58 protein-coding genes and 1 tRNA gene (1 of these 59 running past the window's edge) are annotated in these 57,671 nt (G+C 35.5%); 22 read left to right on the top strand and 37 right to left on the bottom strand.

Going from position 1 to position 57,671, the window contains the following annotated elements; genetic code table 11:
• From H6W52_RS12710 to H6W52_RS12585, 27 genes are all read right to left on the bottom strand, one after another.
• On the bottom strand, nucleotides 1–625 hold the beginning of the coding sequence (locus H6W52_RS12710) for a contractile injection system tape measure protein (RefSeq protein WP_123891978.1). It extends 800 nt beyond the left edge of the window; 625 of the gene's 1,425 nt are visible here — the first part of the coding sequence; it begins with the start codon at nucleotides 623–625; its stop codon lies beyond the left edge, outside the window.
• A 5-nt stretch (nucleotides 626–630) separates the two neighbouring features.
• Nucleotides 631–1,179: a hypothetical protein gene (locus H6W52_RS12705; protein ID WP_087707541.1), complete on the bottom strand. Its 549-nt coding sequence runs from the start codon at nucleotides 1,177–1,179 to the stop codon at nucleotides 631–633.
• Nucleotides 1,180–1,203: 24 nt separating this feature from the next.
• Nucleotides 1,204–4,182 carry a hypothetical protein gene (locus H6W52_RS12700; protein ID WP_116098678.1) on the bottom strand — a complete coding sequence of 993 codons (2,979 nt, stop codon included), beginning with the start codon at nucleotides 4,180–4,182 and terminating at the stop codon, nucleotides 1,204–1,206.
• 13 nt (nucleotides 4,183–4,195) lie between these two features.
• Nucleotides 4,196–4,471 carry a hypothetical protein gene (locus H6W52_RS12695; RefSeq protein ID WP_116098677.1) on the bottom strand — a complete coding sequence of 92 codons (276 nt, stop codon included), beginning with the start codon at nucleotides 4,469–4,471 and terminating at the stop codon, nucleotides 4,196–4,198.
• Entirely contained in the window at nucleotides 4,465–6,609 is a 2,145-nt protein-coding gene (locus H6W52_RS12690; protein WP_116098676.1) for a hypothetical protein, read from the bottom strand. Before H6W52_RS12690 ends, H6W52_RS12695 begins: the two co-directional genes overlap by 7 nt.
• A gap of 2 nt (nucleotides 6,610–6,611) precedes the next feature.
• Nucleotides 6,612–9,935, bottom strand: coding sequence for a hypothetical protein (locus H6W52_RS12685; protein ID WP_123891977.1), 3,324 nt, complete (start codon nucleotides 9,933–9,935; stop codon nucleotides 6,612–6,614).
• Nucleotides 9,936–9,939: 4 nt separating this feature from the next.
• Complete coding sequence (locus tag H6W52_RS21340) at nucleotides 9,940–10,092, bottom strand: hypothetical protein (RefSeq protein WP_262511418.1); 153 nt, start codon at nucleotides 10,090–10,092, stop codon at nucleotides 9,940–9,942.
• 40 nt (nucleotides 10,093–10,132) lie between these two features.
• A complete protein-coding gene (locus H6W52_RS21335; protein WP_262511417.1) occupies nucleotides 10,133–10,357 on the bottom strand; it encodes a GPW/gp25 family protein in 225 nt (74 codons plus the stop codon).
• 13 nt (nucleotides 10,358–10,370) lie between these two features.
• Nucleotides 10,371–10,661, bottom strand: a complete 291-nt coding sequence (locus tag H6W52_RS12675; RefSeq protein ID WP_185144419.1) for a PAAR domain-containing protein — start codon at nucleotides 10,659–10,661, stop codon at nucleotides 10,371–10,373.
• A 3-nt stretch (nucleotides 10,662–10,664) separates the two neighbouring features.
• On the bottom strand, nucleotides 10,665–12,335 hold the full coding sequence (locus H6W52_RS12670) for a phage baseplate assembly protein V (protein ID WP_116098673.1): 1,671 nt from the start codon (nucleotides 12,333–12,335) through the stop codon (nucleotides 10,665–10,667).
• Nucleotides 12,336–12,341: 6 nt separating this feature from the next.
• Complete coding sequence (locus H6W52_RS12665) at nucleotides 12,342–13,112, bottom strand: hypothetical protein (protein ID WP_116098672.1); 771 nt, start codon at nucleotides 13,110–13,112, stop codon at nucleotides 12,342–12,344.
• The gene (locus H6W52_RS12660) at nucleotides 13,109–13,282 is read right to left on the bottom strand and encodes a DUF5908 family protein (protein ID WP_157967252.1); all 174 of its coding nucleotides are present in this window, start codon (nucleotides 13,280–13,282) and stop codon (nucleotides 13,109–13,111) included. The genes H6W52_RS12665 and H6W52_RS12660 overlap by 4 nt, the downstream gene beginning before the upstream one ends.
• A 13-nt stretch (nucleotides 13,283–13,295) precedes the next feature.
• A complete protein-coding gene (locus tag H6W52_RS12655; protein ID WP_116098671.1) occupies nucleotides 13,296–13,754 on the bottom strand; it encodes a phage tail protein in 459 nt (152 codons plus the stop codon).
• An 11-nt stretch (nucleotides 13,755–13,765) separates the two neighbouring features.
• Nucleotides 13,766–14,203 (bottom strand): phage tail protein, encoded by a 438-nt coding sequence (locus H6W52_RS12650; RefSeq protein WP_087707516.1) that lies wholly within the window; start codon nucleotides 14,201–14,203, stop codon nucleotides 13,766–13,768.
• Between the two features lie 24 nt (nucleotides 14,204–14,227).
• Nucleotides 14,228–16,168 carry a phage tail sheath C-terminal domain-containing protein gene (locus H6W52_RS12645; RefSeq protein WP_116098670.1) on the bottom strand — a complete coding sequence of 647 codons (1,941 nt, stop codon included), beginning with the start codon at nucleotides 16,166–16,168 and terminating at the stop codon, nucleotides 14,228–14,230.
• Nucleotides 16,169–16,192: 24 nt separating this feature from the next.
• A complete protein-coding gene (locus H6W52_RS12640) occupies nucleotides 16,193–16,894 on the bottom strand; it encodes a DUF4255 domain-containing protein (RefSeq protein WP_116098669.1) in 702 nt (233 codons plus the stop codon).
• A gap of 522 nt (nucleotides 16,895–17,416) precedes the next feature.
• A tRNA-His gene (locus H6W52_RS12635) sits at nucleotides 17,417–17,492 on the bottom strand.
• A 35-nt stretch (nucleotides 17,493–17,527) separates the two neighbouring features.
• The gene (gene bshB1 / locus H6W52_RS12630) at nucleotides 17,528–18,247 is read right to left on the bottom strand and encodes a bacillithiol biosynthesis deacetylase BshB1 (protein WP_116098668.1); all 720 of its coding nucleotides are present in this window, start codon (nucleotides 18,245–18,247) and stop codon (nucleotides 17,528–17,530) included.
• Between the two features lie 81 nt (nucleotides 18,248–18,328).
• Nucleotides 18,329–19,978, bottom strand: coding sequence for a tetratricopeptide repeat protein (locus tag H6W52_RS12625; protein ID WP_116098667.1), 1,650 nt, complete (start codon nucleotides 19,976–19,978; stop codon nucleotides 18,329–18,331).
• A 96-nt stretch (nucleotides 19,979–20,074) separates the two neighbouring features.
• Complete coding sequence (locus tag H6W52_RS12620; RefSeq protein WP_116098666.1) at nucleotides 20,075–20,947, bottom strand: PstS family phosphate ABC transporter substrate-binding protein; 873 nt, start codon at nucleotides 20,945–20,947, stop codon at nucleotides 20,075–20,077.
• A complete protein-coding gene (locus H6W52_RS12615) occupies nucleotides 20,937–21,134 on the bottom strand; it encodes a C4-dicarboxylate ABC transporter (RefSeq protein WP_175608782.1) in 198 nt (65 codons plus the stop codon). The genes H6W52_RS12620 and H6W52_RS12615 overlap by 11 nt, the downstream gene beginning before the upstream one ends.
• Before the next feature lie 74 nt (nucleotides 21,135–21,208).
• Nucleotides 21,209–22,051, bottom strand: a complete 843-nt coding sequence (locus H6W52_RS12610) for an energy transducer TonB (protein ID WP_087706763.1) — start codon at nucleotides 22,049–22,051, stop codon at nucleotides 21,209–21,211.
• Nucleotides 22,052–22,075: 24 nt separating this feature from the next.
• Entirely contained in the window at nucleotides 22,076–22,648 is a 573-nt protein-coding gene (locus H6W52_RS12605; RefSeq protein ID WP_076390614.1) for an ExbD/TolR family protein, read from the bottom strand.
• 12 nt (nucleotides 22,649–22,660) lie between these two features.
• Nucleotides 22,661–23,269: an ExbD/TolR family protein gene (locus H6W52_RS12600; protein WP_076390613.1), complete on the bottom strand. Its 609-nt coding sequence runs from the start codon at nucleotides 23,267–23,269 to the stop codon at nucleotides 22,661–22,663.
• Between the two features lie 61 nt (nucleotides 23,270–23,330).
• Nucleotides 23,331–24,194, bottom strand: coding sequence for a MotA/TolQ/ExbB proton channel family protein (locus tag H6W52_RS12595; protein ID WP_076390612.1), 864 nt, complete (start codon nucleotides 24,192–24,194; stop codon nucleotides 23,331–23,333).
• A gap of 240 nt (nucleotides 24,195–24,434) precedes the next feature.
• On the bottom strand, nucleotides 24,435–27,248 hold the full coding sequence (leuS, locus tag H6W52_RS12590) for a leucine--tRNA ligase (RefSeq protein WP_116098665.1): 2,814 nt from the start codon (nucleotides 27,246–27,248) through the stop codon (nucleotides 24,435–24,437).
• A gap of 176 nt (nucleotides 27,249–27,424) precedes the next feature.
• Nucleotides 27,425–27,898 (bottom strand): lipocalin family protein, encoded by a 474-nt coding sequence (locus tag H6W52_RS12585; protein WP_076390610.1) that lies wholly within the window; start codon nucleotides 27,896–27,898, stop codon nucleotides 27,425–27,427.
• A 193-nt stretch (nucleotides 27,899–28,091) separates the two neighbouring features.
• Between H6W52_RS12585 and H6W52_RS12580 the strand changes: the two genes are divergently transcribed.
• The 3 genes from H6W52_RS12580 to H6W52_RS12570 are packed head-to-tail and all read left to right on the top strand — an operon-like array spanning nucleotide 28,092 to nucleotide 30,480.
• Complete coding sequence (locus H6W52_RS12580) at nucleotides 28,092–29,075, top strand: acyltransferase family protein (RefSeq protein WP_123891976.1); 984 nt, start codon at nucleotides 28,092–28,094, stop codon at nucleotides 29,073–29,075.
• A 10-nt stretch (nucleotides 29,076–29,085) separates the two neighbouring features.
• A complete protein-coding gene (locus H6W52_RS12575; RefSeq protein WP_116098663.1) occupies nucleotides 29,086–29,844 on the top strand; it encodes a glycosyltransferase family 2 protein in 759 nt (252 codons plus the stop codon).
• 9 nt (nucleotides 29,845–29,853) lie between these two features.
• Nucleotides 29,854–30,480 (top strand): deoxyuridine 5'-triphosphate nucleotidohydrolase, encoded by a 627-nt coding sequence (locus H6W52_RS12570; protein WP_116098662.1) that lies wholly within the window; start codon nucleotides 29,854–29,856, stop codon nucleotides 30,478–30,480.
• Here H6W52_RS12570 and H6W52_RS12565 read toward each other — a convergent pair.
• The 6 genes from H6W52_RS12565 to H6W52_RS12540 all read right to left on the bottom strand — a co-directional run bounded on the left by H6W52_RS12565 (nucleotide 30,472) and on the right by H6W52_RS12540 (nucleotide 35,212).
• The gene (locus H6W52_RS12565; RefSeq protein WP_116098661.1) at nucleotides 30,472–31,701 is read right to left on the bottom strand and encodes a 3-deoxy-D-manno-octulosonic acid transferase; all 1,230 of its coding nucleotides are present in this window, start codon (nucleotides 31,699–31,701) and stop codon (nucleotides 30,472–30,474) included. The genes H6W52_RS12570 and H6W52_RS12565 overlap by 9 nt on opposite strands.
• An 11-nt stretch (nucleotides 31,702–31,712) precedes the next feature.
• Nucleotides 31,713–32,051: a cupin domain-containing protein gene (locus H6W52_RS12560; protein WP_116098660.1), complete on the bottom strand. Its 339-nt coding sequence runs from the start codon at nucleotides 32,049–32,051 to the stop codon at nucleotides 31,713–31,715.
• On the bottom strand, nucleotides 32,048–32,515 hold the full coding sequence (locus H6W52_RS12555; RefSeq protein ID WP_116098659.1) for a DUF1648 domain-containing protein: 468 nt from the start codon (nucleotides 32,513–32,515) through the stop codon (nucleotides 32,048–32,050). The genes H6W52_RS12560 and H6W52_RS12555 overlap by 4 nt, the downstream gene beginning before the upstream one ends.
• A 17-nt stretch (nucleotides 32,516–32,532) precedes the next feature.
• The gene (locus tag H6W52_RS12550; RefSeq protein WP_116098658.1) at nucleotides 32,533–33,249 is read right to left on the bottom strand and encodes a C40 family peptidase; all 717 of its coding nucleotides are present in this window, start codon (nucleotides 33,247–33,249) and stop codon (nucleotides 32,533–32,535) included.
• An 84-nt stretch (nucleotides 33,250–33,333) separates the two neighbouring features.
• Entirely contained in the window at nucleotides 33,334–33,981 is a 648-nt protein-coding gene (locus tag H6W52_RS12545; RefSeq protein WP_087706780.1) for an O-methyltransferase, read from the bottom strand.
• 397 nt (nucleotides 33,982–34,378) lie between these two features.
• A complete protein-coding gene (locus H6W52_RS12540; RefSeq protein WP_076390601.1) occupies nucleotides 34,379–35,212 on the bottom strand; it encodes an OmpA family protein in 834 nt (277 codons plus the stop codon).
• 87 nt (nucleotides 35,213–35,299) lie between these two features.
• Here H6W52_RS12540 and tilS point away from each other — a divergent pair, with 87 nt between their 5' ends.
• From tilS to H6W52_RS12510, 6 genes are all read left to right on the top strand, one after another.
• Nucleotides 35,300–36,643 carry a tRNA lysidine(34) synthetase TilS gene (gene tilS, locus H6W52_RS12535; RefSeq protein ID WP_116098657.1) on the top strand — a complete coding sequence of 448 codons (1,344 nt, stop codon included), beginning with the start codon at nucleotides 35,300–35,302 and terminating at the stop codon, nucleotides 36,641–36,643.
• The gene (locus tag H6W52_RS12530) at nucleotides 36,633–38,699 is read left to right on the top strand and encodes a protein-disulfide reductase DsbD family protein (protein ID WP_116098656.1); all 2,067 of its coding nucleotides are present in this window, start codon (nucleotides 36,633–36,635) and stop codon (nucleotides 38,697–38,699) included. The genes tilS and H6W52_RS12530 overlap by 11 nt, the downstream gene beginning before the upstream one ends.
• A gap of 386 nt (nucleotides 38,700–39,085) precedes the next feature.
• Nucleotides 39,086–39,613 carry a biopolymer transporter ExbD gene (locus tag H6W52_RS12525; protein WP_116098655.1) on the top strand — a complete coding sequence of 176 codons (528 nt, stop codon included), beginning with the start codon at nucleotides 39,086–39,088 and terminating at the stop codon, nucleotides 39,611–39,613.
• A 64-nt stretch (nucleotides 39,614–39,677) separates the two neighbouring features.
• Entirely contained in the window at nucleotides 39,678–40,187 is a 510-nt protein-coding gene (locus H6W52_RS12520) for a hypothetical protein (protein WP_116098654.1), read from the top strand.
• 10 nt (nucleotides 40,188–40,197) lie between these two features.
• Nucleotides 40,198–40,980, top strand: coding sequence for an alpha/beta fold hydrolase (locus tag H6W52_RS12515; protein WP_116098653.1), 783 nt, complete (start codon nucleotides 40,198–40,200; stop codon nucleotides 40,978–40,980).
• A 1-nt stretch (nucleotide 40,981) separates the two neighbouring features.
• The gene (locus H6W52_RS12510) at nucleotides 40,982–41,776 is read left to right on the top strand and encodes a patatin-like phospholipase family protein (protein WP_228457573.1); all 795 of its coding nucleotides are present in this window, start codon (nucleotides 40,982–40,984) and stop codon (nucleotides 41,774–41,776) included.
• Nucleotides 41,777–42,065: 289 nt separating this feature from the next.
• Here H6W52_RS12510 and H6W52_RS12505 read toward each other — a convergent pair whose 3' ends face one another.
• Nucleotides 42,066–43,073, bottom strand: coding sequence for a DHH family phosphoesterase (locus H6W52_RS12505; RefSeq protein WP_116098652.1), 1,008 nt, complete (start codon nucleotides 43,071–43,073; stop codon nucleotides 42,066–42,068).
• A 236-nt stretch (nucleotides 43,074–43,309) separates the two neighbouring features.
• Between H6W52_RS12505 and rpmH the strand changes: the two genes are divergently transcribed.
• Both rpmH and H6W52_RS12495 read left to right on the top strand, forming a co-directional pair.
• Nucleotides 43,310–43,468, top strand: coding sequence for a 50S ribosomal protein L34 (gene rpmH / locus H6W52_RS12500; RefSeq protein WP_007843334.1), 159 nt, complete (start codon nucleotides 43,310–43,312; stop codon nucleotides 43,466–43,468).
• 153 nt (nucleotides 43,469–43,621) lie between these two features.
• Nucleotides 43,622–44,332, top strand: coding sequence for a cell division ATP-binding protein FtsE (locus H6W52_RS12495; protein ID WP_076390587.1), 711 nt, complete (start codon nucleotides 43,622–43,624; stop codon nucleotides 44,330–44,332).
• 84 nt (nucleotides 44,333–44,416) lie between these two features.
• Here the strand turns inward: H6W52_RS12495 and H6W52_RS12490 are convergent, their stop codons facing one another.
• Genes H6W52_RS12490 through H6W52_RS12480 form a run of 3 tightly spaced genes read right to left on the bottom strand, consistent with a single transcriptional unit; the run spans nucleotide 44,417 to nucleotide 47,172 of the window.
• Nucleotides 44,417–45,130 carry a tRNA1(Val) (adenine(37)-N6)-methyltransferase gene (locus H6W52_RS12490; RefSeq protein ID WP_241277929.1) on the bottom strand — a complete coding sequence of 238 codons (714 nt, stop codon included), beginning with the start codon at nucleotides 45,128–45,130 and terminating at the stop codon, nucleotides 44,417–44,419.
• The gene (locus tag H6W52_RS12485; RefSeq protein ID WP_116098650.1) at nucleotides 45,130–46,584 is read right to left on the bottom strand and encodes a sensor histidine kinase; all 1,455 of its coding nucleotides are present in this window, start codon (nucleotides 46,582–46,584) and stop codon (nucleotides 45,130–45,132) included. Before H6W52_RS12485 ends, H6W52_RS12490 begins: the two co-directional genes overlap by 1 nt.
• A gap of 3 nt (nucleotides 46,585–46,587) precedes the next feature.
• On the bottom strand, nucleotides 46,588–47,172 hold the full coding sequence (locus H6W52_RS12480; RefSeq protein WP_116098649.1) for a riboflavin synthase: 585 nt from the start codon (nucleotides 47,170–47,172) through the stop codon (nucleotides 46,588–46,590).
• Between the two features lie 49 nt (nucleotides 47,173–47,221).
• Between H6W52_RS12480 and pdxA the strand changes: the two genes are divergently transcribed.
• From pdxA to H6W52_RS12425, 11 genes are all read left to right on the top strand, one after another.
• Nucleotides 47,222–48,313, top strand: coding sequence for a 4-hydroxythreonine-4-phosphate dehydrogenase PdxA (gene pdxA / locus H6W52_RS12475; RefSeq protein WP_116098648.1), 1,092 nt, complete (start codon nucleotides 47,222–47,224; stop codon nucleotides 48,311–48,313).
• An 84-nt stretch (nucleotides 48,314–48,397) separates the two neighbouring features.
• On the top strand, nucleotides 48,398–48,928 hold the full coding sequence (locus tag H6W52_RS12470) for a YceD family protein (protein WP_116098647.1): 531 nt from the start codon (nucleotides 48,398–48,400) through the stop codon (nucleotides 48,926–48,928).
• Nucleotides 48,929–48,987: 59 nt separating this feature from the next.
• Complete coding sequence (rpmF, locus tag H6W52_RS12465; RefSeq protein WP_076390581.1) at nucleotides 48,988–49,191, top strand: 50S ribosomal protein L32; 204 nt, start codon at nucleotides 48,988–48,990, stop codon at nucleotides 49,189–49,191.
• A 127-nt stretch (nucleotides 49,192–49,318) separates the two neighbouring features.
• Nucleotides 49,319–49,804, top strand: coding sequence for an acetyl-CoA carboxylase biotin carboxyl carrier protein (accB, locus tag H6W52_RS12460; RefSeq protein WP_116098646.1), 486 nt, complete (start codon nucleotides 49,319–49,321; stop codon nucleotides 49,802–49,804).
• Nucleotides 49,805–49,897: 93 nt separating this feature from the next.
• Nucleotides 49,898–51,253: an acetyl-CoA carboxylase biotin carboxylase subunit gene (gene accC, locus H6W52_RS12455; protein WP_076390579.1), complete on the top strand. Its 1,356-nt coding sequence runs from the start codon at nucleotides 49,898–49,900 to the stop codon at nucleotides 51,251–51,253.
• Nucleotides 51,254–51,480: 227 nt separating this feature from the next.
• Nucleotides 51,481–52,722, top strand: a complete 1,242-nt coding sequence (gene rocD, locus H6W52_RS12450) for an ornithine--oxo-acid transaminase (RefSeq protein WP_116098645.1) — start codon at nucleotides 51,481–51,483, stop codon at nucleotides 52,720–52,722.
• Between the two features lie 7 nt (nucleotides 52,723–52,729).
• Complete coding sequence (locus tag H6W52_RS12445; RefSeq protein WP_116098644.1) at nucleotides 52,730–53,527, top strand: DUF5672 family protein; 798 nt, start codon at nucleotides 52,730–52,732, stop codon at nucleotides 53,525–53,527.
• On the top strand, nucleotides 53,454–54,557 hold the full coding sequence (locus tag H6W52_RS12440; protein ID WP_185216732.1) for a hypothetical protein: 1,104 nt from the start codon (nucleotides 53,454–53,456) through the stop codon (nucleotides 54,555–54,557). Before H6W52_RS12445 ends, H6W52_RS12440 begins: the two co-directional genes overlap by 74 nt.
• Nucleotide 54,558: 1 nt before the next feature.
• Nucleotides 54,559–55,575, top strand: coding sequence for a hypothetical protein (locus H6W52_RS12435; protein ID WP_116098642.1), 1,017 nt, complete (start codon nucleotides 54,559–54,561; stop codon nucleotides 55,573–55,575).
• Nucleotides 55,565–56,671, top strand: a complete 1,107-nt coding sequence (gene glf, locus H6W52_RS12430; protein WP_185216730.1) for a UDP-galactopyranose mutase — start codon at nucleotides 55,565–55,567, stop codon at nucleotides 56,669–56,671. The genes H6W52_RS12435 and glf overlap by 11 nt, the downstream gene beginning before the upstream one ends.
• Nucleotides 56,661–57,446: a DUF4422 domain-containing protein gene (locus H6W52_RS12425; RefSeq protein ID WP_116100169.1), complete on the top strand. Its 786-nt coding sequence runs from the start codon at nucleotides 56,661–56,663 to the stop codon at nucleotides 57,444–57,446. Before glf ends, H6W52_RS12425 begins: the two co-directional genes overlap by 11 nt.
• Nucleotides 57,447–57,671: the final 225 nt, after the last annotated feature.

Raw genomic sequence — 57,671 nt, 5'->3', positions numbered from 1 at the left:
CGGTAGAAAATTTAATATCAGAATTTAAAAAATCGTTTAACAATTCAGAAATCTTTTGTTTTGAAGTCGAAAGTTTTAATACTTCAAAAACTACTTTTTCTTTAAAAGATTCATTAATGTTAAAATAAAATCTGATTAACGCATTTTGGCTTTCATCAAAAATACGAATAAGTCTTTCACAAAATAGCTCTGAAATTTCTACTGCTTCCACAATTTCATCTGCATTTTTCGAGTATGAATTTTCTGCAATTGCTCCTGTTTTTAAATATTCAAAAAATAAATTCTCCGCAAGTTTTGTGCGCGATTCAAATCCGAAATTCTTTAATTTTTCTTCGGTTTTATCTAATTCTAAAACAGGAAAATTATTTTTCAGATATTCTTCAATTTGAATTAATGTCTGGCTTATGAACTCTTTTTTCCAGTTTTTTTGAGAAATATCGGGTAACTCAATTGTTAGATTTTCAATTTCCCATTCGTAATTTTCAACTGAATACTGGTCTAAAACGGCTTCCAGTTTCGGGTAAAAATCTTTCTCCAGAACATCAGACAATGTATTTTGTATCTCTTTCCCAAAAACTTGAGAAGAGCATTGAATATCGACAGTATGTTGTAGGAGAAGATGCATTGCGATTATTTTCTATCAAAATTGAATGGAGGACAATGGAAATAAACTGAAGTAAAGACCTCATCAAACTGTTTTATCGCATCATTAGTTGCTGCCGTTTCTTTTTTCAAAGAAATCCTCAATATATTCTCTCTGAATCTAATACTCATTGTCCAGATTCTTTGTGTTTGCTTTTCAACATCCGTTACAGATACCACAAAAGACATCAATGCATTATCAAATTGCTGAAAAAAACTATTTAAAGTTTCGGAAATTTTAGGATCTATCCGGAATGTAAAACTTGTAACGTTGGCTTCTCTTATAACCAATCTGAATGTAAAATTTACGGATGTATTTTCGATTCCCCGAAACGAGTACCATAAATTAGCGGTATCTTTTTCAGACAAAAGAGGATTCTCTTCCCAGAATTCAAATAATGGCAAACGTACATTTGCATCTTTATTTTCTGTATAGTCTAACAAATTGGTAAGTACATCCCGTACTTCTGCTGCCGTATTATTTCCGCCATCATTTATTCCTGCTATTTTTGCTTCTACCTGTGTTCTTGTTGCCATGATTGTTGTTTTTAGTTGAGGTTATTATTTTTGGGTATTAAAATCTTTTTCGTTGAAATCAGGATTGTTAAAGTCTCCGATTCTTACGATGATTTGCTGTGTATTTGGGCAGATTTCGCCTAACTGCTTAATATTTACAGTAAATGATTTTACTTTTTCGTTGAATGGAAAAATATGTTTTAAAGATTTTTTATCGGTAGTTATTTTTTCAGATTTATCGCCAAAATCAATCTCATATTGATGTTTATCTTCCGGATCTGTATTTATCAACTCAAAAGCTGTCGCATCTATGGAATTCCTTACAGCGCTCCAGTTGGCAATTTCTTTTGTTTCAGAAATCTCAACTTCTAAGCTGTTACTCAATTCGCCTTCAAATTCATACTTTAAAGTATATTTTCCTGCTTTTTTAACGGATGTGTGATTTGGTTTTAAGAAATATTTGTCACTTTTCTGAACCACTGCATCTTTTGCTGTTCCCGAAAAAATTCCACCCGATTTTCCTTTTATCAAAACTTCATACTCTTTATCATCTGTATTGCAATATTTTAGCGTTTTCATTGAAACAGACAAAGGTTCAGATTTTTCTATTTTAATTTCAATTGTATTTCCTTCACCACAACACAAATAAGGAAGAAAAAAATCGGCGATTACCAGTTGCTGATTCGGAATATCGGTTGCTGTATTCACCTGAAACTGCATAGCGTAAGAGAGTTTTCCGAGTAAATAGGATTTCATCTCCTTTGTGTAGGTCGGCGACATATTAAAATCGGCAATTTTCAGGATGTTGGCTTTGATGTTCTCGGTTTCCTGTTTGCATTTATCCAACTCTTCGACGGGTGGAGTAATGATTTGTGTAGTATAATCTTTAAAATTAATGCTTGCTTCAATATCCTGTTTTACACTCACAGGAACCTGAGTAAAATTATTCTGGTAATTGGTGAGTAAAGTTAAAATCTGCGTGTAAGGCAAAAGTGGTTTTACGGTCTTAAAAATCGTAGAATCTACATACACCAGAATAAATGTTCCGCCTTTGGTAACTCCTGCTTTATGTTCAATTCCCGGATGTTTCTGGATGAAGGTGGAAAAGAACATATCTTTATAAATTTTTTCCCAGCGGATTTGAGATTCTTCATAAATAACCGCAAAAGGATCTTCCAGAAAAAGTTCATTAATGTCATCAAACCGGTCGATGAGATCTTCTGCCGTAGTTGATAATTGAGGTTTCGTAAACTGAATACACCATCTGTGAATAAGGAAAGTCTGGTTCAACTGTTTGAAAACCTGATTAAAATTTGTAAAGTTGGGCAGAAAATCCTTCAGATCATTCGGCAACAGATTTTTAATCTGGATCAAAATATTTTTAAGATTATCAATACTTTCTGCCGCCAGTAAATTTTGCTGAACAATTGTTGTTTTGTTGCTTATGATCCAATTAACTACAAATTCTGTGATGTTGTATAATCTTTTTCTCGCTAAATCATAATCGGTTTCCAGATCGTCCCATCTTCCTTCAAATTTTGATATATCCAGTATTTTTCCTACAAAATCAGTCGCATTTAAAGCGGTTATTTTAAACGGAAGATTGTAGCTGTTTTTCATAATATTCAGCTCTTCAACCACATCTGTATATTTTTTTCCTATATGTCCTTCAATTCTGAAGAAATTATACGGTTCAATATCATACATTAAAGGTTTTTTTACACTGTCTAAATTGGTATAACCCACAATTTCAGAATGATAAGAAAGGATCTCGCTATTTTTATTTTTTGCTGTTTTCTTTGGATTCCATTTTTTATTAAGCTCCACAATCTGATCATAATAAAAAGGAATTGATTTTTTAGAAAGCGGAATATCCCCGTAAAAAGAAGGTGTAATCTTTATTACATGATCTTCCGTAATCCAAAATTTTATAAGATGAACTAATCTTTCAAATAACTGAGACAGCTCTTTTCTTTTCTGCTTGTTTTTTAATGAACTGTTTTGAGTGGAGAAAAACGGAGTTCGGTAATTAATATCATTATCATCTGTATTTCCTAAAACAATATGGAAGGGAAACATGGCTTCATCTACACAGCACAGGGAAGGATTCCGTTCATTAAATTCTATAATTTCGTTGTAAGCAGAAGCAATATCCGACATCCAATCCCATAAATACTGTACATTAACACTGTTTTTATGAGCATTAATCACCGTTTCCAGAGCCGTTTTAGGATTGTTCAATACATTGAAATCAACCGTATCATCAATAATCAATTTGTAATTTTTATAAGCCAGACTTATTTTCTCTGAAACAATAGTTACTACGGAATCTGCCAAATTCTTTTTGAATTCATTTAAAACGTCCGAACCTGTTATTAATTGATTATGAGGAACATTATATCTTGGTAATGAAATTTTTTCAAAGTTCATCGCTTTCGGATATTCCGGGAACAAATAAGGATTTAACTGATTTTTTGAGATCAACAAGGGTCTTACTTTAAACTCAATTCTCTTGCCTTTATCGTCGCAATTGGTGGTTACACAGTTTTTTTCGTCAATCAGGGAAGTTTCGAGCAGCAGAATGACAAATTTATCTTTGAAAAAATTATTCGGGATTACAATACGGTCTGCTTCCAGCGTATTGGTTGGCAAAAGTTCTACGGAATTTTTTAACAGCTCATATTTTTTGGTATGAGGTAATGTAAGCTCCAGATATTCTCCATCAATAAATTTCGGAGCTAGAAAATCAGCAGACAATTCAACCGGATGATAATAACCGAAGTTTTTTTCTTCCCAGTTGATCTGGTATCCCAATGAAGTAATCGCAGTACCGCAGCTTATAGTAATCTGATTAGGTTGTGGATGCGAAATTTCCAGACCACAGATAATACCAACTCCGATGCCTCCGACACGGGTAAGTCGGTCTTGTTCTTCAAGGTAACTGATGGCGCGGTTCAGATGTTTCTGGCTTAAAACCTGATCGGCTTCAAAAACAGGATATTTGGATGGGTTTTGAGTTTTCATGATGGTAAAATTTTTAAAGAGTTCCTAATGAGGTGTTACCTAATACAATCGGATTGGTGGTCTCGCTGAGCTTACAATCGTATAAATTTCCTTCCGGATAAATCGTGTTGAGTTCTTTCAGTTTTTCAATCAATATTTTGTGATACTGATAAAATACCGTACAATCTTTTTTAGTTAAAGTCCTGCTGCAATATTTAAGTCTGAAGTATCTGTAGTTTTCCAGCCAGTTTTTATATGCTTTCTGAAAATTCAGCATATCTTCATATCCTACCCAGCAAATTTTCAGCAATACATGAGCGGGAGCTTCCTGACGGAAAATCTGCTCTGCATATCTTCTGAAAGTAATATTTTTAAATCTTGATAAATATAATTTTTTAAAAATGCTTCTTTATCGTGAATCAGATCCTGCGGCTGAAAAGTCATTTCTCCCAAACCTCCTGAATCCTGACTTACTTTGTACATCATAAAGACATAATCGTTAAAACTCTCGCTGAAACGAGCCATCAAATGATCTAAAGCACGGTTTCTTCTGTCGTTGAAGACGGATTGCGATTCTTCCAGAGAAACATCAAATTCAGATTCACCGTTTAATAATGCGTTCTTAAAATTATCCCTGTAAATTTCTTTTGTGTAAAAATCTTTTCCCGTTTTCGGGTTTTTATCCAGATAATTGGGAAAATAAGTGTTTTTTACAGGTTCAATATCCAGAATATCTTTAGCGTGATATAACTGACAGAAGAAATCTGCCAGTAACTGATCGTAAAAATGAAGATACGCTTTTAGTTGTTTTACCTGTGCTTTTCTCTTTTCGGGTGCTTTATCCGAAATTTCGTTGGCTCCTAATCCGTAATTCACCGGAAATTCTTCCTGAACGCTGTAATATTCATCCAGTTGATAAAATTGTCCTTCCGGCACAGGCAAATCACTCTGAACTGAATATAATTTATAATTTTTAACCTGAGCTTTAAGCTGCTGAACTTTCTGATCGACCAACATCTGGCTGTTTTCTGATAAAAGGAATGGAATTTTTTTCTGAAACAGCAATATTTTTGATTTCTCCGCAGAGAACACAGGTTTTTCTTCGCCTGATAAATGAAGACACCATTTTTGGTTCATACTTCCCGTAATCGGCTGTCCTAAAGAATTATAAGCCGCCATCAAAAGATTTTCAACAGAAATAACCCCTTTAATTTCCATCATGGCGGCAATAATATCTGAAGCATGAATACTCTTTGGAAGCTGTGCTTTCCGGAGTTCTGCGTCATTGAGAAAACCGTGTTTTAGTTTGGGACCTAAAAATATTTCAGTGGAATTTAAACCCTGTTCCATTAATTGGGAAAGAGTATAAAACCGAACCGGAGGATTGAGAATTTTTTCAATCGCCATCCGAATTTGTGCCATTGTCTCCACAGAATCTGCTTCAGGAGACAATTCTACATCAACGCAGAAGCTTATTTCTACACTCCGGATGGTTTCCACACACAGAAAATCTTCGGTAAGATTTCTGTTTTGATGCAGCTTTTGCTGAACGGTTCTGAAAATTCCGTCTACTTTTTCTTTTTTGTCTTTCAGTAAAGAAATGATCTCGCAGATTGGTTTTTCTGTACTGAAATAATCTTTTACCTTTTGAAGATCATTCTTATCAATAAGTTCTACAATCAGTTTCAGAGTATCATTGATCTGTGTGGTTCTTTCAACAAGAACAATTACCATATTGTTTTTGATCTCCGTTTTTTTATTTTTTATTTTGGAAGGTTTATCCATTTTGCCCAGAAGAAGAGCTTTAGGATCGTTCCATGAGGAAAATTCGGGTGTTATATTAACCTGTACCCAATTTGAAGAATGTAAAAATGCAAACTCAAGTCTGGTTGTATTGAGATCTCCGAGCACAACATCCTCATCCAGCTCAATAATGATTTTATTTAATCCTCTTACCAAAAGCGGTTGTAACGAAGTATTGTTTTTATCTTTTGAGGCAAAACTCAAGGTGTCTTCTAATATATTGATGTACAGTTTTTGTTCTGAAGGATGCGGCAGATTATAACCAAACTGGTCGGTTTCCTTTCTCACAGACAAATACCATGCATTGGCAATCCCTTCAATATCAATTAAAATCTTTCTGTAATCCAGTTCAGTCAATCCAGCATTGGTCATAATTTCTCTTGCAGTGAAAAACGAACCGTTCAGGATTTTTCCGTTTTTGTTGGTCAAAAGATCTTTAGTCTCAAAATCTGTTCTGTATCCCAATTCCGTTATCACATAAGAAAGTGCTTCCAAAATGGTAATTCCCGGATCGTGCGCATTATAATCTGTCCAGAAAGTGTTTCCCAGTTTCTCAATATATTTCAAACCTTCTTTTCGCAAAAAATCATAGTTCTGCGAAGGCTTCAATATTCTTTCTGACGGTATGTAATATTCGGGATTCATGGTTAACAGTTGTTTTTGAGTTCTTTAATTTCATGGGTATCGTTCGGAATAAACAAAGTGTAATCTGTCTGCGGAACAATTTCCTTTACATCTGCCATTGTTTTGATGATTGTATTTTCTTCGTCATCCAGAATGAGGTGATTGGCTTTAAAATCAATAATATAATCTACAAAAGACTGATTGTCGATCAACTGAATCAGTGAGGATAATTCTATTTTCTTTGCAAAGTCTATATCGATATCACTGTAAGCCCACGGACTGATGTAACGGTTAATTGTTTCTGCAAGCATTTTAGCATATAAACGGATATCTGCTCCGGGAATATCCTTATATTTCACTTTGCATCCAATCTGGATTTTTTCTAAAACAGGAGGTTTTATACACAAACGAACGTGCGGAGAACACCATCCCATGATTCTGTTTTTGATGCGTTGTAATGTACTTACACTTAGTAAAGGTTTCCACTCCCAAACATTGGATGCATTGAGCGATTTTGCAACCGGAATCAGCGTTACATATCCCGCAGAAACATTGGAAATATTTCCTGAATCATATCGGTAATGGTTTAGGCATTTCACTCTGTACACTTCCGGAAATTCCTGTAAAATGAGTCTTTCATAATCCCATGAAGTTATGGCTCTTTGTTTATGTCTTAATCTTTCGCTGCTCCGTTGGTACAATTGCGTATCTTCTTCCTGCTTTTTGCCTCCGAAAGAAGGATATGGCTGTTTTACTTTTTTAACAAAAGGATTGGGTTGATATAGTTTTGAAACCGTCTCTTCTGGAGTAACCTCCAGAAAACCGCTTCCGTTATTTTCAAAATCAAATAAAACAGCTTTTAAAGCCTGTTCGTGAATGCCTACAAAATGACAGATCCTGTCTAATTCATTCACTGAGATTTTTAACCAAAACAGGTTTTTAGGTAAAACGACAGTTTGCGAATTATCGAAATGAGGAACGGTAATGTTAATGATTCCGGATTGCAGTAGACCGAGTGTTTCGTCTCCAATATCGTATGAGTCTATTGGTTTCCACTGATTGTCTGACAAATATTCCCAGGAGATTTTGGCGGGTTCTTTTCTCGGGTTGGCTGTTCCTTCTGCCATTTGAAAAAGGACGCTTAATCCGTTTCCAGGTTGAGCATTTTCAAATCCGATATAAATTTCTCCTTTTTGTGGCAAATCCGGAATTAATGACAACGAAGAGTTCGGACGTAATTTTTCATATCCAAAAGGTAAAAGATGATAAAATTCTAATGGATTAAGAGCATCATCTGAAGCATTAAAATTATACTTTTGAGTGAGAGAATAATTCATTGCCAAAGACTGAATAACAGGAACTTTCGGTAAAACCGGAGATTCTTGTTTTGCTGCTTTTATATAATCCTGTAAAAATTTTTCACCTTCGTATTTTGGATCATTAAGCTGAATTCTTATGTATCCGGAAACCGTTTTATTATCCGGGATTTCGTCCTCCGAATATTCTTTTACAGGAGTATTGTTTGTATATACAGAATTAAAAGCTTTATTTCCTTCGTTAATAAATCTTCCTTTCTTCATTTCAAACAATAAAGAACTATCAACCAATCTTTTGTATGCAAAAAACGAACCTACAAATGTTTGAGCGATCAAATTATTCACTGTTGTCGAAAGGTTCGTGTTCAGACTTACACTCTGGGTTCCTGAAATTTTATTTTGTGCAAAATTATTTCCGGTTTGCGCTAAGCTGATGGTGTTGTTCAGAATTGGAGAGTTTAATGTTCCTGCAAAAGCATAAGATGAAGCAGCATCACTTTCAATTGAAAAGCTGGCAACAGCTCCTTTTTTCAGAAAAAACTCGTTGCATCCGATGATAAATCCATTTCCGTTTTTAGGAAAATCCCCGAAAGGTTTGAAGGGTTTATTGATGTCTGCAACTCCTGTGTCGGTTGCAACAATAAGATTCTTCAATCCTGTTACGGTAATTCCGATCTCAAGGGTTTTGCAGTCTATTTGTTCAGTATTGTTTTTAGGAATTATTTTAAGAATCGGATGAAGGGTTTCAATTGCTTCTCCTTCATGAATTTCTTTATTAAACGGAACAATCGCTTTTTCAGAAGCAGGAATGGTAAGTTTGATATATTTATCCTGCGTTAATTCTTTATTTTCCTGAGTAATTTTTATCCATTTTTTTTCTCCCGTGATCCAGAAATCGAATGAATTCGGATTTAAAATCTGAGAATCAAATTTCAGAGTAATAATTCTTGTTCCGCCCTTCATATAAAATAAAGGACTTGCGAGAAGTAGCCCTGTTTCTGTATTTTCTGAAGAGGATGAAAATGCGGAAAAAGGAGTATTTGTTGCATTTAAAGGAAATAAATCTGTTTTTTTCCAGCTATTCTGATTGATGTAATGACTTAGAAAAGATTTAATTTTAACAGAATTAATTGCCTGATCTGAAGTGGAAGCATAAAATTTATTTTTCCCCAACGAATTTTTTCCTGCTGAAAAAATAGTATTTTTCGACAATAGAAAAGCATCTGTATTGACGGCAGGTTCTATCAAAAGATGGACAAAATCCGGCTGTGCTTTCTGCGGAAGCAATTGTAAAATATCTTTGTAATAAAAATCCAGATGTCTTTTTGTAAAGTCATTCAGATGATTTTTTGCAATACCCAAAAGTTTTAAAAAAGCCAAAAACAGTGCGTAATGCGGAGTGTGGGAAGGACAGCTTTCTAATTGTTGTGTGAATGCTTTTTCGGTGCTGTTTTTCCAATACAAAAGTAATCCGAAAAGATACTGAATATTTTTATTAAACTGATAGTTTTGTAATAAAGTAATGATTGAATTTTCGTCTGAAATCTTTGAAATAACAGAACTTAATTGTATCTCAATTGTTGTTTTAGAGCTTAATAAAAATTCTTTTACTGAAATATGATTATCTAAAGTTTCAGCTTTGTCTGTAAGGCTGATAAAATCTTTCTGAATTTTTACAAAAATTTCCCCGACTTGTTTTTTCAGTTCTTCGTTATCATTGGTTAATGGAACTGATTTTCTGATATTTTCATATTTTTTCTCGTAATCTTCAATATTCCATTTGAAGATTTGTGCTAAAACTGCGGTAGATTCCCAGGCGAAAAACGGCGACCAGTCGCTTTGTGCAATAGTAGAGTCAGATTCATTAAAATAGTGAAGGTAATGAGACATTCTCTGAGCCAATACAACATAATCTATCTCTTCTCTTTCTTCCAGAAGAAAATAGGTGGGTTGTAAGGCTGATAAAAACCTTGCATTTTGGGTGGTTCCCGTTCCCTGATGGATTGATATTTTTGAAGAACAGTTTTCCATGATGTCAGATTTTAATATGGGTTCCTTCTTCCAGATAATACGGGAATACATAATTCAGTCTGGAGTTGGTTGCACGAATGGTGTATTCAATTTCAATCCTGATAATTCCCTGTGCATCATTTGTTTCCGAGCCAAAATAAATATCATTTACATCTATTCTGGGTTCATACGTTAAAATGGCATTTTCAATAATGCCTTTAATTTTTGTAAGAAGGGGTTACCGTAACATTTTCAAACAGAAGCGGAGTAAGATCACAGCCAAAGTCTGAACGCATGATTCTTTCTGTAAGCTGTGTACTGAGTAAAATCTGGAGACTTTCCTGTATATCTTTCTCGCCGGACACGGTTTCTGCTGTTCTGGTAACAGTATTGAAAGCCGGAGGAAATCCCCATCCTTTTCCTAAAAAGTCATCTGTTTTCATAGTTTTTAGTTTTTTAATCTCCTATAATCACGGTGGGACAACCTAAAACAATTGTTCCTCCATGTGCTGTAGAGTCTCCCATTCTTGCGGCGGGAAGTCCGCCAATAAGTACTGTTGCCGATCCTTTTACAATGGTATCGGGCGGTCCTGTACAAACACAACTGTCTCCTACTACCGAAGCCGGCATTCCGCCAATTAATACGGTAGAGTTTCCTCCCGGTAAAACAGAACCTCCTATATGTAGTACTGTTCCTGTAACCATAGGGCAAACGTGCATGTCGCCGGTTCTTGCTGCTGCAGGCATAATTTAATTGAGTTTTATGATTGATCCTTTTACATCCATTGTTGCAGACGCAGAAAGTGCTGCTTTTGCCGAATTCATTTTGAAATTCATCTTTGCTTTAAGAATAAGATCTTTACTGCTGTCTAATGTAATTCCGTCGGCATTCATCACTATTTTATTTCCATTTTCGTCTTCAAGTACAAAGCCTTTTTCATCATCGCTTATTAATAGTTTATTACCTTTTTTTGTACTGAGCTCAATAGATTTTTTTTCGTCGTCCAATTGTATTTTTGTACCTTCTTTTGTTACAAAAGCTTTGGTATAATTTTCTTTTTTTATCGGAAAAGGCATTGCATTCTTTGAGCTGTAAAGGCTTCCCAAAATAATGGGCGTATCGGGATTATTTCCCAGACATCCCACAATTACCTCATCATTCACATTGGGGATAAAAAAACTTCCCATTCCGTTTCCTGAAAATACATTAGATAATCTCGCCCAGATTCCTTCTCCGCTTTCAGAAAGTGTGGGTATTCTTACTTTTATTCTGAACTGATTATCGGGATCTTCCTCAATCTGTGTAACTACGCCAATCTGTAATCCGTTCACCGAATTGGTTTGTCCGGTTTGCGCCTGTTGAGCAGGCGCAGATGGAGAATTTCTTTCTGTAAAAGACTGTTCAGATTCTACACCCAGAGTATATTCGGTTTTCCAGCATGCATTTTCAAAGGTGTGGTATTCTTTAGTTATTAATAATTTCTTTTTATCAATTTCTTTATTAATCTTATTGCAGATCAAAAAATCTCCTGCTTTGGCTTCAAGATTTCCGAAGGTTGAAAGTTCTCCCTGTATGACAGCGTGATTGCTTTTTTTAAGAAATGTATTTGCCATTCTTGTCATTGTAGAAGTCAGAAAACGGCTTTCATTAAGGAACAATGTTTTGATATTTTTTTCTGCTTCCTGCTCTGCTTCTGTTTTTTCTATTGACTGGGAAGAAGGATCCCAATATTCGATTGAAGCTTTACTGATTTTTTTTGATTCGTCTTCTCTGCCTGAAAACGTAAATACATTAATTCCGTTTTCTGCTGTATATTTTTCTTCCGGAACGGTTTCTAAAATATCTAAAGTCCTAAATTCTCCATTTCTTACCTTAACCATCATTCCGACTGAATCTAAAAATCCGACCAGATAATCCCAAGGAATTGTATGAAGATTGCGGGTGATATATTCTTCTTCCCAGCTTTGCCCCTTAGATTCAATTTTATTTGTAACATTAGCCTGCGATAAAAATCGGTCTAATTTTGTTTTGAATGTTTCGGTACTGTTATCGGATTCATTAGATGGTTTCGTTAATTGATAAGCCTGATCTTTACATTCTATTTTTACCGTAACAGCACTTTCGCTGATGCTTTTTTCAATAGATTTTACAAATCCTTTAAACAGAGTCTGAGGTTTTTTATTTACCGTTATTTTTACTTCTATATTCTGTCCTTTTTTAAGCAAATCTGTCGGTAAATCTGTTTTCGCATCTGCATCTGGATTTGAAGCAATAAAAGTAAATTTGGCAAACGGTATTTTATTCAGTTGAAAAACTACCTGTGCCTGTTTAAGCAAAGTATCCAGACCATTATTCTTTCCTTCTGTTAAAAATTCCAGTTTCAGAAGATCATCCGTTGGTATGTAAGGTTGAACAGGCATATCATTTTATTTAATGGGCGGAAACGAAATATTTTGTCCGGTTTCTATTTTTCTGAAACTTAATAATTGGTTGGTTTGGGCAACATCTATATAATACGAAGCATTTTCGTAGATGTTTTCTGCCATCAGTGGCAGCTTGTCATTCATTGTAACGGTTCTGAAGTGGGTAAGATCCGGCGAGGTTTTATTCTGCTGTGCAACCATAATCTGATGGGTTGTGGTTGCTTTAAAAACACATTTAACTTTAGCTCTTATGGGTCTTCCGTCTTTTCTGAAAAGAGTGTATTCGATGTCCATACTTTTAAGACGGCACTGCAATTTGAATCCTCCCCAAAGAATCTGGAGATAGGCTGTTTGATGAGTATCTCCGTTGTAGCCAATAGTAAGATTCTTAAATGCTTCAACGTCTTCTTCCACAGATTTTACTTCTGTAAAAGGATTAACGATGGCAGGAGAAAGCGCACCAAGGACATCTCCTGCTTTATCCAGCAAAGACATTTCTCCTTTTCCGTCTTTTATTTTTCCCGGCGGGACAACGCCAGAGCTGTCAAAAACAAAATCAAACGTTACTTCTTCCCCATCTATTTTATTGAATCCCAAGTTGCCAGAAGATGCTCCTATAGGCTGGTCTTCAGAAAATACGACATTGTTCCGGCGGATATATTTCTCTGGATTTAGCTGTACGAAAATGGTTTTTTTAGGAGTTTTTTTATAGTCGCTCGTTTCATATACTTCTATCCTCATTTTGTCTATAATCCCTAATGCTGCCTGTATCATCTTTCTTTTCTTTCTTTAAGTTTTTCCAATACTTCACGAGTACACTCTTTAATGAGCTGCGATTTTAGTTCCTGTATTTTTAAAGGATCATTTTGCTGAGAACGGGCAGAATGTACCAGCTCTTCTTCAATCTTCACTTTAATGTGTAATTCTTTAATCTGAATAGCCATCTTTTAATCATTATTAAAAATTAGGAACCGGAAGTTCTTTGAAAAAGTTATACTTCAATGTAATGGTCTCAATGACAATTTTATTCTGTTCGGCATCAAAATCACTGAATTCATAACTTAATGGAATGGCGTGTGATACATACCATACTTTCAGAGGATTTCCTTTTTCGTTTAACAAGGAAATAATGAGATTGGCAGGAGAGAAAACAAAATCTTCCAACGCCTGACTGCACCACATAGATAAACCAGACATATCCGAGGTAAGCCCTCTTTTCAGAACCAAATCCTGGTATCCGGAACGCAGTGGCAAATGATGCTTGAATTTATTTTGTCCGCCTTCGGTATAAGGTTCGGTTTCCATGGTAACTTTCAGTCCGTTAACACTTTGAAATTTTGTATCTACATTAAATTGCGGCAACAACTCAAAGATTACAGAAAAGTAAAAACCGGGAATGGGATTGCTTTCAGGCATGATGTTTAGATTTATACGTGTTCCATTGTAAATCCGTGGTTGGCTATTTCTACTGTATCTATGGCTGCTTCGTTGGCATCAGATTTCATATCGGTGCATTTTAAAGAAACTATAAAACAGTCTTTTACTTTCCAGACCACTTTGGGTTCGTGGTTTTCGTCCAGTAAAGAGATCGTGATATTGCGTCGTTCTACGGTATTTAATGCAACTGTATTATACCAATCGTAAAATTCATTATCTCCGGCAAACACTCCTCTTTTGAGTGTAATATTGCTTAATTTCTGTAATCCGGGCATTTTCTTTTTAAAAAACTCAGGGCTTGAACCTACCCGATGTTCAATAACATCCATTTCTTTGTTTAATCCGGACACTTCTGTAAAAGCTATTTTGCTGCCGCCCCATTCTACACTGAAGTGAAACTTAGGTAGCGGAAAATCTGTATTTGGCATGATGTATAGTTTTAGAGTTAATAATTAAGATTTTTGCTGCATTTGTTTGAATTCCAAAATGATAAATTCTGCTGGCCTTGAAGGAGCATATCCTACTTTTACAATCATTTTCCCATCCAGAATATCCTGTGCAGACATGGTTTGGTTGAGTCCGACTGCCACAAAAAATGCGTGTTCCGGTTTCGCTCCAGCCAAAGCACCATCGTTCCAAAGGGTTGTTAAGTAGTTTTGGATCATTCCTTTTACATTAATCCATGTTTGTGCTACGTTGGGTTCAAATACAAACTGCATACAGGCTTTTTTTACAGATTCTTCAATCATGTTGGCTAATCGTCTTACATTTACATATCGCCAGTCGTTGCTGTTTCCTGCTAAAGTTCTCGCACCCCAGACAAGATTTCCTCTTCCTGTAAATTTTCGGATGGCATTGATAGATTTTCCGGTTTCATGAATGTTCATGTTTTCCTGATCTTTATCGTTGATGTCGTCTGCTAATCCTATTATTCCGTTTACACTTACGTTTGCAGGTGCTTTCCAAACGCCTCTTGTAGCATCTGTCTGCGCATAAATCCCTGCTACCGCTCCTGAAGGAGGAACTGTATTCATCGATTGGGAAAGCTTTGAAACAATAACTGAGAAAAGCGGAATGTTAGAAATCAGATTACTTTCTTCCTCCATTACATAATTTTCCAATGCACTGACTGCGGAATTAACAGCAGCAATCATCTGGGAATTAAGTTTATCCAAAGCTGCCTGAATTTTTGCTTTATCCGCTAAACCAGCAGTGACTAACGCTCCCATGTAAGGATTTACGGCTGAGGCAGCAAATGCTCCATTTCTCCAGATGGTATCGTCAAAATGAGCATCCGGATTAGCTTCAAGCGGGGTTAAGTTAATAGGTGGATCTACATCTGGATCAGCGCCTGCGATTTGCAGATTATCATAGATATCTTTAAAATCAACCAATTTCTGAGCATATTGTTTCAGAGAAACCTGAATTAAGCTCTGTACATAAGTTTTAAACGGATTGGCTAAAGTTGTAGTCTCCCCAAGAATTTTCAGATAATCCCATAACTGGTTCACGTAAACTTTGGAATTGCTAAAGTCGTTTAAAATCATTACTTTATCATTATTCTGTTCACTCCATTTTACGCTGAATCCTTTTGGTGCTGTATTTTGATAGACTTTTTTATAAGTGATCTCAAAGTTATCCAGTAAAGGTTTTATTTTCAGATCTGTTGCGTAGATCGCAGCAAAATTTACTTTTCCCGGGACGATACCGTTAATATCATTGAATCTGAACTGATAAGGAAAATTTGCCTGTAAATAAGGATAGTAAGCGGCTCCATATTTCAGATTCTGATTTCCTATTTCATCTCTGAAGTCTTCACAGTCGTTAATTAAATTTCCAGGAGAACTTTGCTTTACATCCATAATAGTAAATCTGTCCATCAGTTTCTGACACTGCATTAATGAGTATGATTGTACAGCTCCCAAATTAGCGGCTGATAAGTTAACAGCATCCGGAAATACAATTAATGTAGGTTCGTCATATTTTTCAAGTTTATCAATTCCATATGTAAACTTTCCTTTGGTAGCTGCATCAAAAGCAGGATCATCACTATAAAGTCCTATTGAAACGATATAACATTCTCCACCACCATTGGCATAAAATAACCGCATACTGTTGTAGAGCTTGAATTTGCTTTCTGTAACAGAAGAAGTATCTAATGGAAGCAGATTACTGTCTAAATCTACCGAAATATTTGCAGGAGAAGGAGCTCCGCCAAAAAACTGCTCGTATTCCATTAAGGAGGAAATCCGAGTAGGAACATTCAGAGAGGCTGCTTTCTGTGTATATCCTACAAAGGCAGGAATTGCAGTTGCAACCTGGGCGATAGATGGAGGAAATGCATCAATCTCATTGATGTACACTCCGGGTGTTTTGATTGAGCTAATATTCATGATACAGTATTTATTGGTTTATATTTATTTTTTTTCTACAGGAATTATTTTCCAATCTTTTTTGGGTAACTTTTCGTCTTCTATTTCATACTCTCCGCTTTCTAATAATCCTGCCAAATCTTCTTTGTTATTTTCCCACAATTGTATTTTAGAGGTTTTAATGACTTCCTCACTTTCAAGATTATCTTCTTTTTGGATAGGAATCATTCTTACTTGATACAATACTGAAGGCATATATTTGGAACCCAAATAAGACCACATTTGGTTCAATTGATCGATTTTTAGGCTTACTATTTCAAAAATGAACTTTTCATAAACGCCTTTTGGCTCGTCTTTCAATAAATTATAATTGGGAGGTTGCCAATAAAAAACCCGGTTGTTTTGAAGGTATCTAATTACCACCTCTAGTTTTTCGATTCCTGTAGCGTAATCAGATTGTTTTATATTATAAGATGTGAACAGAAGTGATAAAATTAAATTCTGAGTAGGATTTTTGTATTTTGCTATGGTATTGCTTGATGGAATATAATTTTTATATAAGCTCTGATTTTTAAGTATTTTATCTTCTTCTATATTTACAATGGATAAAATAATAGAAGATTTTGAAGAAAGAAATTCATCTCCATCATTAAGCGTAGCAATATTTGCCAGTTCAACGATTGGTGTTCCTGCCATTTCTGCATTTACTGCTGCAACAAGTTTTGAAAGGAACTCTGTGATTTTCATGACTTTAATTTATATCAACAAATTTATGCATCACATAATCATTATCTTACAGGAAAAACCCTGATTCCGGGATGGGGAAATCACTATTTTTTATTAAAACTTAAATAGGAAAGATTAGTAGGCTTAAACTATCAGATTTGATGTTACAAGCTTGTAAGTGTTGAATAAATGGCTGAACTGATTTAATGAGTTCCAGATGTTTTTCTGGTATCAGAATCCACACTGGCTGTTTATAAAATATTCAACAATTCTTTGCTTACGTTGAGAGAATAATCTTTAGTATATCAATACTGAATTATTTAAATAATAATCTCATTGTTTTTGCAAAAATTTGTAGGACAAAAAATAGAAGTAACTTAAGGAAATTATAACAGATTTTTTTCTTTAGGTTATCCAATTCTTGTGTTTAGCCTGTAGCTTTTCATGTCTACCATAAATTTTTTACAGTAAGAATTAAAGAAAATCTGAACTTAGATTTGATGTAAAATAAAAAAGTACACTTTTGAAAAGTGTACTTTTATTGGGTGAATGATGGGTCTCGAACCCACGACCTTCGGAACCACAATCCGACGCTCTAACCAACTGAGCTACAATCACCGTTTTGTGAGTGCAAATATAGGAAAGATTTTTTAATTACCAAACAATTCCGTCAAAATTTTTCAAAGCAATTAACTTTTCAGACGTAAATCCCTCTGCATAAGCTATTCCCGATAGTCTTCCCAAATCCATTGCGCGATAAGTTAAGCTGTCTAAAAAGTTTTTTGAAGTAATCGGGGTTTCCGGTTCCTTAGAATCTGGATCATAAAACTGAGTTTTAAATGCTTTGCATGCCGCAATTTTTGCATCCAAAAATTCTGAAATATCAATAACGAATTCGGGCTCTACATTTTTCCATTGCATATAGTTAAAAATATGCTTTGGTCTCCACGCTTCCTGAATCTCCCCTTCCAAAACCGTTTCAATTTTTCTTAATCCGGACAAAAAGCACGCATCCGATACTAATTTCGCTCCTTTTGCATGATCTGGATGTCTATCATCAATTGTATTGGCAAAGACGATTTCCGGCCTGTATTTGCGAACCATTTTTACGATCCTCATCTGATAATCCTCTGAATTTTCTAAAAACCCATCTCTCATCTCAAGATTTTCTCTTATAGAAACACCTAAAATTCTTGCAGCATCATTGGCTTCTGCCTTTCTGGTTTCTTCTGTTCCTCTCGTTCCGAGTTCTCCTCTCGTGAGATCAACGATAACGCAGGTCTTACCTTCTGAAACCATTTTGGCTATCGTTCCCCCGCATCCCAGTTCTACATCATCAGGATGCGCTCCAAAAGCTAATATATCTGTTTTCATACTATCAAAGATAGGATTAAAATAAAAACTTCCCAAACATTACGAATGGGAAGTTTCATTAATTATAATTTAAAGTTTAAATTATTTGTTGATTTCTGCATTCAACTTTACTGCATCCTGATAGGTTGGATCCAACTGTACAGATTTTGCAACATAGTCTTTTGCTTTCGCCACATCAGAATCCTTAGACATATATGCCACAGCAAAGTAAGCATAAGCTAAAGTCTGTTTATTAGCTTCCTGCTCTGCAGGTTTTACGGTACTGATGAATTTTTCATACGCCATTTTAGCCGCATCATTATTTCCAGCCTGCTGATAAGAATATCCTAAGCTGTAGTAACCCGGAGCCCAATCTGGTAAAAGGGCATTCATTTTCTGCCATGTAGCTATTGCACCATTCCAGTTCTTTGCATCCTGATAAGCAGTCGCAAGTTTGAATAAAGAATCTGAGTCCTGAGCATTTGCAGCCACTTTCTGCTTTAATCCTTCAATTGTAGGGTTTGTAGGTCCTGCATCAATATCAGCCTGAGAAGCTCCTCCTCCAGCGATTTTCACCAATTCCATATCCCACTTCAAGGTTTCATCTTTAGCTGCTTTTGCGATGGCAATTTTCTGCTGAGCTTCGTTCATTAAAGCTGTTTTTTTAGCTGCATCCGTTTCTGTCTTTGCTAAACCTGCGGCAATAAGTCCCTGTAAACCTTGATCTGCAGGCTGTACCCTTGATTTATCAGCCTGAGAAACAAAACTATCCATGTTCTGTTTTGCTTCCGCATATTTTCCGTCTGCATATAACTGATATGCTCTCAGTTTAAATTTAATAGGATCGTTGATCTTATCAAAAATCTTATCTAAAACCTGCTTAGAATTTGCGTAATCTTCATTGGTAAAATAAAGTTTAGCGATTTCCAATTGCGTATAGGGATCTTCATCGGCATATTTTGTATAATTGATCAAATCCTGAGTCGCTTTCGCATTTTGCTGATATCTGATATCGTAAGCCGCAAGAGCTTTATACGCCGGAGCATAAGAAGGATCTGTAGCAATTGCCTTATCTATACTTGTTTTAGCCTGTTGCCACTGTTGCGCAGCCATCCATAAAGTCCCGATTCTTGTATAAACCGATGCTTTATTTTTAGCTAAAGGAAGCGCTTTGTCATAAGCAGACATTGCATCTCCGGGCATTCTTTTTAATCTGTAAGCATCTCCTAAAGTATAATAGTAATGAGCCGGAACACCTTTTTTCTCTGCTCTTTCAATTGCTTTATTCAAATACTGAATAGCCAAATCCGGAGAGTTATTTTTCTCAAATAAAGTTAAAGCTTCTGCCGCTCTGAAAAGAACTTCTGCATCTTTTTCTTTTGAATCGGTAACGATTTTCTGAATTTCCGCAATAGCACCCTTATCTCCTTTACCCAGTTTTACAGTTGCCAAACCTAATTTATTTAAATAGCTTTTGCCATCTGCTGCAAGACCTTTGTTAAAACTATCAGTTGCTGCCGCATAATCTGGCTCACCCTGCTTCAAGTACGTATTTCCTAAATAGAAATAGTTTTCTGCAGTAGGCGCCGAAGCGATCATGTTCGTAAAATTAGTTTTTGCCTGAGCATATTTATCACTGTCTATACTGTTGATACCATCCTGTACAGTTTGTGCAACGGCAAAGTTGGTAAAAAACACTACAGCCGCTCCAAAGGCAAGCTTCTTTACATTCATATTCATTATATCTTTCATTTTATATTTTCTAATCTAAATTTCGATTTAAGTAATACACAATTTTCAGACCAAAATAATACATTTATTTTGGTTAAAGGATTAATTTAATACTTTTTAACGCATTTGAACTTCTCTTCTGTAGAGATTGTAAGGCTGTAATCCTTCCTTCTGAACGATCATCTGCCCAAGCTGAGTGCACGAATACCTTATGAAACCATTGGCAATATTGAAGTTTCCTTCGTTTGTTAAAAAATACAAAACTCTGGTAAAAGGATAATTCATTTTGCGGAGGTTTTCAAAATCTGTAGTGTAAAGTTTTCCTTTGTCTTCCACAGGAAGAATCTTTACCATGCTTCTCAACTGTTCAGACTCTTTATCATAAGGACGGCTGAATGTATTGAGCCCGATAACTCCTATTTTATCGGGGTATTTATTAAGTTCTTCAATAATATTCTTGCTTCCCGGAATAACTGAAAACTTTAAATCTTTCGGCTGTTTTTTAAGTTTCTGCGCCACAAAATTCAGATTGCTGGAATTGGCTCCGTCGAAAATAAATTCTTTATTATCCGACTGCAATCCTTTCTGAATTTCTTCCATCGTAATACTTTCTTTAGGAGAGTCTTTAGGAACAATAAAAATAACAGCATCTGCAGCGAATTTTGCAGGTAAAAACTTCAGTTCGATCTGTTCTTCGTATGTCTTAATTTCTTCCGGCGTAAGATCTCTGGACATTACCACGATTCTTGTCTTATTGTTTAATAAATCAATGAATCCGAGATCTTCTTTTTTCGTAGCGACTTTGATCTTTGTTTCGGGATAATTAATCATATATCCTTCTGCTAAAGCTTCCGTAACACTTTTAAAAGATTCATCCGTAAGAATCGTCATTTCTCCTTTATGGTAAGATGGAGATTTTTCTTCTTTTTTACAACCAACTGCTATTATGCTAATGAAAAACAGCATTAGAAGCTTAACACTATTCTTCATTTCCTGAATTTTTAATTTTTGTAACCGCTCTGTAAATTCTGAAAATTCCATACAAAATAAGAAGTCCGCCTAATGCATAGGCAACTCCGGGTTCCAGAACTGTGAAGAAAAACCTGTAATACATTACTACGATTCCCAGAACGATATAAAATAATCCCGTAACGAGGGATAACCAATTGAACATCATATAACAAAAATACCAAAAAAAATAAAAAGAGAAGCAAATGCTTCTCTTTTTTAATTATTATTTAAAGATAAATCTTATCCTTCAAAATTCATTGTTAAAGGTAATCTGAATCTATAACGTACAGATTGTCCGTTAATTTTAGCAGGAGTCCATTTATTTTTAATAGACTTGATGGTTCTGATTGCTTCAGCATTGAAGTCAGAGTTTCCACCGCTAGCTTTAACGTCTGTAATACTTCCATCTCTTTCTACAACGAAAGTGATTTCAGTTTTTACTGTACCTTCATCTCCGTTCATCGCTGAACCATCGAAGTTACTGGATACTTTATTTCTGAAAGCATTAATACCTCCAGGGAATTCAGCAGTCTGCTCAACTTCTGTATAAACCTGAGTATCACTTACCTGAGGTTTTACTTCTGCGGTAGACGCCTTTGTACCTGTTGATGGTGGCGGTGGCGGCGGAGTGTAAGCCGGAGCTTTTACCCCTTCCTGATTTACCAGACCTGTTGTTGTTTCTAACTGCTTAGAAATTGGCGGAGGTGGCGTTTCAATTTTCGGAGCTTTTACAGGCTCAGGAACCACGTTCTGAATAATTTCAATTTTCTCTTCCTCTTTTGGTGGAGGTGGTGGAGGTGGTTCTTCTTCTTTTGGCTGTTCAATAATTTTATCTTCCTGAAGAATTTCTACCAAATCTGCTTTAACTTCTTGTTTTTCAGGTTCAGTAAGTCTCTTAATGGTAAGATAGATAAATGGAGACAAAGCCGCAATAAGGAATAATGCTGTTCCAACGATAAAAGATTTTGTCAGAAGTTTTGGATACTGATGTCTTAAATCGTATGCACCATATTCCTTGTTTCTATTTTCAAATACAATCTCATCTAAGGTAAGATTAGGATCGTATACATTTTCGTTTGCCATAGATTTACAATTTTATGGTTTAAATTACTTAGTAGCCGGAGCTGCTGCAGCACCAGAGTTACCCACTTTTCTATCGTAAATAGCTTTTTCCCAAGGTTTAAGATCAGTAACACCGTACTGCTCACTCTTAGTAATTGCCATTTCGTCCAGGATATCTACGAAGTTTTTATATACAGCATCGTCAGTTGGCTTAATAATAACTGTAAATTTAGTTTTATCAGCCGCATTTGCTTTTGCCTGCTCAATTACTTTTCGGATTCCCTCTCTATCGAAAGTAGTTTCATTAAGATTCTGATCTGTTAAAGACGTATTGTCCTGCTGATGCCAGAAGATCTTATTGTTTTTACCTAATAATAAAGATATAGAGTTCGAAAGTTTAATTTCTGTTGGAGGTGGTTTTTTTGTTTCATCCTTCGGTTTTGCCGGAAGACCCAAATCCATTACATTCGGTTTAGAGAATGTGGTTGTGAACATAAAGAAGGTAATCAATAGAAAACCCAAGTCCACCATCGGAGTCATATCGACTCTGGTACTCTGTTTCTTGGAACGTACCTTGCCGCCTTTGGCGCCCTTTTCCTGTACTTGTACTTCTGCCATTTCTAAATGATATTATTCATTAGGTTTACCTTCTTGTGATGTAATCAACCAAAATTTAAGAAAATCGATATCTCTTAAACCCTCGAATAAGCTTTTAACTTTCGGATATTCTGTTGTAACGTCTCCTTTGATTGCTAATTTGTAATCAGGATTTACGTTCAAACTTTCTTTTACCCAGTCTACTAACTGCTTATTCGTACTATCCATAGGAATCCCTGTAGGACTCTTGAAATTCTTCTGCTCGTCATCTGGCAAATCAAGATAGCTCTTAAGCTGGTTCATCGGAACCCCAATTGCTTGTACTTTCTGGAATGCAGCTTTTTCATTATTGTCAAAAGTAACTCCGTACTTTTTTCCCATATTGTCTAAAAGCTGTAGTCTCTCTGATGCATTTTCTACAGGCTGGAAATAAAATTTTCCGTCCGGAGTAGCGTTGATGGTCATCAAACTTGCATCAGGAAGTAACTTCTCTGATATTGAAGATGGCGGTTTAATCTGCTCCACATCAGGTTTTTTAAACTGAGTGGTCAAGATAAAGAATGTAAGCAGTAGGAACGCAACGTCACACATTGCCGTCATATCCGTCACTACTCCATGTCTTTTTGGTTTGACTCTCGCCATTATTATTAATGATTTTTAATTAAACTTCTTTTTACTTACTGCAAATTCCTTGCTACAATTCTTAGTTGAATTCAGCAAAAGACTGTTGGATGCTCATTGCGATCTCGTCGATCTTATAAGTTAATCCGTCGATTTTAGAAGTAAAGAAGTTATAAAGGATAATAGCGATTGCTGAAGTACCAATACCTAAAGCTGTGTTAATCAAGGCTTCAGAGATACCTGTAGAAAGTGCAGCAGCATCCGGAGTACCCCCTCCTGAACCTAATGCGAAGAACGCCTTGATCATCCCGATTACCGTACCTAAAAGTGCTACTAACGTTGCAACAGTACCTAAAGTAGAAAGGATCATCATGTTTTTCTCAAGCATTGGCATTTCAAGAGTAGTCGCTTCTTCGATTGCTTTGTTAAGCGCTACCATTTTTTGCTCTTTGTTAAGCGTTGTATCGTGAGATAAAGCTTTGTAAGTAGTAAGACCTTCTTTTACTACGTTACCAACAGAACCTTGCTGTCTGTCGCACTCTTCTAAAGCTTCATCAATTTTGTTTTGGTTTAGTAAGCTTCTTACCTGTACAACGAAGTTGTCTAAGTTTCCTTTTCCGGCAGCTTTGCTAAGAACGAAATATCTTTCAAAAGAGAAAACGATTACCGTGATCATGAAAGTAATCAAGATTGGTACAATAACCCCTCCTTTGTAGATAATACCTAAGAACGATTCTGGGTGAATGTCTTTCCCCTCCTTGTCAGCAAAAGCAACAGATGCTCCTCCTAATTCATTAGCATCTTTAAAGTTTCCCGGGTTACCTAGAACGAATAAATAAATACAAACTCCTATTGCAAAGATAATAGGAATAATTACAGCTGGGTTTAAACCTCCCGACTTTCTAGCAATTACTTGCTCATCATTTTTTGAAACATTCATTTCCATATTTAACTAAATTATATTGTTTTAAAATTTTACAAGGTGTAAATTAAAGGCAAAAATAATTAAAATGCAAGAGTCTTAAATAAACATTTGCCATTTTTTTGATAAAGAAAATTTAATACACTTTCGATATTACAATTATTTTCTCTTTTTTTGGTAATATTTTTCAATTTTAACATTTACGTTAAAAAATCAAAAAATTTAAGCCTTCATTTTTTTTAATTTGCCAATGTTAATTTTTTTTTAAATTACTATATTCACAATTCTGTGAGGCACTACAATGATTTTCGTCGGGGTCTTCCCTTCCAGAATCTGCAACATTTTTTCGTCTTTAAGTACCACTTCCTCCACTTCTTTAGGTGAAAGCTGTGCAGAAAGTGAAATTTTAAACTTCATTCTTCCGTTAACGCTTACCGGATACAAAATCTCATCCTCCACTAAGTAATCCTCGTTCAATAAAGGGATTTTTTCAAATTCTATAGAATCCTGATGCCCCAATAAACTCCAAAGCTCTTCACAGATGTGAGGTGCATACGGAGAAATGATAACGGCTAAAGGTTCTAAAATATTGCGTTTGTTGCATTTTATTTTTTGCAGTTCGTTTACAGCGATCATAAATGAAGAGACAGACGTATTGAAAGAGAAGTTTTCAATATCGTAAACCACCTTCTTTATTAAGGTATGTAAAACTTTGTATTCCGCTTTGGTTGGCTCTTCATCGGAAACCGAGAACGTATCTCCGTCAAAATATAAATTCCAGAACTTTTTAAGAAAACCGTAAACTCCACTCAGGCCTTGCGTGTTCCAAGGCTTTGATTGTTCCAACGGACCTAAGAACATTTCATACAATCTTAAACCGTCTGCTCCGTATTCTTCGCAAATATCGTCAGGATTTACCACATTGTATTTTGACTTGGACATTTTTTCTACATCACGACCTGTGATGTATTTTCCGTCTTCCAAAATAAATTCCGCATCTGCGTAATCCGGTCTCCAAGCTTTGAAAGCTTCAGTATCCAGTTCATCAGAAGTTCCTTTTAATAAAGATACATCAACGTGGATTGCCTGAGTTGTATAATCTTTTGCTAAATTTTTAGAAACATATTGATTAGTTCCGTCAACTCTATAAACAAAAGCACTCATCCCCAAAATCATCCCTTGGTTAATCAACTTTTGGAAAGGCTCATCTTGACTAATGTATCCTCTATCTTTTAAGAACATATTCCAAAAACGAGAATATAACAAGTGACCGGTTGCGTGTTCGCTACCTCCAATATATAAATCCACCTGTCCCCAATAATCAGCCAGTTCTTTTTTAACAAAAACCTCATCATCATTAGGATCCATATATCTAAGGAAATACCAAGAACTTCCTGCCCAACCCGGCATTGTAGATAATTCTAACGGGAAAACTGTTTTTTCATCAATTAAATTGGTATCGACTACTTTTTGGTTGGCTTCGTCCCACGCAAATGTTTTCGCATTTCCTAAAGGTGGATCTCCGTCTTCAGTCGGCAGATATTTTTCAACTTCAGGAAGTTCCAAAGGCAAAGCGGAAGTTGGCAATGTATAAGGCATTCCATCCTTATAATAGATAGGAACCGGTTCTCCCCAATATCTTTGTCTTGAGAAAATCGCATCACGCTGTCTGTAGTTCGTTGTTCCGTGTCCGATTCCTTTTTTCTCAATAGCAGAAATAATCAATGCCTTTGCATCGTTATAACTTAATCCATTTAAGAAATCAGAATTTACGCAAACCGAATCTTTAGAATCGAAAGAAGCTTCCTGAACATCTTCGTCCGTTTCCACTACTTTTTTAATTTCTAAATTAAATTTCTTTGCAAATCTGTGATCGCGCTCGTCATGTGCAGGAACCGCCATTACAGCACCCGTTCCGTAACCCATCAAAACATAATCTGAAATATAGATCGGCATTCTTTCTCCACTGAAAGGATTTAAAGCATAACTTCCCGTGAAAGCCCCCGAAACATTTTTCACGTCCGCCATTCTGTCACGTTCCGTTTTCTTAGAAGTTTCTTCAATATAAGAATCTACCTCAGCTTTTTGCTCTGCAGTTGTGATGGTTTCCACCAAAGGGTTTTCCGGAGCCAGAACGATAAAAGTCGCTCCAAAAATAGTATCCGGTCTTGTAGTAAAGACTTCAACGATCTCGTCATGTCCTTCCACATTGAATCTCACCTGCGCTCCCTGAGATTTTCCGATCCAGTATTCCTGAGAATCTTTCAAAGGTTGTGGCCAGTCCAGAGTTTTTAATCCCTGCAATAATCTTTCAGAGTACGCAGAAATCCTCATGCTCCACTGCATCATTTTCTTCTGGAAAACAGGAAAACCTCCTCTTTCGGATTTTCCGTCTTTCACTTCATCATTTGCCAGAACGGTTCCCAAAGCAGGACACCAGTTTACAGTGGTTTCCGCTCTGTAAGCCAAACGGTAATTTAATAAAATGTCTTCTTTATCAATTTCTGAAGCTTCTTTCCACTCTTCCGCCGTGAAATTTAATTCATCGTTCTGATTGGCATTTAATCCTTCCGTTCCTTTTTCTTCAAAACGTTTAACCAAAGATGAAATAGGCTCCGCTTTATCAGTATCTTTATTATACCACGAATGGAACAGCTCAATAAAAATCCACTGTGTCCATTTGTAATAAGAAGCATCGGAAGTTCTTACTTCTCTGCTCCAGTCGAAAGAAAAGCCAATTTTTCTTAACTGCTCTTCATATCTTGTAATGTTTTGCTCTGTCGTAATCGCAGGATGCTGCCCTGTCTGAATCGCGTACTGTTCAGCAGGAAGCCCGAAACTGTCGTAGCCAACCGGATGGAGAACATTAAAACCCTGATGTCTTTTGTACCTCGCGTAAATGTCGGATGCGATATATCCAAGCGGATGACCTACGTGAAGTCCTGCTCCGGATGGATACGGAAACATATCGAGAACATAAAATTTAGGTTTGTCTGTGTTGTCGGAAGTTTTATACGTTTGATTATCTTCCCAGTACTTCTGCCACTTTTTTTCTATCTGCTGATGATCGTAAAACACTTTTTTATAGATATTAGATGTTAAGATATTAGATGCTGGATTCTTTTAAATTCCTTTTCTAATTTTCACAAAAATAATGATTTTAAAAGAAATGGAAATTTAAATTTGACGAAATAATGCATAAAAAAATCTCATCAGTAGATGAGATTTGTATTTTATATTGATAATTCAGACTATTACTGAGGTATTCTCTTAAATGTATAGGTTTCAGAATGGAATTCGGTAGGATCTGATTTGTCTTCAAACATGATGTTTAAAGCAGTATCGCTGATGCTGATAATTCTTCCCTGATCCGGCTGAACAATTCCCTGATATTTTATCTGAATAGCTTTACTATCTTTATCATAGGTATAAGTGAATGTTCTGTCGAAAGTAGGTGTACAGGTTCCCGGCGTTGCGCTGTCTCCCATATCTTTTCTTGTTCCTGCATTTCCGGAAGCGAACGTCCATCTTGAAGTCTGCTGACAAGTGGTATCAAAAGAAATACCGTCCGAAACAGGAACTTCTCCTATTGCAACTACGGTTACTACTTTTTTCACGGGCTGCCAAACTCCCACTAACGGAGCTTCCTGCACCACTTCGTCGTCGTTATTACATCCTGTTGCTACAAATAATGATAAACCTGCAAATAATAATGCTAATTTCTTCATATATCAATTTTTTCAAGCGCTAAAATTATGATTTATTTATATTATTATACAATTTTTTTAAAAAAATATTGTTAAAATTTATTGTTTTCTGTGTATCGGCATTTCAAAAGCGTTGTTTTTCCTTTATTCAGCAAACATTCATTACCGGAAATATGATCTTTTCTGCGAAAAAAACTATTTTTGTAACAAACAAATGCAAATGCAAGACCTTACGAAAAATAATTTTGATTTTATCCGTGTTCTCCTCGCTTTCATCGTTTTTTTAGGGCATCTTGGAGCTTTAAGCGTTTCTCCGGAGCTGAAATTTCTGGAACACAGCCCTATCGAAATTGCCGTTTTCGGTTTTTTTGTGGTGAGCGGATTTCTCATCGCCAGAAGCTATGAGCATTCTTCCAGTCTTAAAAGCTATATTAGCAAAAGAATCAGAAGAATTGTTCCGGCTTATTTATTGGTTGTTTTTCTCTGTGCCATTTTACTCAGTCTTGTAAGCACTTATTCATTCAGGGAATATTTTAGTAATACGCAGGTCTACAAATATCTTTTCTGGAATTCCATTTTTTTAAATTTTAAAGCACCGTGGCTTCCGGGAGTTTTCGGAAATCAGGCAGTCAACGGAGCTCTTTGGACACTGAAGATAGAGATGTGCTATTATTTTGCTGTTCCGCTGATGTTTTTACTGTTTGGAAAAAACAATAAATACAGAAACATCAGTTTAATAATTCTTTATTTCCTTTCTCTTATTTATCTTAATTATTTTGAGCTTCAGGGAAAGATTTCACTGGCGAAACAGCTTCCGGGAACGCTGTCTTATTTTATACCGGGAATGCTGATCTATTTTAATTTCGACAAATTCATCAAATATAAAAACATTCTTTTTGTTGTCGCATTAGCAACAGTCTGGATCGATTTATTTACAAAGATTCAGCTTTTTTCTCCGATGATGATCGGGATTATCGTCCTATATATTGCATATTCTTTTAAGTTTTTAAATAATTTCGGAAAATATGGCGATTTTACCTATGGAATTTATATCTTCCATTTCCCGATCATCAGAACTTTTACCACACTGGGATTATTTAAAGATTACAATCCTTACGCGATGGCTTTTGTATGTATGATGGTAGTTATTGCAGTAGGAATCAGTTCCTGGCATTTTTACGAGAAAAAATTTTTATAAAACACAACAGATGAAAGAATTAGTTTCGATAATAACCCCCTCCTACAATTCGGCAGAATTTATAGAGGAAACCATACAGTCTGTACTCAGCCAGACGTATGAAAACTGGGAATGGCTGATCTCGGATGATCGTTCCCAAGACAACACCGTAGAACTTATCCAAAAGTATAATGATCCCAGAATAAAAGTACAGGTTCTTGAAAAAAACGGCGGCGCAGGAAATGCCCGAAATAAAAGCCTCGAAAGAGCGGAAGGTCGTTACATCGCCTTTCTGGATTCCGATGATTTCTGGTATCCCGAATATCTTGAGGAGATGATCGGGTTTATGGATAAAAACAATGCAGAATTGGTGTACTGCAATTATTCCAGATGTGACGAACATACGATGCAACCGGTTCTAAAAGATTTTGAAGCCGATACAATCGTCACCTTTTCCAACCTGCTTAAAACCTGCAGACTGGCTCCGGTTTCTACCATGTATGACACCAAAAGAGTGGGAAAATTCTTCTTCCCCGTGAAAAGCAAACGTGAAGATCATGTGATGTGGCTGAATCTTCTGAAAAAAATCCCGAAAGGCTATCCGCTGAATAAAACACTTGCTAAATACAGGATGCGCGAAAACAGTGTTTCCAGAAAGAAAAAAAACATCATCAGAGATCAATATCTGGTGTACAAAGACTTCATGGGATTTTCTACGGTTAAATCTTTATACTATACCGCAAACTGGGCATTCAACGGATTTTTGAAATATTCGAAAATTTTTAATTAATTTTATTGAATGGAATATTCAAAAGAGTTCAAAACCGCTCTGAGCAATTTTTCTTCTGTAGAAAAAGACCGCCTGATTTTCAGATTATTAAAAAAAGATAAACTTTTATCTAAAAAACTATACTTCGAACTTATTGATCCTGAAACCACAGACAATAAAAGAGATGCGATGGAGGAAATTGTTTCCGAAAAAGTTTTACTGGCATCAAAATACATCAGCAATCAGAAATATTTCCTTGGAATTATCCGCAAAATAAGCAGTGAAATTACTGAACACGTAAAAGTAACGACCGATAAATTCGGAGAAGTTTCTCTTAATTTATTGTTGATTAATGAGATTTTAGAATACAATGAAGATCTGAGCCGACAAAGATTCGATAATGTTTATAAACTGTATCTCTACATCATTAATAAAGTGGTGAAAGCTTTGCTTTTAACCAAAAAACTGGATGTCGATTACTGGATGGAAATTGATGAGCATCTGGATAATTTAAAAGATAAAATCCTTGAGAATACATATTTATCCAAACTTTTTATTAACAACGGGATCGATTTTAACTGGCTGACTAGCGATAAGATTCCGGAAAATTTTGACCAGATCATCAAAGACATTAAAAATCAGGGATTTTTACGATAAGATTTTCTGTAAGATCAGTTCCGTAGAATTCGGTTTTTCAGAGACAAATTTTTCAGCATTTTCAGACATTGCCTGAAGCGAATCTTCATTATTAATTAAAAACAGAACAAAATCTGCAGCAAGACCTGCATTTTCAAAAGATCTTCCTCCATCCGCCGAAATAAGACCGTCTGCTTCAGGATTTTTTCTGTACTGATTTCCGAAAATTACCGGAACGCCAAAGGTTGCCGCTTCCAGAATATTGTGAAGTCCCGCCTCATGAAACCCTCCTCCTACCACCGCAACATCGGCGTAAGAATACAATTTTGAAAGCAAACCGATGCTGTCGATAATTAAAATATTTGAGTTAAAATCCTCAACAGAATTTTTAATTTCACTGTATAAAATGGCTTCCGGAAAAAGCTGTTTCAAATGGGAAACTCTCTTCAGATCGTGCGGAGCAATAATTAATTTTGCGTAAGGACTTCCCTGCGAAACTTCCAGCGCAATCTTTTCTTCCGCCTGCCACGAACTTCCGAAGACAACGGTTTTATCTTCGCCAATAAAATCTTTAATCCAATCTACTTGATTGTCTCGATGCCTCAACTGTTTTACACGGTCAAATCTCGTATCTCCTGTTACCGAAGATTTTGTTAATCCAATGCTTTTAGCCAGAGCAAAGGACATTTGGGTCTGATGAAAAAACCAATCGATATTTTTCTGAAGCTGCTGTACAAACCATTTTCCATACGATGTAAAAAACGACTGACGATCGTAGAACAAAGCTGAAATCACATACGTTTTTGCGCCTTTATTTTTAAGCTCATCCAGAAGATGATACCAGTAATCATACTTCACCGTAAAAAATAGTTGAACATCAAAATGGTCTGTAAATTCTTTTACAGCAGATTTCTTATCGAAAGGAAGATAACAGATCACATCCGCAATAGGTTTCTTTTTTACCACGTTTTCATAACCGGATGGAGAAAAGAAAGTGACTAAAATTTTATGATCCGTAAATCTTTCTTTCAACTGTTCCAAAACAGGCAGTCCCTGTTCATATTCTCCAAGACTTGATGCGTGCATCCAGATCACTTTATCAGATTTTTTAAAACCGGATTTCACCTTTTCTAAAGATTCTTTTCTGCCTTCAACGCCTTTTTTAGTTTTGTCATTGAATAACGCAAAAACCTTCATCCCGAAGATGAGCAGATGGATAAATATGTTGTAAAAGAAAGCCATATGTATGAGTTTTAAACTTCCGTTCTGTCGTTATCAGTCGAAGGACTGGAAATGACTAAAAATTCCAGATCTTCATCAGATTCATTAGCAATATAATGTTTAGATTTTGGTGTAATTGTAATGCTTTCACCGTTTTTTACAGACCACCTTTCGCCATCAATAAAAAAGACAGCTTTCCCTTTTAAAATATAAAAAAACTGTTCTGCGAGATGATGAAAATGCAGTTTTTCCGAAGTTCCGGAAGGCATGATTTCCTGCTTTATGGATAATTTACCATCATTTTTCAGAATCCAGCTACCGCAGTTGTCTCCCCAAATATAATGTTCGGAATTATTTTTAGACTGTATCATTTAAATTGAGAACTAATCATTAGAACCGTTATCACACTTCCCAGAACAGAAAGAATTACTGTAGCTATTTTAATTTTCGGCTTTGCATTCTCATCAAAAGAATATCTGAACATATAGTCCTGACTGTTCAGAAAAATCATCATGATTAAAACATACAGCCACCGGATGAAAATTTTCATGATGAGAAACTGGGCATATTCATTTTCCGGAGTAATTTTCACCGGAAAATTTGAAGATCCCGGATCGCGAACCGTATAGGCGAACAAAATGTAAAAAACCAAAGCAAAAACGGGTAACAGAAAAGCAAATTTCTTACTCCCGAAATTATCTGCCTTACCGTCTAAATCAAAATGAATGGGAATGATATTAGGCAGCGATTTATAATGTTTCACTGTAAACCACCACAGAAAAACCAGTAATCCGAAATTAAAAATATCAAAAACTGCAAAGAGAATATTTTCCATTTCAGACAGATTTTAAGTTAAAGCAAACTTTTAATTACTCTTAGCTTATGGGTATGTTTATTCATTTCTTTGTTAAAAATTCCTGTAGAATCGAGCGTGTCGATTCGCACTTTTCCGGAAGCGTGAATAATTCTCTGGTTATCCAGCATGATTCCGACGTGGATGATTTTTCCTTCCGGATTTTCAAAAAACGCCAGATCTCCCGGCTGACTTTCTTCAACAAAGCTTAATGATTCTCCCACCTCAACCTGCTGTGAAGCGTCTCTCGGTAATTTTATGTCGTGAATTTTGTAAACCAACTGTGTAAAACCTGAGCAGTCTACTGCAAAAAAGCTTTTACCGCCCCATAAATATGGCACATTCAGGAATTCTTTTGCTGTTAAAGCAATACTTTCTCGCACGTCGTGACTTCTTCTTGACGCAACCGCAGGAAATTCAACTTCCGAACCCATGGAAAGAAGTGTTTTACCGTCATTCATCAAGACAGAAGAAAAGTCTTCAGTTACAACGGTTACTTTCCGTTTAGTCAGATATTCGTCTGTTACAGGTTTAAGCTGTTTCGTATCCATCCATCCTTCATAGCCGTCATAATGCATTTTTATTCTGGTCCAGTTCTTATTCACTTCCAGAATATCTGCACTTTCCCCAAATAATATTTCCGTAACAATTTCTGCCCTGTCCGAACCTTCTGCACGAACGGGAGCTACTGTAACAACACAAATTCCTTTATTCATTTATTTTTCTAATTAAAAGGTTAAGACTTTGGTTCAGGTTGAGAAAATACGCTGTAAAATCTTAACCTTAAACTCAACCTCAAATTACTTTCTGCGTAAAAAATTCAGCCCGTCACGCAAAGGTAAAATAAGATTTTCAAAATCATCATCTTTTGCAATCAAATCATTCAGTTCCTTAATGACCTGCGTAGATTTCTGTTTCGGATTTTCTTCCAGAACTTTTCCGTACCAGAGAACATTATCAAACATCACCACCGAGCCGGATTTTGTTCTTGGCTTTATTAATCTGAAATATTCTGCATAATTTTCTTTGTCGGCATCAATGAAAACCAGATCAAAAACCTCATCGGTTTCTCTTAGAAATTCCTTCGCATCCTGAAGCCTGAAATGAATCTGAGAAGCATATTCGCTTTCCGCGAAATACTTTTTAGGAAGATATGCCAAATCTTCATTCACATCCAAAGTGGTGATTTTTCCGTCTTTTGCCATTCCTGTTGCCAGACAAAGTGTTGCATAGCCTGTAAAAGTCCCTATTTCCAGAATATTTTTCGGCTGCATCATCTGCGAAATGATGGTTAACAATCTTCCCTGCTGATAACCGGAGATCATGTGTGGCTGTGTGGTCTTCTGATACGTTTCCCTTCTCAGTTTTCTCAGAATTTCAGGCTCCGATGAAGCGTGTGTTTCAAGGTACCTGTCCATTTCTGGAAGTTTTTCTTCAAAAAAGCTCATGCTGCAAATTTTATTTCGGTCAAATTTACTTAAATATAACAAAAAAGCGGGAACAATCCTAAAGATTCCGGAAAGATGGGAAAATCCCCCAGTTTAATTACCGTAAAAATACGGATGGTCTCGTCTGCGAATAAGCCTAACTTTGCATTGAAGGGTAAAAACACACGACATAATGCTTGCGGAAAAAAAACAAATTAACCAGAGAAATCAGAAGACTACAGTGCGTAAAAGCACTGTGGATTCTTTTTCTAAAAAAACTAAACCGGAACTATCCAATTCATTTTTTCAAAAAATTATTTCTTTGCTGAAAAAAGAAGAACTAATTTGATTAATCACAAACAACAAATCCCGAATTGCTTCGGGATTTGTTTTGTATTGACTGAATGTTGATTGTAAATTATTTCTTTGGCGCAATATCCATTAATTTCATAAACTCATCAAGTTTAGGCATAATGATGATCTCCGTTCTTCTGTTTTCCGCTCTTCCTGAAACGCTCATGTTAGTCGCTTTAGGATTGTATTCGGAACGTCCACCTGCTGTAATTCTTGCAGGATCTACTCCAAACTGAGTCTGAAGAACTTTAGCAACCGCTGTTCCTCTTAAAGCAGAAAGATCCCAGTTGTCTTTTGGTAAATTCGGAGAGCTTAAAGGAGCGTTATCTGTATTTCCTTCGATAAGAACAGAATATTTATCGTAATCGTTAATTACTTTAGCTACTTTTCCTAACACTTCCTGAGCGGCAGGTAATACGTTGTAATCTCCTGTTTTGTACAACATTTTGTCTGAAAGAGAGATCATTACCACTCCTTTCAGCACTTTTACCTGAACATCGCTGTCTGCTACGTTATCCAACGATCTTTTCAGTTTGTTTGATAATGCTAAATTCAAGCTGTCGTTTTTCGCATTGCTTGAGATAAGCTGTTTGATATAAGAGTTTGAAGAATTGATTTCTCCAACCAGCTTGTCGATATTGGCGGAGCTTTTCCCTGAATTCGAAAGACACGCATCCAATGAAGATTTCAAAGCATCATGCTGACTTTTCAATAAATTATTTTCACTTGTTAAAGCTGAATTCTGAGACTTCAGTTCCTGAATTTCTCTCTGTCTTTCACCTACGTTTTCAATACATTGCTTGTAATTTGAGCTCAATGCATCATACTGCTTTTTGCTGATACAAGATGTCATTCCCAACACCATTGCAGATACTGCTAAAATTTTAAAAATTTTCATAAATAATCATTTTTAGACGAACCAAAGGTAACGAAATTCATTTTAATTATATGAATTATCTTTGCATAAAAGAAATTTCGGACATCCATGCTGAACATAGACAACTTCCAAAATCAGCTTAAAAACATTGTTGATTCCCCCGAAAACCGAAGCTATCTTCTTGCGGTGAGCGGTGGTGCAGATTCTATGGTTTTAGCACACTGTTTTAAGGACTTAGGCATTCATTTTCAGATTGCCCACATCAATTATAAACTTCGTGGAGAAGATTCGGATCTGGATCAGAAAACGGTGGCGGATTTTTGTGAGAAAAACCATATTAAATTTCATTTATACAAAGTTTCAGAAAAAGACCAGAAGCCGGAACATTCTATCCAGCTTTGGGCAAGAGAACTGCGGTATGAATTTTTCAGAAATATTCAAAGAGAAGAAAATCTGGAATTTTTAGTCACCGCGCATCATCTGAACGATCAACTGGAAACTTTCATCATCAATCTTTCGAAAGCAGCCGGAATTAATGGTCTTAGCGGAATTCCGGCAAACGACAATCACATTTTAAGACCTCTTTTAAATTTCACAAAAGAAGAAATCTACGAATTCGCAGAAGAAAATAATATTGAATACCGTGAAGATCTGTCTAATAAGAAAAATGATTATTTAAGAAATAAAATTAGAAACGAAATTGTTCCGAAACTTCTGGAAACCAACGATCATTTTCTGGAAAATTTCAAAAAAAGCTCTTCTTATTTAAACCAGACCAAAGATTTTGTTCAGCAGCAGATTCAGGAAATAGAAAACAGGATTTCGGTTTGTAACAGAGAATATACAGTTTTATCCAAAGATAAGCTGAATGAAGAAAGTGATTTTGTGAAATTTGAGATCCTTAAAAAGTATGGTTTTAATCAGGAAGAAGAAATTCCGAAAATTTTTAAAGCTGAAAACGGAAGTTCTTTTTTTTCAAAAGATTATCTGCTGATCGTCAATTATGATGAACTGATTTTAAGCAAAAAGACGGAAGATGGAAAATGGAAGTTTGAAAAACACAGTAATGATGAAATTCTTCTGATGGAAAATTTTGATCTTTCTGAAAACCAGATTACCGTTAATCTCGAAAATATCATTGAAATTGAGCAAATCAATAACCTTTTGAACTGGGAATTTGATGCAGAAAAACTTTGTTTCCCGCTGCGTTTAAGAAGGCAGAAAGACGGTGACGAATTTTTTCCGGCAGGATTTTCGGGGAAAAAGAAAGTTTCTAAATTTTTTAGAGACGAAAAAATATCTATTTTAGCAAGGCAAAAAATCTGGCTTCTTACCGATGGCGAAGATTCCGTACTCGGAATTGTTCCTTTCCGGCAGGACAGAAGAAATTCTAAGAATGAGAATACCCAGAATATTCTCAAAATTTTAATAAAAAGTAAAAATGAAATTTAAAAACTGGTTTTTATTAGTTCTGATGTTTTTAGCAGCAGGAGTTAATGCACAAATCAAAAATCCTGTAAAATTTAAATTTACCATCAATGAACTAGGCGACAATCAATATGAAGCCGTCCTGAATGCCACGATGGAAAGCGGTTGGCATATTTACTCGAAAGACATTCCGGAAGATACGGGAATTCCTACCGATTATAAAGTTTCGGGAAAGAATATTGAGCTGATCGGGAAATTTACCGAAGTGGGTAAAAAGCATGAAGAATTTTCTGAGGCTTTCGGCGGAAAAATTATTTTCTATTCCAATACCGCAGGTTTCAAGCAGAAATTTAAGCTGAAAGACGGAACAAAACCGGGAGACGTTGTTGCTGAAATTACGTATCAGACTTGTGACGACAGAGTCTGTCTTGCTCCGAACACATTGGAATTCAACAAACAGGTTACGCCAAAAGGTGCGACTGAGGAAGTAAAAACCGATGAAAAAACAACGGCAAAAGATTCTTTACAGCCTGTTGTGGATACGTTGGGTAATGTTGTTCAACCTGCTGTTCCAACTGCAGAAACCCAAAAACTTGATCCTAAAAATTTAAAAATAGAATCCATTAATTTCCAGAAACCATTAACGGATTGCGGAACAGGATCATCAAAAATCAGCGAAAACTACTGGACGTATCTTTTATTAGGATTTATCGGAGGTTTAATTGCCTTGTTAACGCCATGCGTTTTCCCGATGATTCCTTTAACGGTTTCTTTCTTTACCAAAGGAAATAAAAATCCGGCAAAAGGAAAAAGAGATGCTTTGATCTATGGGTTTTTCATTCTTTTGATCTTTGTTTTACTGAGCGTTCCTTTCCATTTAATTGATGGAATTTCAGGAAATGTGTTCAACAAAATTTCAACCAATGTATGGCTGAATATTGTGTTCTTCATCATCTTTATTTTCTTTGCAGGAAGTTTCTTCGGCTATTATGATATTACTTTGCCAAGTTCTATTGCCAATAAATCTTCAAAAGCGGAAGAAGCGGGAGGAATTATCGGAATTTTCTTCATGGCTTTAACGCTGGTTATCGTTTCTTTCTCCTGTACAGGTCCTATTTTGGGAAGTTTATTGGGAAGCGCGATTACAGGTTCTGCAAATGTTCCGATGCTGCTAACTTTTGCTTTGGCCGGATTTGGTTTGGCTTGGGCAATCGTTTTCGGTTTGCTGGCTTTATTTCCGCAGGCGCTGCAAAGTCTTCCGAAATCTGGAGGCTGGATGAATACCGTAAAAGTTGTTTTGGGATTCGTGGAACTGGCTCTTGCTTTAAAATTCTTATCCAAAGCAGATTTGGTTTCTAAAACATTCTTCATTAAAAGAGAGCTTTTCATCGGAATCTGGATCGTTATAGCCATTGGTTTAGCCATTTATTTGTTTGGATTAATCAAATTTCCGCATGATGACAAGAAACCTAAAATTTCTGTTACCAGAAAAATTTTAGGGGTTTTAGGAATTGGTTTTGTGGTGTATCTGGTTCAAGGATTCATTCCTTCCGACCGTCCAAAACTGCAATTATTAAGCGGAATTTTACCTCCGTTAAATGTTAGTTATTTCCATGATGAAAAAGACGGAATTCTGGGAATGCATCCTGAACATGATTTCTTTACCGCTATTGAATTAGCGAAAAAAGAAGGCAAACCGATCTTAATTGACTTCACGGGTTACGGATGTGAAAACTGCCGAAAAATGGAAGAATTTGTGTGGAGCGAACCGGATATTTTACCGATCCTTCAAAACGATGTGGTTCTGGCTTCTCTTTATGTGGATGATAAAGAAGAACTTCCTGAAGATCAGAAAACAAAAATCGATCTTGGTGACGGACAGGTGAAAAAAGTAAAAACCATCGGTGACCGATGGAGTCTTTTCCAGCAGGTGAATTTTAATAATAATTCCCAGCCGCATTACGTTTTATTAACGCCGGACGGAAAAGTAATCAACACCCCGGTTTCAGGATATATGGAGAAAGAAAAATTCAAAAAATTCCTTGAATGTGGTGTAAATTATTATAAACAGAATAAATAATATATTCAATTCTCATAAATCAGCCTTATCAGTTTTTCTGGTGAGGCTTTTTTAATACTTTTTTTAATAATCTAATTTGGGCGAGTTTCATTTAAACGCAACGATCACAAGATTTAATATAGCTATGCTTTTTATTTTTGGTTCGCAAGGGCACTTCGTTCAGCAAATGATAGCAGAAACTTTTGCTTAATAAATTCTTAAGCTTTAGAAACCGTTATTTTTTTAATATATTGATTTTAAAAGATTTAAATGAAAACACATAGTAAAAATGTTAAATTAATACCATTTTTAAAATTTAGGTATAAACTTTGTATTGATTCCAAAACAAAAATAGAGATACAACACCCTTTATTGAAAATTGTTTAACATTTTAAAAACTATTAATTATGGCTGAAGTTATTGCACAAGAGAAGCAGGGAGGAAGCAAACAAAGAAAAAAACTGATCCGAGTTGACATGACTCCAATGGTAGATTTAGGATTTTTACTCATCACCTTTTTTATGTTTACCACGAATTTTACAAAACCTAATGTGATGGATTTAGGACTGCCTGCTAAAGATCCACATCCAGACCCAACGCACAAACCCGTAATAAAACCTTTAAATCAGGTTACCTTTATTTTAGGAAAAGATAACAGAGTATTTTATCATCAAAGCTTTAAAGAAGGATTAAATATAAGTAATTTAAAAGAAACAAATTTCAGTGGAATTAATATCACTAAAATTATTTCGGAAGCCTACAATAATGCTCCCAATAAGGAAAATTTCACTATTATCGTGGAACCAACAGACGACGCAAACTATAAAAACTTTGTAGATGTTTTGGACAACATCGCTATTTCGAAAAAAGAAAGATATGGAGTTACCGACATTAAACCTTGGGAAAAGAAAGTTTACGAAGAATTAATCAAATAAAATAAGAAGGGCATTTTTAAAATGCTCTTTTTTTTATTTACTTTTGAGTATAATTTATTCATTAATGAAAAACTTTTTAACCGCAGTTGTTTTAGCAGCTTTTATTGTTTCATGCTCCAAAAAAGAAGCAACTTCTACTTCCGATAAGACCGACAGTACAAAAATCATCGATTCTATTAACGCTGCGAGAACAAAAATCAACGACAGCATAAAATCCAAAAATCATTTTAAAGATTTCAGCGGGTCTCACAAATTCACTCATAATTCAATTAAAAATTCGGGTTCTGTAAATTTCAAAAAAATTGATGGCGAAAGAGACCATTACGACGTTTCAGGAAATATCAGCTCCGGAAAAAACACCGTCGAAATAAAAGGATTTATGGCGGTTGTTTCAGACAAACACATGAATTTTACAGGAGAAATTACAGAAAGTATTTCAGCAAACGACAACGGAAAACCTTATACCAGAAAAGGAACAAAAACTTTCATGTCAAAGGACGGAGGAAAAACATACCGACTTCAGGATATGGTAAATGGTTCGGGATTTGTTGAATATATTGACATTCACTTTTAATTACTGAAATATGTTAAACTTCGAGAGAAAAGGAAACGGAAAAGAAACTTTGGTTCTGATTCACGGCTTCATGGAAAATCTTTCTATCTGGAGCGATATGCAGCCTCATCTTTCCGACAATTTTTCATTGTTAAAAATTGATCTTCCCGGTCATGGACAATCTGAAATCATTGCGGAAGTTCAGACGATGGAACTGATGGCGGAAGAGGTAAAAAAAGTTTTGGATCATGAAAATATAACCAAAATTCACTTACTCGGACATTCGATGGGAGGGTATGTTTCTCTGGCTTTCGCAGAAAAACATCCTGAATACCTGAAAAGTTTAACTTTATTTTTCTCCACGTATTTTCCGGATGATGATGAAAAAAAAGAACAGCGCATCAAAAGTTACCGCATCATCAAAGATGCTTTCGCGCATTACGCGAGAGCAGGAGTTCCGAATCTGTTTAATCCCAATGAAAAAGACATTCTGGAAGGAAAAATAGAAACCGCACTGGAAGTTGCCCTTTCTACCAATAATCTCGGAGCTTTGGCATCTGTAAAAGGAATGGTGGAACGAACTGACAAAAAGCATATCATGGAAAATCTTGAGGCAAAAATTTTGGTTCTTGCCGGAAAACACGACAACGCGGTAAAAACCGAAACCATGATTAAGCATCTTCCCGACCGTACCAACATTAAATCCTACATTCTTGATTGCGGACACAACGGACATTGGGAAAAGCCAAAAATCTGCGCAGAGATCATCAATACAGAGCTTCTTCACAATATGCCGAAACATTTGGTCTTTTAGTATGCTGGATTTTTTCTCTTTCAAAAAAAAGAAACCCGTCATCGGTCTGACTCTTTCAGGTGGAGGAATGCGCGGAATTGCTCACATTGCGGTTTTAAAGGCTTTGGAAGAGTACGATCTGAAACCGGACATTATTTCTGGCACGAGTGCAGGATCTATTGTAGGAGCGTTTTATTCTTTCGGGAAATCTCCGGATGAAATGATGGAAATCGTAAAACAGACTACTTTTTTTTCGAGGTCTTATCTTAAACTCTCCAAAAACGGAATTTTCAGTTCTAAATTTATTCTGAAACTTTTCACCGATCATTTTCCGGAAGATAATTTTAACATTTTAAAAATTCCTTTGTATGTTGCCGCCACTGAAATGACGCACGGAATTGTAGATTTTTTCTCGGAAGGTGAACTTTTCATCCCGTTATTGGCTTCTTCAAGCGTTCCTTTTGTTTTGCCTCCAGTAAAAATTGGCGAAAAGATTTATGTAGACGGCGGTGTTTTAGACAATCTACCGATTGAACCGATTGTAGACAAATGCGATTTCCTTATTGCTTCCCACGTCAATTCCATCAGCTACGATAGTCTGGAAAAAATGAGCTTAATGAAGGAATTTGACCGGATTTTACACTTGGCCATCGCAAAATCTGTATATTCCAAAGCCAAGACCTGCGATATTTTTCTGGATCCGCCGAAGATGACGAAATTCAGTCTTTTTAACAAAAAATTCTTAGATATTATGTTTCAGGAAGTTTATGAATACACTTGTAAAGAGCTTGAGGAAAAGGGATATTCGAGGGGTTAGAGTTGAGGGTTTGAGGGTTTTGGAGTTTTAGAGTTATAGCGTTGAGAGTTTTTAGAATGTGAGTGAGTGTTATTGCGGACAGACCGAAGGTCTGCGAACTTAATTCGAACGACGAAGCCATCTCTTTAAAAGCAATTTAAATTCTGCGTTGATTATTTTCAGGGATTAAAATCAATAAAATTCAGATTCTTCATCCGTTTTTATTTCTTTCTGAATGAAAATATACGCAGAGCTTTCTTAGGCTAAACCTTAAACTTAACCTCAATCTCAGCCTAAACCTAAATCAAACTTACAAACTCTCCTCTCCTTCTATTTTCCCTTTGAATGTTTCAATAGTTCCCTGCAAAGATTCGTAAGATTTTCCTCCGGCTGCATTAATGTGACCTCCTCCATTGAAATATTTTCTTGAGAACTGATTCACATCCATATCATCCTTACTTCTGAAAGAAATTTTAATAAAATCTTCATACAGATCTTCCATAAAGAACGCTGCCATTTTTACGCCTAAAATACTCAGACCGTAATTAACGAAACCTTCTGTATCACCTTTCTGGAAGCCATATTCTTTCAGCTCTTCCCTTGTTAAATAAAGAACAGCCACTTTTCCGTCTTTTACCACTTCTATTCTTCCTAAAATCAGGGCTAATAAATGAAGACGAGAAACCGTATTCGTATCCCATGTATTGGAAGTAATCATTGCAGGATCCGCTCCGTGTTCGATGAGATTGGCAATAATTCTGTGCGTGGTTGCACTTGTAGAACGGAATCTGAAACCTCCTGTATCCGTCATAATTCCGGTATAAAGACATTCTGCAATATCGTTATTCACAAGATTTTCATCATTCATCGCTTCTATGAAATGATAAACCATCTGACAGGTCGCAGGAATTACGGTATCGGAATAAACAAAATCAAATTTCTCAGGCTGCTGATGATGGTCGATAAGAATCTTTTTCGCTCTGGAATTCGTAAGCCAGTCTCCTAAAATTCCGATTCTGGAAGGCGCATTGAAATCCAGACAGAAAATAACATCTGCTTCATAAATAAGATCAGAAGCTACTTTTCTTTTGTAATCTGCAATCAGCACTTTTTTTGCTTCCGGCATCCATTTCAGAAACTTAGGAAAATCGTTCGGAACGATTACCTCTGCATGAATTCCTTTTGCTTTCAGATAATGTTTTAAACCAAGGCTGGAACCAATAGCATCGCCATCCGGATTATAATGGGTAAGAATTACAATTTTATGTTCCGGAGTAAGTAACTTGTTGATTTCTAAAAGTTCTGCTGGTGTAAACATCATGATGTTTATTTTTTCTTTAAATTTGAGTTTCCAAAGATAGAGCTTTTAAACAAATCATTGTGCATTATTTTTGAATATCGGGAAAGTACGCATCCCATCGGCATTTGCAAAGAATACATGAAAAAACAGTGTAATTTTTTTAAAAAAAGATTTGTAAAGTTTGCAACTTTTAAAAAATTCCATATCTTTGCAACCTGAAAATTAATAGATAATTACGATTTAAACATATAGTAATGAGTAAAAGAACATTCCAGCCATCAGAAAGAAAAAGAAGAAACAAACACGGTTTCAGAGAAAGAATGTCTACGCCAAATGGAAGAAGAGTTTTGGCTGCGAGAAGAGCTAAAGGCAGAAAGAGTTTAACTGTAAGTGCTTCACGCGCTAAGAGATAATCTTTTTATTATCATATACAAATCATGCTTGAAAAGTAGTTTTTCAGGCATTTTTTGTTGTTAAATTTTCCCAAAATTTAGGTTATTTATTCTTCTTTTTCCTATTTTTAAAATCTGAAAAAATTTTAAGAAAAAGTACTTTAAAACTGAATTATGCCACATACAAATATCGCCGGAGACAATATCATCAGCTTACAGCACGCGAAGATTGCCCAAAAAAACTTCACGGTTCTTTCTGATGTGAATCTGAACATCAAAAAAGGAAGATTCTGCTATCTTATCGGGAAAACAGGTTCCGGAAAAAGTTCCCTGCTGAAAACTTTGTACGGGCATATTCCTTTGGCTTCCGGACACGGCGCAGTGGTAGGTTTTGACCTTGCCAAACTGAGAGCTTCAGACGTTCCGAACCTGAGAAGAAAATTAGGAATTGTTTTTCAGGATTTCCAGTTGCTTTCTGACAGAACGGTTGAAAAAAACCTGAAATTCGTACTCGAAGCAACAGGATGGAGCGATAAGACAAAAATGGAAGACCGCATTAACGAAGTTCTTGGCAGTGTAAACATGAAAAGTAAGAAGCACAAAATGCCGCACGAACTTTCAGGAGGAGAACAACAGCGTGTTGCTATCGCGAGAGCGCTTCTCAATCATCCGGATCTTATTCTTGCGGATGAGCCTACAGGAAACCTTGACCCTGAAACGTCCAATGAAATCATGACTTTACTAAAGCAGGTTGCGCTTGAAAACGGAGCGGCTGTTGTTATGGCAACACACGATTATCATATGATCCAGAATTTTCCGGGTGAAGCCATAAGATGTGAAGACGGAAAAGTTTCCGTACTTGATACAGCGGAATTATTTGAGTAAAATTTAACCATTAAAGACATTTAAGAAGTTAAGTTTCTTTTAAAGTGGAACAGTACTTAATATTCTTAATTCCTTAACAATTGCTTAATGGTTTATAATGTTCTTATTTTTGAAAACATGAAACTCTTTGGTGAGTTCAAGATATTGGTCCGAGTATTGTCTCGGACTTTTTTCTATGGTAAATTCGAGTTCTTCATAAGATCGCTCGTTTAAAGAAAATTCAAGAATCAATCTTTTTGTTTTTGAGTTTTCAATGCCTTTAATATTGATTTTTTTAACTAAAAACAACTGATTTTCACTTGCAATCTGAATAAAATCATTTCCGGCTTCAACAGGAATAATGAATGAAAGAATTCCCTCTTTTCTTAGCAAAGAAGACGATTTTGAAATGAGCTGCCGAAAATTTAATTCCACAGTCTGCCTTGCAATTTTATCCTTTTCTGAGCCGGAAACTTCAAAATACGGCGGGTTGGAAACAATCAGATCAAATTTTTCTTCGGATTCGAAATATTTAAAGTCCTGCTGAATATTCTTTAATCGTAAAGCGAAAGGTGAATTTTCAAAATTAAGTTTAGTGAGATGTGCCGCTTCTTCATTGATGTCGATTCCCAAAAATTGCGCCTTCTGATTTCTCTGCGCCAACATCATCGAAATTAATCCGGTTCCTGTTCCGACTTCCAGTACTTTAGAAGCGTTATCAACATCAGCTAAAGCACCCAGCAAAACACCATCTGTTCCCACTCGGAAAACGTTTTTAGACTGCTGAATTTCAAATTGCCTGAATGTAAAAGGTTTCACTATAAATTTGTCGGTAATGTGATGGTAAAAGTCGATCCTTTTCCGACTTCGGATTTTACGGTAATTTCTCCTTTGTAATCTTCCACCATTTTTCTTACCATGGAAAGACCAAGTCCCATTCCGCTGTTTTTTGAAGTGAAATTTGGTTCAAAAATCCTTTCATAAATATTTTCAGGAATTCCGATTCCGTTATCCTGAACAGAGATCATTACACGTCTCTGATGCTGTTCCAGATCTACATTGATGATTAATTTTCTTTCATCGCTTTCTGCCTGTCTTGCATTCGTCACAAGATTGGTAATGATTCTGGACAGATAAATCCTGTCCATATTGATCATGATATTGCTTTTATTGGAATGCATGAAAATACTGTCATCATTAAAAACACGGAGAATATCTTCCACCTCAGTGTTCAGATTGATGATTTCATTGTTTTTTTCAGGAAGTTTGGCAAATTCCGAGAATGCAGAAGCTACGGTAGCAATCAAATCGATCTGATCGACCATAGTCTTGCTCATCTGCTTTACTCTTTCTCTGATATTCGGATCTTCGGGATCAAATTTTCTTTCAAAATTCTGGATGGTCAGTTTCATGGGGGTTAAAGGATTTTTTACCTCATGCGCAACCTGTTTTGCCATTTCTCTCCACGCTTCTTCCGAAGCTTTAAAACGAAGTCTTTCCTTCTGATCCTGAATCTGGAGAATCATTCTATTATAAGCTCTTGCCAAAGCATTCAGTTCGTCGTTTTTATAGTAACGGATCGGACGCATTTCATTTTCAAACAATGTAATGCGCGTAATCATATCCGAGAATTTCGTAATATTTTTTGCCAGATTATTAGACATCACCCAGCTAAACCACACACTGAATAAAATCAATAGAACATCTACAAGAACAATATATTTTACATAAACATTTAAGACATCAAAATATGCAGCTTCATCATGATAAAGCGGAATGTATACGATCCCTATAGGTTCTAAATCATTATTTCTCAACAATAAATATGAGGACGTAAGAACTGCATCTTTGGTAGCATCATACCCTTTAATATCAACCCTTGCTTTGGTTGCTAAAATACGGTTGAGAATATTTAAAGGAACAGGTTTTTTATACTCCGAATTTCCTTCCACACTGGAAAGAAGATAATTTCCCTTTAAATCATAAACAACAACAGGATGTTTGTTAATATCGGCTATCTCATATATTTTATTATCCAGAAGCTCAGGAAGATCTCTCGTTTTTACACGTGTCCTGCTCAGTTCATAATCCAGATAGCTCATCACAGTATCCGTCTTATTCTGCATATCAATCTCACTTTGTTTTTCGTAATTTTCCTTTAAAACAAAGTATGGAACCAGCGAAGAAGCGACAACACTTAAAAGACAAACCAATAAGAAACCGAAGAACACACGGTTCCTTAAGCTATATCCTTTATATATATTAATTGACATCCGCTATTTTTTAATTAACCTAGCAATATACTTACCAATTATATCAAATTCCAGATTAACTTTATCTCCAATTTTTAAATATTTCATATTTGTGAATTCCCATGTATACGGAATGATCGCTACAGAAAACTGCGTATCCTCACTTTTCGCCACCGTTAAACTGATCCCATTCACCGTAATTGAACCCTGTGGAACGGTTACAAAATTTCCGTTATCTTCATACTTCATGGTAATAAAATAACTTCCGTCTTTATTTTCGATATTTACCACTTCACCTGTTTTATCAACATGCCCCTGAACAATATGTCCGTCGAGTCTTCCGTCCATTTTCATGCAACGCTCAAGATTCACCACGGTTCCCTCCTGCCATTTTCCAAGATTTGTTTTTTCTAAAGTTTCATTGATGGCGGTTACCACATAACGGTCTCCTTCGATTTTTATAACGGTAAGACAACAACCGTTGTGTGCAAGACTCTGGTCGATTTTCAATTCATTGGTAAACGGACATGTTAAGGTAAAATCTATATTGCTTCCGTTTTCTTCGATCTTCTCAATTACTCCAACTGCTTCAATAATTCCTGTGAACATATTATTTTTTGCTAAATTTGTAAAATTATAATGTTCAAAGATAATCAAAATGAGCCCAAAAAACCATAAAGTACGAGTAGGAATTTCAATTGGAGATTTCAACGGCATCGGTCCCGAAATCATCATGAAATCTCTTGCAGACAAAACCATTACGGATTTTTTCACCCCTGTAATTTTTGGTTCGGGAAAATTATTTACCTATCAGAAAAATATTTTTAAGTTAAATTTAAATTTTAACTACATCACCGAAGCTTCGCAGGCTCAGGCAGCAAAACTGAACATGGTGAATCTGGTGAAGGAAAATTCGATGGTAGAACTGGGAACACCTACTGAAGAATCCACCAAAATGGCGATCGATTCTCTGGAAGCGGCTACTGAAGCTCTACTGAAAGGGGAAATCGATGTTTTGGTTACGGCACCGATCAACAAAGATGAAATGGTGAAAATGGGCTTTAAACACGCTGGTCACACAGGATATTTTGAAGAGAAATTCAATAAAAAAGGATTGATGTTTCTGGTAACGGAAGATCTTAAAGTAGCGGTTTCAACACATCATATTCCTATTGCACAGGTTGCAGAGAATATTTCCAAGGAAAAGATAAAAAAACAGATCCGGGTTTTAAACCAGACGCTGATTGAAGATTTTAATATTACCCGACCTAAAATTGCTGTTCTGGGCTTAAATCCTCACGCTGGAGACGGCGGAGTAATCGGAAAAGAAGAAATTGAAGTTATTGCTCCGGCAATTAAAGAACTTTCTGATAATGGAGTTCTGGCTTTCGGACCTTTCCCGGCAGACAGTTTTTTCCAGCCCGGAAAATATAAAAGTTTCGATGCTGTTTTAGCCATGTATCACGATCAGGGACTGGCTCCTTTCAAAACTCTGGCTTATGAAGAAGGGGTAAATTATACGGCAGGACTTCCATTCATCAGAACATCTCCGGATCATGGAACGGCTTATGATATTGCCGGAAAAAATGTTGCCGATCCACAGAGTTTTACAGAAGCAATTTTCACTGCCATTAAAATTTTCAGGAACAGAACGGAATACAACGATCTGATGAACAATCGTCTGCAGCCAAGAAAAATGGCAGTAGATAACGGAATAGACGAAGATCTGCCGGATGAAACTGAAGGATAAATCTTTAATAAAGATTTTAAATTAATTTGTTAGAAATTTTATTTGTTATTATAAAAAAATTGCATATTTTTGCACACTCATTTTATGGACAAGTTAAGAAACTATGACGTAAGCTTTTCCGGGTTAAAAACCGGCAAGCACGAGTTCAGGTTTGAGATAGATAAAGAGTTCTTTCAATTATTTGACACTGAACAGGAATTTACAAATCCTAAAATAGCAGTAAATGTTTTATTAGATAAGCATTCTACTTTTTTAGAATTTGAGATCAAAGTAAACGGAACGGTAGAACTGGTTTGTGATATTTCGAATGAAAATTTCGATCATCCTATTGAAAACCAGATCAAAGTTTTGGTAAAATTCGGGGAAGAGTATGATGACAGCGAAGAAGATGTAATCACGATCCCGACTTCAGATCATGCGTTTAATATCGCACAACTGATTTACGAAAACGTAGCCCTTTCGATTCCGATGAAAAAGATTTCCCCGAATGTAAGTGATGATGATCTTGCCATTCTGGAAAAGTTCAGCCCGAAAGAAATTCAGGAAGAAGAGGAGGAAGAACATGAAAGCGACCCGAGATGGGACGCACTAAAAAATTTGAAGAATAAAAATTAAATAGTTTAATGATGAGATGATGAATCTCATCGCTCATCAATTAAAAAAGTTATTACAAAATGGCACATCCAAAGAGAAGACAGTCGTCTACAAGAAGAGATAAGAGAAGAACTCACTACAAAGCTGTAGTTCCTCAATTAGCTAAAGATGCAACAACAGGAGAGCTTCACCTATACCACAGAGCTCACTGGCATGAAGGAAAACTTTACTACAGAGGTAAAGTAGTATTGGAAAAAGAAGTAGCATCTACTGAAGAAAACTAAGAGTCGCTTTTCCTCGAAAAACACTCATTTTAATACAAAAACCGCCCAATTTTGATAAAATTTGGCGGTTTTTTGTTGTTTTTTATGTTTTTTTGGTATCTTTGGAACAAAATCAAATATCAATTTTATGGACATTAAAGACATACAAAATCTTATTAAGTTTGTATCTAAGGCAGAAGTTTCTGAAGTAAAGTACAAAACTAAAGATTTCGAAATCACTATTAAAACTCCATTGGCTGGAAGTGAAGTTGCTTACGCTCAACCTGCGGTTTACCACACTGCTCCACAACAGGTAGCTGCTGCTCCTGCACCGGCTGCAACTCCGGCTGCTGCACCTGCTGCAAGTACAGAAGCTGCTTCCGACGACAGCAAATACGTGACCATTAAGTCTCCAATGATCGGAACTTTCTACAGAAAGCCATCTCCAGACAAAGACGTGTTCGTAAATGTTGGTGATGAGGTTTCTAACGGAAAAGTAGTTTGCGTTATCGAGGCAATGAAGTTATTCAACCAGATCGAATCTGAGGTAAGCGGAAAAATCGTTAAAATCTTAGTAGACGATGCAACTCCTGTAGAATACGATCAACCTTTATTCTTAGTAGATCCATCTTAAGGAATTTTAGATTACAGATTATAAATTTTAGATGAAGCTTTTTCATTTAAAATAATTTAAAATTCAAAATTTATAATTTAAAATTTCGGAGAGATGTTCAAAAAAATATTAATAGCCAATCGTGGCGAAATTGCAATGCGTATTTTACGTACTTGTAAAGAGATGGGGATCAAGACTGTAGCTGTATATTCAACTGCTGATAAAGACAGTCTTCACGTAAGATTTGCCGATGAAGCGGTTTGTATCGGTCCGGCAATGAGTAAAGATTCCTATCTAAAAATTCCTAATATTATTGCTGCTGCGGAAATTACAAACGCAGACGCTATTCACCCGGGTTACGGTTTCTTATCTGAAAACGCTAACTTCTCCAGAATCTGTCAAAAAAACGGTATTAAATTCATCGGTGCGACTCCTGAGCAAATTGAAAAAATGGGAGACAAAGCAAATGCTAAGGCAACCATGAAAGCAGCAGGTGTACCTTGCGTACCGGGTTCAGACGGTTTGATCGAGTCTTATGAAATCGCTGCAACAACTGCTGAGGAAATTGGTTATCCTGTGATGATTAAAGCAACTGCAGGAGGTGGCGGAAAAGGGATGAGAGCCGTTTGGAAAGCCGAAGACCTTAAAGACCACTGGGAATCTGCAATTCAGGAAGCTGTAGCGGCATTCGGAAATGGTGGAATGTACATGGAAAAACTGATCGAAGAGCCAAGACATATCGAAATTCAGGTTGCGGGAGACCAGTTTGGTAAAGCTTGTCACCTTTCTGAAAGAGACTGTTCGGTTCAGAGAAGAAATCAGAAACTTACGGAAGAAACTCCTTCTCCTTTCATGACGGACGAACTTCGTGAAAAAATGGGAGAAGCGGCTGTAAAAGCTGCAGAATTTATTGGATATGAAGGGGTGGGAACTATCGAATTCCTTGTAGACAAGCACAGAAATTTCTATTTCATGGAAATGAATACAAGAATTCAGGTAGAACACCCTATTACTGAACAGGTTATCGATTATGACCTGATCAGAGAACAGATTCTTCTGGCTGCAGGAACTCCGATTTCAGGAATTAATTATTATCCGAAATTACACTCAATTGAGTGCAGAATTAATGCGGAAGATCCTTACATGGATTTCAGACCTTCTCCGGGGAAAATCACAGGATTAAATATTCCTGGAGGACACGGAGTAAGAGTGGATACGCACGTTTATTCAGGATATACAATTCCTTCCAACTATGACTCTATGATTGCAAAACTAATCACAACGGCTCAGACGCGTGAAGAAGCGATTGCAAAAATGAGAAGAGCACTGGAGGAATTCTACATCGAGGGTGTAAAAACAACAATTCCTTTCCACAGACAACTGATGGATAATGAGGATTACCTTTCAGGAAACTATACTACAAAATTCATGGAGGATTTTGTAATGGACAGAAAATATGATAATCACTAAGATTGATTATCTAAAATATTTGAACCGCCTCATTTTTTGGGGCGGTTTTTTATTAAAAATCAAAACGAAAAGATATTTAAACTGTAATTGATAAGTGATTGGAATAATAATTTCTAAAACATTCTGTTCTATCATTAAATTGTACTTTTCCCACAAAATTTTTCAGTAGAAGATTTCTGTTTATTCATATCAATTATAATGTTTAAATTTGTACAAAACCTAAATTTATGTCAACAGTAGAAACAGTAAAAGACTCACAATATTTCATTGATCTTGAAGACCGACACGGAGCCCATAACTACCACCCTCTTCCGGTTGTTTTAGATAAGGGAGAAGGTGTTTTTGTCTGGGATGTGGAAGGAAAGAAATACTACGATTTCCTTTCTGCGTATTCTGCTGTGAACCAAGGTCATTCTCATCCGAAAATTGTAGGAGCATTGGTTGAGCAAGCTCAGAAACTTGCTTTAACGTCAAGAGCTTTTTACAATTCGAAATTGGGAGAATACGAAAAAAAGATCACTACCCTATTTGGTTTTGATAAAGTTTTACCGATGAATTCCGGTGCTGAAGCAGTGGAAACAGCAGTAAAATTAGCAAGAAAATGGAGCTACGAAGTAAAAGGAATTTCTGAAAATGCTGCAAAAATCGTAGTTTGTGAAAATAACTTCCACGGAAGAACCACAACGATTGTTTCATTCTCCAATGATCCTGATGCGAACCAGAATTACGGTCCGTTTACTCCAGGTTTTATTAAGATTCCTTACAACGACCTTGAAGCTTTAGAAGAAGTTTTAAATAGAGAAGCAGAAAATATTGCGGCATTTTTGGTTGAGCCTATTCAGGGTGAAGCCGGAGTATATGTTCCGAATGAAGGATTTTTAAAAAATGCTTCTGAATTGTGTAAAAAGCATAATGTTCTTTTTATTGCCGATGAAGTTCAGACAGGAATTGCAAGAACAGGAAAATTAATCGCCTGTCATCACGAAGATGTACAACCCGATATTCTAATTTTAGGAAAGGCTCTTTCCGGCGGAATGTACCCCGTTTCAGCAGTTTTGGCGGATAATGAGATCATGAATGTGATTAAACCGGGACAACATGGTTCTACGTTCGGAGGAAATCCGATTGCGTGTGCAGTAGCTGTTGCAGCTTTAGATGTTGTAGAAGAAGAAAAGCTTTCTGAAAGAGCGGAAGAACTGGGAAAATTATTCCGTTCTGAAGTTGAAAAAATCATTGAAAAAACAGACCTTATCACAAAGGTTAGAGGAAAAGGTTTGCTGAATGCTATTTTAATTAACGACACTCCTGAAAGTTCCACCGCATGGAATCTTTGTCTGAAGTTAAAAGAAAACGGACTGCTTGCAAAACCTACCCACGGAAATATCATCCGATTGGCTCCACCTTTGGTGATTACAGAAGAGCAATTGCTGGATTGCGTGAAGATTATTGAGAAAACTATTTTAGAATAGACCTGTTTTGGTAGAAATTATTATTCCGATATACAAAAAAACACCTGATGCAGATGATCTGATTTCGATAAATCAGGCATTCCATGTTTTAAAAAATCATAAAATTACGTTTATTCATCCCAAAAGTTTGGATGTGAGCAACTATGAAACGTTCACATCCAGATTTTTGGCTTTTGATGATGTTTACTTTAAAAACATCCATGGCTACAACCGTCTTATGCTGAGTGTAGATTTCTACAACAGCTTTTCGGAAAAATATTTACTGATTTATCAGACCGACTGTTTCGTGTTTAAAGACGAGCTTCTGGATTGGTGTAATAAAGATTTTGATTATATTGGCGCTCCCTGGATCAGAAGTTCTGAGAAGATACCAATTGTAAAATTAGTCGTAGAGAGAATTTTGGTCAACACCAAATCAGTAATTAATTATAAAAAGAAGGGAAAATTTCAGAAAGATAAGTCGTTATTATACAATGAAGTCGGAAACGGAGGGCTTTCTTTACGAAAACGTGCAAAGTTTTTGGAGGTACTTGAAAAAATACCTAACGTGGTTAAGATTTATTTAGATCCTAAACATTCAGGTAAATTTTATGCTGAAGATGTATTTTTCAGTATAGAACCTCAAAGAAACGGCATTAATTTTTTAAAACCTCATTATAAACAGGCATGTAGGTTCTCTATAGAAAACAAACAGGAAAAAGCCTTGAAAATAAATCACGGAAAACTTCCTTTTGGATGTCACAGGTGGACGAAAGAAAAAAATTTTTGGAGAGAAATTTTTAAAGAATTTAATGTTGAAATATAATGATATGATGAAAAAAGAATTTTCAGGTAAATCTATAATAATTGCAGTTCCCGATCATTTTGGTCTTCCTGAAAGATTTAAAGATAATTTAGAAGCGCTTGGATTTAATGTATTAGTAATTCCTGATACTGTAAAAGTAAAAATAGGCATTCTTAATACAATCATCCATGCTTATAAAAAGATATTTTTAGGTGATAAAACTTTTAAAAACAGAAAAAAAGCTGAACGGAAATTAGAGATACAAATATTAACTCTTAATAATTACAATTTAAAATCATATGATTATGCTTTGGTAATCAGACCTGATCTTTTTAGTTCTGAGCTTATATCTGAAGTAAAGAAAAGAGCGAATTTAATTTCTGCTTATCAATGGGACGGTTTAGACAGATTCCCTTTGGTGTATGAAAGAATAGACTCTTTTGACCGCTTTTTTGTATTTGATGTTAATGATCTTGAAAAGAATACCAGACTTCTTCCTCTCACTAATTTTTATTTCGATGATATTAAATTAAGGGATAAAAAATTTGATGTATATTTTGTAGGTACATACATGAGAAATCGAATCGATTTACTTATAAAACTTGCGAGAAAGTTTCAAGACATGGGGCTTAAAACTTCCTTAAATTTAAATACTAATTCCAAGGATAAAGCTAAAAAATTCATTAATGAGCCTATAACAATAATTGATAAGCCTATGCTCTTTAAAGATAATGTTATTAATGTGTCTCAATCCGAAGTCATTCTCGATTTTGCCAATGATATCCATTATGGTATTTCTATGAGAACTTTCGAAGCGATAGGTTACAGAAAAAAATTAATCACAAATAATCCTTTAGTAAAAAAATATGATTTTTATAATCCAAACAATATTTTTGTGATTGAAGATGATAATATTGATGGTCTTGAATTATTTATATCCACTCCTTATATTGATCTACCTAAAGAAATTATAGTTAAATATAGTTTTACAAATTGGCTTAAATACGTTTTGGATATTCATCCATATTTACCAATAAATCTACAATCTTAACATGATAAAAATATCTAATAATAGTATTTTTTATATAGTCTGTCCGGCAAACTATGCAAGTGGAGGACCGGAAGATCTTCATCAGATGGCATTGGCATTAATGCAAAGCGGGAAGAAAGTTTTCATGCATTATCTGAATTACGATGCAGAAAAAAATTCTTCTCCTATACACAAGGAATATGAACACTACCAAATTCCCTATACATTTTCTATAGAAAATTCCAGACAAAACATCATGATATTCCCAGAAACCTTTTCTATATTTATCTGGGAAAAAAAATATTCAAAAATTCAAAAAATAATCTGGTGGCTAAGCGTTTCTAATTTTTTCACTTCACTTAAAGCCTGGGAAGAAAATTTCAAAGAAAATCCGCCAAAACTAAAATACAGATTATTAGGAAGAATAAAGCTGCCGACAATTAAAAATATTAAAAAAGCAAAAATTCATCATTTAGCCCATTCATATTTTTCAGTCGATTTTTTACAAAAAAATAAAATAGAAACAATAGGCAAAATTTCAGGATATATGGAAGATATGTTCCTTACAGGCAAAAGCTATGTTTCCCAGAAAAAAGATATTGTTACATATAATGCTGTTAAAAATAAAGATTTTCTTGATAAAATAAGAAACCTAACCCCAGAAATCAATTGGCTTCCAATGATTAATATGACACTGGATGAAGTTGCAGACTGCATGATATCCGCTAAGGTATATGTAGATTTTGGCCATCATCCAGGACGAGAAAAAATGCCCAGAGAGGCATGCTTATTAGATTGCTGTCTTATTATAGGTAAGGAGGGCTCCGCCTTTTTTAAACAGGATGTCCCCATCAAAGATGAATATCATTTTGATAAGACTGAGGAAAACATCCCTTTGATTATTGAAAAAATAAAAGACTGTATTGCTAATTACGATTCTAAAATAAAAGATTTTGTGGATTATAAACATGACCTTTTACAAGAAAAAATTATATTCCAAAAAAAAATAAATGAAATATTCGCAATAAATGAAATATGATTATTTAATAGTAGGAGCAGGTCTTTTCGGAAGTATATTTGCTTATGAAGCCCGGAAAAGAAATAAAAAATGTCTGATTATTGATAAACGTAATCATAAAGGAGGCAATATCTATTGTGAAAATATAAACGGTATTAATATCCATAAATACGGAGCGCATATTTTTCATACAAATGATAAGGAAATATGGGATTATGTAAATCAGTTTGCTGAATTTAACAACTATATAAATTCTCCGATAGCCTTTGCCAAAGGTAAGTATTATAACCTTCCGTTTAATATGAATACCTTTTATCAGCTTTGGGGAACTAAAACTCCTTCTGAAGCTCTGAAAATAATTAATAGCCAAAGAAAATTATACGGAAAAGAAGATCCTAAGAATTTAGAAGAGCAAGCAATTTCTTTGGTAGGAAAAGATATTTATGATATTCTTATTAAAGAATATACCGAAAAACAATGGGGAAGAAAGGCTTCGGAACTTCCAAGCTTTATCATAAAAAGGCTTCCTGTAAGATTTACCTTCAATAATAACTACTTCAATGATAAATATCAGGGAATTCCTATTGGCGGGTATAATGTAATAATTGATAATTTATTAAAAGACATTGAAGTAAGAACAGAAGTGAATTTTTTTGATAATCGCGATTATTATGAAGGTATTGCAAATAAAATTGTATTTACAGGACAAATCGATGAGTTTTTTGAGTATCAATTTGGAGCATTAGAATACAGATCTTTAAGATTTGAGCATGAAAGTATTGATACCGAAAATTTTCAGGGAAATGCAGTAATTAACTATAATGACGCAGAATATCCTTTCACGAGAATTATTGAACACAAGCATTTTGAATTTGGAAATCAAGAAAAAACTGTAATAACAAGAGAATTTCCAGATCATTGGACCATAGGAAAGGAAGCTTATTATCATATCAACAATGAGGAAAATCAACAAAAATTTGAAAAATATAAAGCTTTAGCTAAAAATACAGAAAATGTAATTTTTGGAGGACGTCTTGCGGAATTCCGTTACTATGATATGCACCAGATTGTAGGCTCAGCTTTAACCAAAGTTAAAAAGGAATTCAATGAATACTAAAATAATCGTTGCCACTCATAAAGAAAAAGCGTTACTTAATAACGAAATATTCTTACCCATTCAGGTAAATGCTAAAGTAAATGATTATACCATTGACCCAACGTATTTATCAGATAGCACATTAGATAATATTTCTGAGAAAAATTATACATTCAATGAATTAACAGCATTATATTGGGCTTGGAAAAATCTTAAAAGTCCGGCTATTTTCGGATTAATGCATTACCGAAGATACTTGGATATCAATTACAAAAAAAAGTTGTTTAAAAAAGAATCACAAAACATTCTTGAGTCTGTACAAAAGAATGATTCCAGATTAAATAAACTTCTTGATACAAAAAAAACAGAAAAAAATATAATAAAACATTTAAAAAAATATGATTTTCTGGTTCCACGTCCTGCGATATGCAGTATTAACGGAATTATAACTTCTCTTGAAAATGATTATAAACATAATCATAACCCGGAAGATTGGGATATTTGTATGGATATTATTCGGAAAAAATTTCCAGATTATGACGAAAGTATCACAGAATACCTTGAAAATGGCAGTAATTTTTACATAGGAAATATGTCTATTACAAGATATGAGCTTATGAACGATTACTGCAATTGGCTTTTTACGATTCTATTTGAAACAGAGCAAAAAATAACCTTTAGCGATGATCCTTATCAAAGAAGAGTCATAGGTTTTTTATCCGAGAGACTTTTCACCCTATATATATTACATAATAATTTCAGGTTAAAACATTTTCCTATTCTTTTTGTAGAATAGAGAACAACAGTTAATTATAAAGACTTTGAATTAAAAATAAAAGAATCCGTCTCACAACCACCAAGTGAGACGGATTTTTATTTTCATTAAATTCCGGCATACTTTGGAAAAGAAAAAGTTATCATTATCAAGCAACCTTCTTTCTTAAATTAACGTGAATTCGGAGAAAAACATGAGGTGCTTAATGTCTAAAATTAATATTTTAGAATTGAACAAATACTAAAA

It is taken from the genome of Chryseobacterium sp. C2(2020), from assembly GCF_014218915.1.
GTDB lineage: Bacteria > Bacteroidota > Bacteroidia > Flavobacteriales > Weeksellaceae > Chryseobacterium > Chryseobacterium mucoviscidosis.
This window is presented reverse-complemented; position numbering and strand designations above follow the sequence as displayed.

Bases quoted from the DNA above. Each gene is read 5' to 3' on its own strand.
- H6W52_RS12560 (WP_116098660.1), bottom strand. From the start codon at position 32,051: ATGATACAGTCTAAAAATAATTCCGAACATTATATTTGGGGAGACAAC.
- H6W52_RS12640 (WP_116098669.1), bottom strand. From the start codon at position 16,894: ATGAAAATCACAGAGTTCCTTTCAAAACTTGTTGCAGCAGTAAATGCA.
- H6W52_RS12600 (WP_076390613.1), bottom strand. From the start codon at position 23,269: ATGGCGAGAGTCAAACCAAAAAGACATGGAGTAGTGACGGATATGACG.
- H6W52_RS12515 (WP_116098653.1), top strand. From the start codon at position 40,198: ATGTTAAACTTCGAGAGAAAAGGAAACGGAAAAGAAACTTTGGTTCTG.
- H6W52_RS12665 (WP_116098672.1), bottom strand. From the start codon at position 13,112: ATGATACAGGCAGCATTAGGGATTATAGACAAAATGAGGATAGAAGTA.
- H6W52_RS12530 (WP_116098656.1), top strand. From the start codon at position 36,633: ATGAAATTTAAAAACTGGTTTTTATTAGTTCTGATGTTTTTAGCAGCA.
- accB (WP_116098646.1), top strand. From the start codon at position 49,319: ATGGACATTAAAGACATACAAAATCTTATTAAGTTTGTATCTAAGGCA.
- H6W52_RS12685 (WP_123891977.1), bottom strand. From the start codon at position 9,935: ATGGAAAACTGTTCTTCAAAAATATCAATCCATCAGGGAACGGGAACC.
- H6W52_RS12650 (WP_087707516.1), bottom strand. From the start codon at position 14,203: ATGCCAAATACAGATTTTCCGCTACCTAAGTTTCACTTCAGTGTAGAA.
- accC (WP_076390579.1), top strand. From the start codon at position 49,898: ATGTTCAAAAAAATATTAATAGCCAATCGTGGCGAAATTGCAATGCGT.
- H6W52_RS12585 (WP_076390610.1), bottom strand. From the start codon at position 27,898: ATGAAGAAATTAGCATTATTATTTGCAGGTTTATCATTATTTGTAGCA.
- H6W52_RS12435 (WP_116098642.1), top strand. From the start codon at position 54,559: ATGATAAAAATATCTAATAATAGTATTTTTTATATAGTCTGTCCGGCA.
- H6W52_RS12505 (WP_116098652.1), bottom strand. From the start codon at position 43,073: ATGTTTACACCAGCAGAACTTTTAGAAATCAACAAGTTACTTACTCCG.
- rpmF (WP_076390581.1), top strand. From the start codon at position 48,988: ATGGCACATCCAAAGAGAAGACAGTCGTCTACAAGAAGAGATAAGAGA.
- H6W52_RS12660 (WP_157967252.1), bottom strand. From the start codon at position 13,282: ATGGCTATTCAGATTAAAGAATTACACATTAAAGTGAAGATTGAAGAA.
- rocD (WP_116098645.1), top strand. From the start codon at position 51,481: ATGTCAACAGTAGAAACAGTAAAAGACTCACAATATTTCATTGATCTT.
- H6W52_RS12690 (WP_116098676.1), bottom strand. From the start codon at position 6,609: ATGAATCCCGAATATTACATACCGTCAGAAAGAATATTGAAGCCTTCG.
- H6W52_RS12575 (WP_116098663.1), top strand. From the start codon at position 29,086: ATGAAAGAATTAGTTTCGATAATAACCCCCTCCTACAATTCGGCAGAA.
- H6W52_RS12645 (WP_116098670.1), bottom strand. From the start codon at position 16,168: ATGAATATTAGCTCAATCAAAACACCCGGAGTGTACATCAATGAGATT.
- H6W52_RS12550 (WP_116098658.1), bottom strand. From the start codon at position 33,249: ATGAATAAAGGAATTTGTGTTGTTACAGTAGCTCCCGTTCGTGCAGAA.
- pdxA (WP_116098648.1), top strand. From the start codon at position 47,222: ATGAGCCCAAAAAACCATAAAGTACGAGTAGGAATTTCAATTGGAGAT.
- H6W52_RS12605 (WP_076390614.1), bottom strand. From the start codon at position 22,648: ATGGCAGAAGTACAAGTACAGGAAAAGGGCGCCAAAGGCGGCAAGGTA.
- H6W52_RS12570 (WP_116098662.1), top strand. From the start codon at position 29,854: ATGGAATATTCAAAAGAGTTCAAAACCGCTCTGAGCAATTTTTCTTCT.
- H6W52_RS12595 (WP_076390612.1), bottom strand. From the start codon at position 24,194: ATGGAAATGAATGTTTCAAAAAATGATGAGCAAGTAATTGCTAGAAAG.
- H6W52_RS12470 (WP_116098647.1), top strand. From the start codon at position 48,398: ATGGACAAGTTAAGAAACTATGACGTAAGCTTTTCCGGGTTAAAAACC.
- glf (WP_185216730.1), top strand. From the start codon at position 55,565: ATGAAATATGATTATTTAATAGTAGGAGCAGGTCTTTTCGGAAGTATA.
- H6W52_RS12485 (WP_116098650.1), bottom strand. From the start codon at position 46,584: ATGTCAATTAATATATATAAAGGATATAGCTTAAGGAACCGTGTGTTC.
- H6W52_RS12525 (WP_116098655.1), top strand. From the start codon at position 39,086: ATGGCTGAAGTTATTGCACAAGAGAAGCAGGGAGGAAGCAAACAAAGA.
- H6W52_RS21335 (WP_262511417.1), bottom strand. From the start codon at position 10,357: ATGAAAACAGATGACTTTTTAGGAAAAGGATGGGGATTTCCTCCGGCT.
- H6W52_RS12495 (WP_076390587.1), top strand. From the start codon at position 43,622: ATGCCACATACAAATATCGCCGGAGACAATATCATCAGCTTACAGCAC.
- H6W52_RS12705 (WP_087707541.1), bottom strand. From the start codon at position 1,179: ATGGCAACAAGAACACAGGTAGAAGCAAAAATAGCAGGAATAAATGAT.
- H6W52_RS12425 (WP_116100169.1), top strand. From the start codon at position 56,661: ATGAATACTAAAATAATCGTTGCCACTCATAAAGAAAAAGCGTTACTT.
- H6W52_RS12625 (WP_116098667.1), bottom strand. From the start codon at position 19,978: ATGAAAGATATAATGAATATGAATGTAAAGAAGCTTGCCTTTGGAGCG.
- H6W52_RS12510 (WP_228457573.1), top strand. From the start codon at position 40,982: ATGCTGGATTTTTTCTCTTTCAAAAAAAAGAAACCCGTCATCGGTCTG.
- H6W52_RS12520 (WP_116098654.1), top strand. From the start codon at position 39,678: ATGAAAAACTTTTTAACCGCAGTTGTTTTAGCAGCTTTTATTGTTTCA.
- H6W52_RS12545 (WP_087706780.1), bottom strand. From the start codon at position 33,981: ATGAGCTTTTTTGAAGAAAAACTTCCAGAAATGGACAGGTACCTTGAA.
- H6W52_RS12700 (WP_116098678.1), bottom strand. From the start codon at position 4,182: ATGAAAACTCAAAACCCATCCAAATATCCTGTTTTTGAAGCCGATCAG.
- H6W52_RS12670 (WP_116098673.1), bottom strand. From the start codon at position 12,335: ATGCCTGTTCAACCTTACATACCAACGGATGATCTTCTGAAACTGGAA.
- H6W52_RS12580 (WP_123891976.1), top strand. From the start codon at position 28,092: ATGCAAATGCAAGACCTTACGAAAAATAATTTTGATTTTATCCGTGTT.
- bshB1 (WP_116098668.1), bottom strand. From the start codon at position 18,247: ATGAAAACAGATATATTAGCTTTTGGAGCGCATCCTGATGATGTAGAA.
- H6W52_RS12675 (WP_185144419.1), bottom strand. From the start codon at position 10,661: ATGCCTGCAGCAGCAAGAACCGGCGACATGCACGTTTGCCCTATGGTT.
- H6W52_RS12540 (WP_076390601.1), bottom strand. From the start codon at position 35,212: ATGAAAATTTTTAAAATTTTAGCAGTATCTGCAATGGTGTTGGGAATG.
- H6W52_RS12565 (WP_116098661.1), bottom strand. From the start codon at position 31,701: ATGGCTTTCTTTTACAACATATTTATCCATCTGCTCATCTTCGGGATG.
- H6W52_RS12615 (WP_175608782.1), bottom strand. From the start codon at position 21,134: ATGATGTTCAATTGGTTATCCCTCGTTACGGGATTATTTTATATCGTT.
- H6W52_RS12610 (WP_087706763.1), bottom strand. From the start codon at position 22,051: ATGGCAAACGAAAATGTATACGATCCTAATCTTACCTTAGATGAGATT.
- H6W52_RS12480 (WP_116098649.1), bottom strand. From the start codon at position 47,172: ATGTTCACAGGAATTATTGAAGCAGTTGGAGTAATTGAGAAGATCGAA.
- H6W52_RS12555 (WP_116098659.1), bottom strand. From the start codon at position 32,515: ATGGAAAATATTCTCTTTGCAGTTTTTGATATTTTTAATTTCGGATTA.
- H6W52_RS12620 (WP_116098666.1), bottom strand. From the start codon at position 20,947: ATGAAGAATAGTGTTAAGCTTCTAATGCTGTTTTTCATTAGCATAATA.
- H6W52_RS12655 (WP_116098671.1), bottom strand. From the start codon at position 13,754: ATGCCTGAAAGCAATCCCATTCCCGGTTTTTACTTTTCTGTAATCTTT.
- tilS (WP_116098657.1), top strand. From the start codon at position 35,300: ATGCTGAACATAGACAACTTCCAAAATCAGCTTAAAAACATTGTTGAT.
- rpmH (WP_007843334.1), top strand. From the start codon at position 43,310: ATGAGTAAAAGAACATTCCAGCCATCAGAAAGAAAAAGAAGAAACAAA.